Consider the following 53674-nt stretch of genomic DNA (forward strand, 5'->3'; position numbering starts at 1 on the left):
CTCGTCGTCGGGCACGCGGTGCTGCACCACATCCCGGACGTCCAGGCGGCGTTCCGCGAGGTGCTGCGCGTGCTCAAGCCGGGCGGCCGGTTCGTCTTCGCCGGCGAGCCGACGAAGATCGGCGACTTCTACGCCCGCAAGCTCGGCCAGTTCACGTGGTTCCTGACGACCCGCGTGACGAAGCTGCCCGCGCTGAGCGGCTGGCGTCGTCCGCAGGAGGAGCTCGACGAGTCCTCGCGGGCCGCCGCGCTGGAAGCCGTGGTCGACATCCACACGTTCGACCCGTCGGAGCTGGAGTCGTGGGCGCGCGGCGCCGGCGCCCAGGACGTCCACGCGGTCACCGAGGAGTTCGCCGCGGCCCTGGCCGGCTGGCCGATCCGGACGTTCGAGGCCGCCGTGCCGCAGGAGAAGCTGACCGTGCGCTGGCGCCTGTTCGCCTACCGCCTGTGGCTGCGGCTGTCCGCTGTGGACAAGAAGGTCCTCGCGAAGGTCCTGCCGCGCGAGCTGTTCTACAACGTGATGATCACCGGGACCAAGCGGCCGTCCTGAGTGGGCTATTCGTTCAGCCTCGGCGACGTCGCCCACCTGCGTTCGGACGCGGGTGCCGCGGCGCTCGCCGAGGTCTCGGCCCTGCCGCTGACCGACCACATCGCCTCCGTGGCCGCCGTCCGGCGCTTGGCCGGCGAGGAGCACGCGGCCGCGGTGCTGGAAACCGTGCTGCTGCGGCGCAAGGCCGTCGGCAAGCTGTCCGGTGTGGACTGGCTGTTCACGTCCGACGCGCTCCAGCAGGCGAGCGCGTCGATCGTGGCGCGGCACCGGGCCGCGCGCCTGGCGGGGCTCGACGTCCACGACGTCACGTGCTCGGTCGGCGCCGACCTCGTCGAAATCGCCCGGGTGGCGCGCCGCGCGCTCGGGTCCGACCTGGACCCGGTGCGGCTGGAGATGGCGCGCCACAACGGAACCGCGGCCGGGGTCGCGTTCGGACTCGCCCGCGCCGACGCCCTGCGCCCGGTGAGCCGCTCGGGTGTCGTCGTCGCGGATCCCGCTCGGCGTGACTCCGCCGGGCGGCGGGCGTGGAAGCCCGCGGACTTCGCCCCGCCGCTGGACGGCCTGGTCGACGCCTACCCGGGACGCGCGCTGTCCGTGAAGTGCGCGCCGGGGCTGGACTTCGCGCTCACGCCGTGGGCCGACGAGGTCGAGCTGGTGTCCCTCGACGGCCAGGTCCGGGAATCCTGCCTCTGGCGTGGCCTGGGCACCGGCGTCACGCGGCGGGCGACCGTGCTGCGTTCGGACGGAACACAGTGGACGGTCACCGACGCCGAGCCGGACGACCTGCCCACGCGCGAGCCGGGGGAGTGGATCGTCGACCCCGACGGCGCCGTCGTCCGGGCCGGTTTGGTCCGCCACTACGCGGCGCGGCACGGGTTGTGGCAGCTGGACGAACGCATCGCGTACCTGACCGGTGACACCCCGCCGCCGGGCGTTCGGGCCTTCCGCGTCCTGGAACACGGGCCGTACACCGAGAAGGCGCTGAAGGCCGTCCTCAAGCGACACGACGTCGGCCGGCTGGAAATCCTGGTGCGCGGCCTGGACGTCGATCCGGACGCGCTGCGGCGGCGGCTGAAACCCCGCGGTGGCGCGGAAGCTTCGGTGGTGCTGACGCGGATCGGGCGGTCGCCCGTGGCGTTCGTCTGCCGCGCCGAAAGGTGAACGGAAACTTTCGAGGGGTGGAACTCCGGGTGAACGTCACGTAGGTTCCCCCGGGTCGTCAAGTTCCACTGGAGGGTTCGCCGTGTCCGGAAAATGGTCAAGTCTCGTCAAGCTCGCCGCCGCCGCGGCCATCGGCGCCACCGTCGCCTCGGGGGCGACCGCGCTCGCCGGGTCGGACGACGCGACCGCCGCCCGCTCGAAGGAGCCGGCCAACATCGGCCAGGTCAAGAACGACGTCAAGGCCTACTACGGCGACTACCTCGACGCCGCCGGCAAGCACCACTACTCGGAGACCAGCCAGTTCGCGAAGGACAGCAACCGCGTCGTCTCCGACGCGAAGCGCTACCTGCAGCAGCAGCTGGGCAAGGTCGAGAACCCGGCGATCGTGCTGGACGTCGACGACACCTCCGAGATCACCTACGGCTGGGAGGCCGACAACGACTTCGGCTTCGACCCGGTCAAGCAGCAGCAGGCGATCGACAACGGCACGTTCGTCGCCAACAAGCCGGTGCTGGAGCTGGCCAACTGGGCCTCGCAGCGCGGCGTCAAGGTCTACTTCCTGACCGGCCGCAACGAGTTCCAGGGCCCGCAGTCGCTCAAGAACCTGGCCAACGAGGGCTACCCGGCCCCGGCGGGCGCGTTCTTCAAGCCGAAGACGACCGCGCCCGGCTACCTGCCGTGCGGGCTGACCTGCAACACCGTCCAGTACAAGTCGGGCACGCGGGCGCACATCGAGGCGACCGGCGCGAAGATCGTGCTCAACGTCGGTGACCAGTTCAGCGACCTCGAGGGCGGCTACGCGCTGCGTCCGATCAAACTGCCGAACCCGATGTACTACCTGCCCTGAGCCGGAATAACGGCCGGGCCCGGGGTGCTGCTCCTGGTACACGATTCTCTCGAGGAGCTGACATGCCGGAGAAGAAGGTGCTGGTCCCGGGCCCGGACCACCCGATCACCGTCGAGCCGACCAAGGCCCGCGTGGTGGTCAAGGCGGGCGGGCGCGTCATCGCGGACAGCCGCAACGCGTTCACCCTGCAGGAGTCCACGTACCCGGCGGTCCAGTACATCCCGCTGGCCGACGTCGACGCGAGCGTGCTGGAGCGCACCGACCACGAGACGTACTGCCCGTACAAGGGCGAGGCCGGCTACTACTCGCTCAACGCGGGCGAGGTGAAGGGCGAGAACGCGGTCTGGACGTACGAGAAGCCGTACGACGCGGTCGCGCCGATCAAGGACCACGTCGCGTTCTACCCGAACGTCGTGGATTCGATCGAGCTGATCGAGGACTGAGCTGGACCTCGATCTGCTGCGGACGTTCCTGGCCGTTCACCGGGCAGGTTCGCTGACTGGCGCGGCGCCGTCGCTGGGGCTTTCCCAGCCGACGGTGACCGCGCAGGTCAGAGCCTTGGAAGACGAGCTCGGCCAGCAACTGTTCGTCCGGCGGGCCCGGGGTGTGACGCCGACGTCGGCGGCCGACGAGCTGGCGGCCCGGATCGCCCCGCACGTCGACGCGCTGACGTCGTTGACCGTCGGCGAGGTGGACCCGTTCGCCGCACCCGTGCACCTGGCGGGGCCGGCCGAGCTGACGACGTTGCGAGTGCTGCCGGCGCTGTCGGACCTGGTTTCGGCGGGCCTGCGGTTGCGGGTGACGTTCGGTCTGGCCGACGACTTGCTGGCGGGCCTCGCGCAGCGCCGGTTCGACTTGGTCGTGTCGACGGTCCGCCCCCGCGGCCGGGCGTTGTCGGCGACCCCGCTGACGGATGAGGAGTTCGTCCTGGTGGGTCCCCGCGGCTTCACCGGCGACCCCCGGACGGCGCCACTGGTGGCGTACGCGGAGGACATGCCGATCATCCGCCGCTACTGGCGGTCGGTGCTGGGCGTCCGGCCCCCGTCCGGGCCGGCGGTCGTCGTCCCGGACCTGCGGGGTGTCTTGGCGAGCGTGCTGGCCGGGTTCGGGGTGAGCGTGCTGCCGAGGTACCTGTGCGCGGCCGAGCTGGCTTCGGGTTCGCTGGTCGCGTTGCTCGAACCGGAGGAGCCGCCGATCAACACGCTGTTCGTGGTCACTCGTGCGGAACCCTGCCGGGCGGGGCCCGCGGCAGTGCGGGACGCACTGCTCGCGGACGCCGCCCGCTGGTGACTCAGCCGGTGTAGCCCGCGAAGATCTTCGCGAACTCGTACTTCGACTGCGGCACGTTGGTGCACTTGTAGAGCGCGCCGGTGCACGCGTTCGCGTCGCGGCCGGCCTCCCAGAACGACAGCATGCCCAGGTGGACCGTCTTCGCGAACGCCACCAGCGCCTTCGCGTCCTTCTGGTAGAAGATCTCGTTCTGCGAGTCGTTGACGCCGATCATCGGGGTCACGCCGACCTTCTTCCACGCCGCCGCGTCGCTCAGCCCGTACAGCGACTTCAGCTGCGCCTGCGTCGCCTTGGCCGCGGAAATCGCTTTCGCGCCCTGGTCGCCCGCGCCCTGGTAGTAGTCCATCGCCATGATGTTGACGAGGTCGAGGTTCACCCCGGCGTCCTTGGCCGACTTGACGACGTTGAGCCCGTCGGCGGTCAGGCCGTTCGGCAGCACCGGCAGCGTCAGCGAGATCTTCAGGCCCGGGTTGTTGTTCTGCAGCGTCTTCAGGGCCTGCGACCGGCGGGCGATCGTCGTCGGGTCGGCGATGGCCGCGCCCTCGATGTCGAAGTCGGCGTACTTCAGGCCGTACGCCTTGACGACGGCGTCGTACTCGGCCGCGACCTGCGCGGACGTGCTGCACGCCTGCGCCAGCTCGATGCCGGACGCGCCGCCGAAGGAGATCTTGACGTCGCCACCGCCGCCCCGGATCTTGGTGATCTCGTCCTTCTGCCAGGCCGTGCGCGGGTCGTAGGCGCCGAACCAGCTGGCCTTGCAGCCGTAGGAGTTGACGAAGGCGAGCGTGAAGCCCTTGACGCCGCTCGCGGCGGACATCCCGGACAGGCTGGGCGTGGGCCACGCGCCCATGTCGACGTAGGGCCCGACGGGGATCGGCGACCCGGCGGCGGCCTCGGCGGGCGCGCCGAGCCCGGTGCTCACGAGCGCGAGGCCGGCCAGCCCGGCCAGCAGGGAACGGAGACGCATGGTGGAACCTCCACGACGACGAGCGCGGCGGCGGGATTTCCGGACATGATTGGTATAGACCATTAACTGTGGTGTGGACCATCGGCCGAACGGGCTACCCCGGTGACCGGCGGTGAACACCAGTCGGTTCGACAGATGGCCGCGCGGCCGGACCCCGCCACGCTGGGGGCATGAGCGAGAACGACGAAGAACCCCGCCGCTACAGCCGGCGCCGGCTCCTGGCCACCGGCGGGATCGCCGCCGGGGTGGGCGCGGTCGCCGGTGTCGCGGGCGGGGTCGCACTGGTGCAAGGTGGGGCGCCGAAGCCGCGGATCGAGCCGTCGGCGGCGCGGCGGTTCGCCGGGAAGGTCGTGCTGGTCACCGGCGCGACGTCGGGGATCGGCCGCGCGGCCGCGGTCCGGTTCGCGGCCGAAGGCGGAAAAGTCGGCTTCTGCGGCCGCCGCGAGCAGCTCGGCGCCGAGGTCGAGCGCCAGATCCGCGACGCGGGCGGCGAGGCGACGTACGTGCGCGCCGACGTCCGGTCGGAAGACGACGTGAAGCGCTTTGTCGACACGGTCGCGGCGAAGTACGGCGGGCTCCACGTGTGCTTCAACAACGCGGGCGTCACGGTCCAGAAGCCGTTGCACGAGTACCCCGCGGCCGAGTGGGACGACGTCGTCGGCACGAACCTGCGCGGCACCTTCCTGGCGCTGAAGTACGAGGTCCCGCACCTGCTGGCGGCGGGCGGCGGCACGGTGGTGGTGACGGCGTCGTCCAACGCGCTGGCGACCGACGCGGGCCGCGGCGCGTACACGGCGTCCAAGCGCGGCCTGGTCGGACTGGTCCAGGCCGCGGCGCTGGACTACGCGGAGCGGGGAATCCGCGTCAACGCGCTGGTTCCCGGCACGACGAACACGGAGCTGGTGCGCCGCGCAGCCGGCGCGCTGAACCTGCCGGACGCGGTGTGGGACGCGATGGCGGCGAACTGGGCGAAGACGAACGTGCCGGGGCTGAAGCGCATGGCGACGGCGGACGAGATCGCGGTCTTCGCCCTGGCGCTGGCCTCGGGTGACTTCCCTTACCTGACGGGGGCGCAGCTGGTAATCGACGGCGGGAAGACCGCGCATGCCTAGACTGTCGCCGGTGCTGATCACCACGAAACGGCTCACGCTGCACGAGTGGGCCGAGGAGTACTTCGACGACTTGTTCGCGCTGGCCCAGCTCCCGGAGACGGTCCGGTACGTGGGCACGGGCGAGCCGTGGACCCGCGAGTACGCACTCGCCAGGCACCGGGCAACGCTGGCCCACTGGGCGACGCACGGGTTCGGCTGGTTCGCGGTATCGGCATCACCGGGCTCGTTCGACGGCGTGGTATCGCTGGTGAGCCGCAGCGCCACGGAGTCCGGCTTGGCGGCACCGGCGGTGGAGATGGGCTGGTGGATCGCCCCCTCGGGCTGGGGCCGGGGCTACGCAACGGAAGCGACGGCAGCGGTGCGCGACCACGTGTTTTCGTCCGGTTTCACGGACCGGTTGCTGGCGGTGTACGAACCGGTGAACAAGGCATCGGCGCGGGTGGTGGAGAAGCTCGGGTTCAAGCCCCACAGCCGGTTCACCCTGGACGGCCGAGTCGAGCAGCGCGCGGTCTTGACCCGAGCTGTCCACAGCCAGGGCTGATTGTGGACAGCTCGGGCGTTCGCCGCCCGAGGACGCAGTTTTGTCAGAGCGCGCCGGTAAACTGGACCAGAGGACGCCCCTTAGGGAATCCGTTGGTGTTTTCGTTCGAGCCGCGTTGCCAGGGGGCGTGCGGGTCGCAGAAAGTTATCGCTTTCCGCTGGCCTGGTCCCAGGTTGACGACCGCCGCAGCTGTGCCGGCGACGTCGCGTTCTTCGCGGCCAGGGCATCGCGCGCGGCGGTCGGTGTAATCGTCGGGCAGGTGCACCGACATGAGCCAGGAAACCGCCGAAGTGCAGGGGCCGCCGCCGAGATCAGGCCGTCGCCGGGATCGGGACGTCGCCGATCCAGCGGTGCACCGCCTCCGCCAGCCCCTCCTGGTCCGCGCCGGAGGTCACCCAAGCCACATGCCCGTCCGGCCGCAGCAGCACCGCCCCGACGTCCGAAGTGGACGGTGACTCGGCCACCACGACATCGATCCCCGACCACGCACCGAAAGAACCCCTCAGATCCAGCAACACCGGACGCCCCGAATGCAGCAACGCGGCCAAGTGCGTCTCGCGGCCATCCACCACCAGCGGCACATCCGGCGCCAACCGCCCCAGCCAAGGATGCTCCCCGGGCTCGTAACAAGCGTCCAGCCCCGTGATGATCTCCGCCAACGCCCGGTTCCCCGCCGGGTGCTCGGCGACCCGCCGCAGCAGATCCGCCCACGGCTCGGCACCCGCCTCCGCCACCGCCACCTGCGCCCGCGTGTTCGCCAGGATCCGCTCGCCCGCTGCGTGCCGCTCGGCGTGGTAGGTGTCCAGCAGTCCGGGCGGGGCCGTCCCCAGCACCGTCGCCGCCAGCTTCCAGCCCAGGTTGAACGCGTCGTCGAGGGCCACGTTGACCCCGATCGCCCCGGCCGGCGGGTGGATGTGCGCCGCGTCGCCGGCCAGCAGCACCCGGCCTTCGCGGTACCTCGACGCCAAGCGCGCCGCGTCGCCGAAGCGGGTCAGCCAGCGCGGTGACCGCAGCTCGACGTGCCGTCCCAGCACCGCGTCCACCTGCGCCTGGAGCTGTTCGAGCGTAACGGGGGCGTATTTGTCAGTCGGCGGGTCGTCCTCGCGGACCACGATCCGCACGTACCCCGGCCGCGGGATGACGAACAGCGTCCGGCCGTCCGGTCCGGCCGAAACCCCGTACGGCAGCTCGCATTCGACGTCGCCGAGCAGCGCGTACCAGCGCGCGTCCACGCCCGGGAAGTCGATGCCGGCCTGCTTGCGCACCGTGCTGCGCCCGCCGTCGCACCCCACCAGGAAACGCGCCGTGATCGTGCGGCCGAATCGTCCATTGTGGACGACGCTGGAAACGCTTTCCGGCGACTGCGTGAACGACCGCAGCTCGTGCCCCCGCAGGATTTCGACGCCGAGGTCGGCGGCCCACCCCTCCAGGACCTCCTCGACGCGGGTCTGCGGAATCCCCAGCGAGAACGGGTGGTCGGTGGCCGCGCCGGCGAGCAGCAACGGCCCGGGCAGGCCGGTGACCGGCGCGTGCGGCACCTGGTGTCCCTCGGCGACCAGGCCCTCGGCCAGCCCGCGGCGGGCCAGCAGGTCCAGCGACCGCGCGTTGAGGTTGAAGCCGCGGCAGTACGGCGGCCGCTCGGGATGGCGTTCGACGATCGTGGCGCGCACGCCCGCCAGCGCGAGCTCCGCGGCGAGCAGCAGGCCCGCGGGCCCGGCTCCGGCGACGAGGACGTCGGTTTCCAGCATCGTGTTCCCCTCAGAAGTGGTCGGGCCACGGCAGCGAGCCGGAGCGGATTTCCGCGGCGGTGGCGCGGGCCCAGTCGAGCTCCGCCTGCCACGCGTGCCGGACGAACTCGACCTCGATCATGAACAGCCGCGGCGCGCCCTTCCCGACGGTCTCGTCGAGGGCGGTGTTCGCGCCGTCGATGCGGGCGGCGAGGTGGCGGGCGCGTTCCTCCAGCGCGTCGGCCGCGCGTTCCGGGCCGAGCGCGCCGAGGTAGCTGACCGCCGCGACGAACTTCGGGTACTCCGTGACGGGCTCGCGGACCAGTTCATCCAGCCAGGCGACGAACTCCTGGCGGCCGAGCTCGGTGTGCGCGTAGACGGTCCGCTCGGGCCGGTTGCCCTCCCGCACCGTCTCGACGGGTTCGATCCAGCGGTGCTTCGCCAGCGACTCCACGGTGTCGTAGAGCGAACCCGGGTTGATCTTGAAGCTGCTGTCCTTGTAGCGCTCGCGCAGCGTGGACGCCATTTCGTACGGGTGCATCGGGCGTTCCAGCAGCAGGCCCAGCAGGGCCAGCGCGAGCGTGTTGCGGATCTTGCGTGGCGGCACTAGTCGCTCCCTATTACTCGGATCCGACTATACGGCGCCCGTCAAGCCGGTCGCGATCAGGACCGGGAGGTCTCCCGCAACCGCGCGGCCCGCGTCAGCAGGTACCGCTGCTCGGGGGTGTTCGTCGTCCGCGCGGCCGCGGCGTCGTAGTGCCGGACGGCGGCGTCGACGTCCCCGGCCAGCTCGTGCAGGTGCGCGCGGACGGCGTCGAGCCGGTGCCCGGTCAGCTCCAGCGTCTCCAGCAGCGCGAGCCCGGCGGCCGGCCCGTGCACCATCGCCGTCGCGATCGCGCGGTTGAGCGTCACCACCGGGTTGTCCGTCAGGCGCTCCAGCAGCCGGTAGGTGCCCAGGATGCGGCCCCAGTCGGTGTCCTCGACGCGCGGCGCGATGTCGTGCGCGGCGGCGATCGCGGCCTGCAGCCGGTACTCGCCCGCGTCGCCGAGCGCGAGCGCCTCGGTGACCAGCGCGACGCCCTCCCGGATCTGCGCGCGGTCCCACTTCGCGCGGTCCTGCTCGGCCAGCGGCACCAGCTCGCCGGACGGCCCGGTCCGCGCCGGGCGCCGCGCGTCCGTGAGCAGCATCAGCGCCAGTAGCCCGGTGACCTCGCCGTCGTCCGGCAGCATCGCGTGCAGCAGCCGCGTCAGCCGAATCGCCTCGCCGGACAGCTCGGTCCGGTGCAGCCGCCCGCCCGCGCTGCTCGTGTAGCCCTCGTTGAACACCAGGTAGAGCACGTGCAGCACGGACCGGAGCCGGGCGTCGCGCTCGTCTGCGGCGGGCAGCCGGAACGGGACGTCCGACGCCTTGATCCGCGCCTTCGCCCGGGTGATCCGCTGGGCCATCGTCGCTTCCGGGACCAGGAACGCCCCCGCGATCTCGGCCGTGGTCAGGCCGCCGACCGCGCGCAGCGTCAGCGCGATCGCCGACGCCGGCGTCAGCGCCGGGTGGCAGCACAGGAACAGCAGGACGAGGGTGTCGTCGCGATCCGGGACATCGGCCGGCGGTGGTTCCAGCGCCGCCGCGTCCTCCCGGCGGCGACGGGCCTGGTCGCTGCGGAGCTGGTCGGTCAGCCGGTTCACGGCGGCCTGGATCAGCCACCCGCGCGGGTTGTCCGGCAGGCCGTCGGACGGCCAGTGCCGCGCGGCCGCGAGCAGCGCCTCCTGCACGGCGTCCTCCGCGGCGTCGAAGTCGCGAAAGCGCCGCGCGACGACGCCGAGGACCTGCGGCGCGAGCGTCCGCAGCAGGTCCTCGACCACGTCGGCGGCCATCAGGCGGGCGCGCTCATCACCTGGCGGACCTCGATCGGCTGCTGGATCGGCACGCCACCCGGCCCGGGCGCGGCCGACGCCTTCGCGGCGATCTCCAGCGCGCGCTCCTCGCTCTCGACGTCGACGACCCAGTAGCCGGCCAGCAGCTCCTTGCCCTCCGGGTACGGCCCGTCGGTGACCACGGGGCTGGTCCGGCCGTCGGACACGACCGTCTTCGCCAGGTCGGGCCCGGCCAGGCCCTGTGCGTCGACGAGCTCGCCCTTGTCGCGCAGTTCGGCGTCGAGCGCGTGCTGGAAGTCGATGTGCGCCCGGATGTCCTCCGGCGGCCATTCGCCCATCGGCAGGTCGCACCCGGCACCGGCGGTGTAGCTCATCAGCAGCATGTACTTCGCCATGATCGGCTCCTTCCCGCGCCCCGGTGGCGCGTTCACGGGAAAGGACGGAGTCCGGCCCGCGGTCTCTACACACTTAGCCGATTTTTCCCAAGATCAGGATAATCGCGGAACGTGACGGGGGATCTGAAACGCGCGCGCCTGGGAGTCTCGGTCGTCTTCGCCGTCTGCGGGGCGGCGTTCGCGACCTGGCTGGCGAGGGTGCCGGCGGTCCAGGAACAGCTGGGCCTGACCACGGGCCAGCTTGCCACGGGCCTGTTCGGCCTCGCCTTCGGATCGGTGATCGCGCTGCTGGGCGCGGGGGCGCTGCTCACCCGGATCGGCAGCCGCGCGGCGGTCGTGCTCGGCGCGGTCGTGCTGTGCGGCGGGCTGCCGCTGGTGGCGTTCGCGTGGTCGGCACCGGTGTTCGTGGCCGCGCTGGTCGTGCTCGGCGTGGGCAACAGCCTGCTCGACGTCGCGATGAACGCCCACGCGGCCCGCGTCGAGGACGGTTACGGCCGGCCGATCTTCGCCGGCTTCCACGCGTTCTGGAACATCGGCGGCCTCGCGGGCTCCGGCGTCGACGCGCTGATGGAAGCCCTGCACGTCCCGGTCTCGGCGCACTTCCCGGTGGCCGGCGCGGTGCTGCTGGCCTTCGCGCTGTGGGGTCGGGCACTGTTCCTGACCGGGGCCGACCGCGGGCAGGGCGAGACGGCGTTCGCGTGGCCGAGCCGGGCGCTGGTGCCGCTGGGGGTGATCGCGTTCTGCGGGTTCGTCGCCGAGGGCGCGGTCAACAGCTGGAGCGCGGTCTACCTGGCGGACGTCACCGGCGCGACGCCCGCGCTCGCCTCCCTGGGCTACTTCGCCTTCTCCGGGACGATGATCGCGGTGCGCCTGGTCGCCGACCGGATCGTGGCGCGCGCGGGTGCGGTGCGGTTCGTCCGCGTGGCGACCACGGTCGCGGTGCTGGGGTTCGCCGTGGTCCTCGCGGCGCCGTGGCCGGTCGCCGGGATCGCCGGCTTCGCGATCGTCGGGCTGGGCGTGGCCGGGATCGTGCCGATCGCGTGGAGCGTGGCGAGCCACAAGCAGGCGGACGCGCCGGGCCGGGCGGTGGCGGCGGTCGCCGCGTGCGGCTACCTGGGGTTCCTGGTCGAACCGGTGCTGGTGGGCGCGCTGGCGACGCGGATCGGGCTGCACTGGGCGTTGTCGTCGGCGGTCGTGGTGACGTTCGCGATCCTGTTCCTGGCGCCGTCGCTGCGGGTCCGGGAAGGCGTGCTCACGCGCTGAGCGTTTCGCTCAGCAGGCGCCGGACGGCCTTGCGGTCGCCGTCGACCGTCACCCGGCCGTCGGCGATCGCCGCGTCCAGGTCGGACGGGAATTCGAGCAGCGCGTTCAACGTCGGCGGGTCGGTCCGGATCGTCGCGTCCGGAGCGCCGGGCTCGCCCGGCTCGACCGTCAGCCGGCCCGGCTCGGTGCGGACCGTCCACACGCGACTGTCCAGTTCGACGCGGTGGCACGCGGTCGAGCGCGGACGGGCGAAGCCGCGGAGGAACAGCAGCACGGACGTCGTGCCCAGGTGCGCTGCCGGGGACAAGGAGAGCCGGGAGCCCCACGTGCCCAGCGCCAGCACGACCGGCTCCAGCTCACGGCCCCACTCGGTCAGCTCGTAGACCGTCGAGGCCGCCGGGGGAGGCAGCTTCCGGCGTGCGACGACGCCGTGGCCCTCCAGCTCGCGGAGCCGGTCGGTGACCAGGTTCGCGCTGGCGCCCGGCAGCGCGCGGCGGACGTCGGAGAACCGCTGCGGCCCCAGCAGCAGCTCGCGCACGACGAGCAGCGCCCAGCGTTCCCCGACGACGTCCAGCGCGCGGGCGATCGTGCAGGCGTCTCCGTAGCTCCGGCTCGTCGGCATGGTCCTAATCTACAACTTGGTGGTTGTTTTTAACAACTATGACGGCGTACGGTGGCCGCCATGGGAAATCCGGTCGTGCACTTCGAGATCATCGGAACCGACCCGGCGCGGCTGCGCGAGTACTACGGCGAGCTGTTCGGCTGGGAGTACGACACGTCGGGGCCGGTGTCGGCCCAGGTGTCGGAGGCGGGCAACTACGGCTTCGTCGAAACGGACAGCATCCCGGGCGGCGTCGGCGGCGGCGCGGGGTACGAGAGCCACGTCGTGTTCTACGTGGGCGTCCCGGACGTCGCGGCCGCGCTGGCCGAAGCCGAACGCCTCGGCGGTACCCGCCGGATGGGGCCGGACCGCGCGCCCGGGCGCGACCTGGTGGTCGCCCACTTCACCGACCCGGAGGGCAACGTGATCGGCCTCGCCGGCCCGGCCTGACGGTCAGTCCGCCGCGTTGGCCCGGTCGATCGCCGCCATGTTCTCCTCGGCCCAGTTCCGCAGCGCCGCCAGGGGAATCTCCAGCGAGCGGCCCAGGTCCGTGAGCCGGTAGTGGACCTTCGGCGGCACGGTCGGCTCGACGCGGCGGGCGACCAGGCCGTCGCTCGTCAGCGAGCGCAACGTCACCGACAGCATCTTCTGCGAAACCCCCGGCATCCGCCGTTGCAGCTCGGCGAACCGCACCTCGCGCGGGTCCGCCTCGGCCAGCACCTTGACCACCATCGACGTCCACTTCGTGCCGATCCGGTCGAGCAGCCGGCGCGTCGGGCAGGCCGGGTCGAACAGGTCGCCGCGCGGGGAGGGGGTCACCTGGAGCTCACCACCTGTCGGGGAAGTGCCGTCTTGGCCGACGACGTCAAGTTACCTACGGTTTTCTGGTAACCAATGGTAACTGCCCTGGGAGAGACATGCTGCGGGTCAACGGCATCGAAGTCGGCGTCGCGGTCACGGGGGAGGGGCCGGCCGTCCTGCTGCTGCACGGCTTCCCGCACACCCGGCGGCTCTGGACCGAGGTCGTCCCGCGGCTGGCGCGGCGCCACCGCGTCATCGCGCCCGACCTGCGCGGGCTCGGCGAGTCGGAACGCCCGCCGGGCGGCTACGACGCGAGCACCCTCGCCGCCGACGCCGAAGCGCTCCTCGACGCGCTGGGCGAGCCGGCGGCGACCGTCGTCGGCATCGACGCCGGCGCGCCGCCCGCGTTCCTCCTGGCCATGCGACGTCCCGGGCGCGTCCGCCGGCTCGTCCTGATGGAGTCGCTGCTGGGCCGCCTCCCGGGCGCCGAGGACTTCCTCGCGGGCGGGCCGCCGTGGTGGTTCGGGTTCCACGCCGTCCCGGAACTCGCCGAGACCGTCCTGATCGGACACGAAGCCGAGTACGTCGACTGGTTCCTCGACGCGGGCACACGGGCCCGCGGGGTGCCGCGCGAGATCCGCGACCACTTCGTCGCCGCGTACACCGGGCGCGACGCCTTGCGTGCCGCGTTCGCCCACTACCGCGCGATGCCGGTCAGCGCCGGGCAGATCGCGGACGCTGTCGCGGCAGGAAGGCTGACCGTGCCCACGATGGCGGTCGGCGCCCACCCGGTCGGCGACGCGCTCGCCCGCCAGCTGCGGCCCGTCGCCGACGACCTCGTGACCCACCTCGTCGAGGAGTGCGGCCACATCATCCCGCTCGACCGGCCGGACGCCCTGCTCGAGCTGCTGGAGCCGTTCCTTGACCTCGACCCTGCTGGAGATTCGACACTGGCGCCGTGACGATCTGGATCTGCGGAACCTGCGGGGTCGAGCACCCCGACACCGAACGGCCCCCGGCCGGCGACTGCGTCATCTGCGCCGACGACCGCCAGTGGGTGCCCCCTTCGGGCCAAGTGTGGACGACTCTCGAGGACATCTCGGCCGGCACCCGCGAAATGGTGCACGAAGAGCTGGAACCGGGGCTGCACCGGTTCAACCGGGAACCACCCTCCGGCATCGGCCAGTGGACGCACTTGGTGCGGACGCCCGGGGGCAACCTGCTCTGGGACCCGCCGAACCACCTCGACGCGGCGCTCGCCACCAAGCTCGAGGAGCTGTGCGGGGCCGCGGTGATCGTGGCCAGCCACCCGCACATGTACGGCTCCCAGGTCAGCTGGAGCCACCGGCTCGGCGGCGTCCCGGTGCTGGTGCACGCGGCGGACCGGCGGTGGGTGCGGCGCGAGGACCCGGTGCTGCGCGAGTGGTCCGGCACCGAGCGGGTCCTGCCCGGCGTGACGCTGATCGAGGCGGGCGGGCACTTCCCCGGCGCCGCGGTGGCCCACGTCGCCAACGAAACCGGCGGCGTCCTGCTGGCCGGCGACACGATGGTCCCGGTGGCGGCGGCCGGCTGGGTGACGTTCATGCGCAGCTACCCCAACAAGATCCCGCTGTCGGCGGGCCTGGTGCGCCGGATCGTGGACCGGCTGGAGCCGTACGAGTTCGACCGCCTCTACGGCCTGCTGGGCGGAACGATCCGGGGCGACGCGAAGGGCGCGGTCCGCCGCTCGGCCGAGCGGTACATCGCCTGGGTGAGCGGGGAAAACGACCACCTCGGCTGAGCCGCCCAGGCGGTGTCGCGGGTGCGGCTCGCGGATCCGAGGCGCGTCAGCCGCGCAGGTGGGTGTTGAGCCGCGCGGCCTGCCGGGTCAGGTGGTCGCGCTCGGCCAGGTTCGGCGCCTTCGCGGCCGCCTCCGAGTACAGCCGCGCCGCGGTCACCAGGTCGCCGTCGCGCTCGTGGAGGTAGGCCGCCACCGCCGCGTGCCGGGGCAGCGTGTCGTCCACTTCCGCGAGGGCGGCGAGCCCCGCGCGGGCGCCGTCGGCCTCACCGACCGCCACCGCACGGTTCAGCCGGACGACCGGGCTGCCGGTCAGCTTCGCGAGCTCGTCGTACCACTCGACGATCTGTACCCAGTCGGTCTCGCCGGCCGTGGGCGCGTCGGCGTGCAGGGCCGCGATGGCCGCCTGGGCCTGGAACTCGCCCAGCCGGTCGCGCGCGAGCGCCGCCTGCAGGATCGCGACGCCCTCCGCGATCGCCGCGGTGTCCCAGCGGCCGCGGTCCTGCTCGGCGAGCGGCACCAGGCTGCCGTCCGCCGCGGTCCGGCCCGCGCGCCGCGCGTGGTGCAGCAGCATGAGCGCGAGCAGGCCCGCGACCTCGGGGTGGTCGATCGCGGCCGCGAGCTGCCGGGTCAGCCGGATGGCCTCGGCGGCCAAGTCGACGTCGCCGGAGTAGCCCTCGTTGAAGACGAGGTAGAGCACCCGCAGCACGGTCGCGACGTCGCCGGGCTGGTCGAACCGCACGGTCCCGACCGTGCGCTTCGCCCGGCTGATCCGCTGGGCCATGGTCGCTTCGGGGACCAAATACGCCTGCGCGATCTGGCGGGTGGTCAGCCCGCCGACCGCGCGCAGCGTCAACGCGACCGCCGAAGACGGCGTCAACGATGGGTGCGCGCACAGGAAGTACAGCTGGAGCGTGTCGTCCACTGTGGACGCGGGGCCGGGCGCCGGCTCGACGTCGACGACGTCTTCGCGCCGTCGCCGCGCGCTGTCCGACCGGGCCGCGTCGAGGAACTTGCGCCACGCCGCGGTGACCAGCCAGCCCTTCGGGTCGCGCGGCGGGTCGTCCGGCCAGACGCGCAACGCTTCGATCAGCGCCTCCTGCACGGCGTCCTCGGCCGAGGCGAAGTCAGCCCCGCGCCGGACGACGATCCCGAGCACGTGCGGCGTCAGGCTGCGGAGCAGGACCTCGTCCACGCTCACCCCACCTTTTCGGCCAGCTCGACGATGATCCCCGCCGGCCCGCGCAAGTTGCAGAACCGGAAGCTGTCCGAGCGGACCCCGTCGAGCCCGTTGATGAGGTCGACCACGGGGCCTTCGACCGTCATGTCGCCTTCCGGCCGGAGCCGTGGAAAGTTCCCCATCGTTCCCCCTCTCAGACGGTCTGACGCTCGTCGCGCCGCCGGATGAGCTCTTCGACGGCCGAGGGCAGCGTCGTCTCGAAGTCGATCAGCTTCGCCCAGGTGGGTGTGACCACGATCCGGACCATGCCGTCGTAGAGCGACCGCACGCCCGCCTCCCACTCCACCCGCTGCTCGGGCGTCATCTCGTAGGTGCCGTTGAACTGCAGGTATTCGTCCGGGATGCCGTCGACGACGTCCAGCTCGACCGTGCCGCGGATCAGCAGGATCTTCGGCGGGTGCACCTCGGTGTCGATCGTCAGGGCGACCGCCGGGTTGCGGCGTAGCGCCGGCAGCTTCGGCGCGTTCTTCGACGTGCACAGCACGAGCCGCGAGCCGTTCCAGGTGAACGCGATCGGGATCGACCGCGGGGTGCCGTCGAGGGCGGTGTAGGCGAGCCGGGTCAGGTCGCGGGCCAGCAGCTCCCGGCTGAGCGGGCGGTTCAGGACCTCGTCGATGGCGCTCTGGTGCATGACGTCACTCCGTGATGGTGGTCGCCGGGCCCCAGAACGGCCGCAGTTCGAGCCATTCGCCGACTGGCTCGCCGCCCTTGCCTGGGGCGGCCGACAGCTCCGCGGCCAGCTCGAGGGCGCGCTCGTAGCTGTCGACGTCGATGATCGTCCAGCCCGCGATGAGGTCCTTCGTCTCGGCGAACGGGCCGTCGGTGACCGGCGGGCGCCCCTCGCCGTCGAACCGGACGAACGTCCCCTCGGGGGCCAACGCGCGGTGCTCGACGAACTCGCCGGTCTCCTCGAGCCGCTTCCCGAAGTCCTCCATGTACTTCACGTGCGCCGAGATCTCCTCCGGCGTCCACTGGTCCATGGGTGCGTCGTTGACCGAAGCCGGGGCGCCTCGGTAGTGCTTCAGCAGCAGGTACTTGGCCATCGTCGTTCTCCTCGGTGCGCGTGCGGCCCATCTTGGCCGCGTTCGCACCGGGGACGCAGCCGATCGCGCGTTCTCGACATCGCCGCCGGAGAAACTTTTCAGGCGGTCGGGCGGCCCGCTCCGGCGTAGTCGTCGCCGTCCCGGCGGTAGGAGTGGACCTGCACCGCTTGGCCGGTCTGCGGCGCGTCGATCATCTGCTGGTTGCCGATGTAGAGCCCGACGTGGTGGATCTTCGTCGCCGGCTCGCCGTAGAAGATCAGGTCGCCGAGCTGCGGATCGGTCACGTGCGGGACGCTCCGGAACTGCGTGTCGGCCGTGCGCATCAGCTTGACGCCGGCGCTGCCGTACGCCGCCGTCGTCAGGCCGGAGCAGTCGAAGCCCGGGTCGTTGCCGCCGGTGCCGTTGCCGCCCCAGATGTAGGGGAGGCCGATCTTGTCGATGGCGAAGTTGACCGCGCTCAGCACCGCCGGGTTCGGCGCCGCCGAGCCCTGGCCGACCGTGCCGTAGACGTTGACCGTCGCCAGCGTCCGGTGCAGGAACAGCGGGGCCGACTGCAGCTTCGCGACCGCGTCCCACCACGGCTGGCCCTGCGACAGGTCGGTCCCGCCGTCGCACAGCGCGCGGCCGGTGGTCAGCGCGGCGTCGTCGATGTTCTGGACATCGGGCTTCCCGCCCGCGTAGCTCGCCTGGTACTTCCCCCAGAGCGCGGGGGAGAGCTGCATCGGGCCGGCGGCGTTCGCCGTCGAGACGACCTTGTTGTAGAAGTCGCGCACCTCGATCGTGCCGAGGGGCTTGTCGAGCACGCCGGTGGTGCCGATCTGCCCGCCGCGGGCCCGGCCGTGGTCCGTGGTCACTTTTCCGACCGCGGCGAGCGTCACCCACGAGAGGTGGCAGCCGGGGATGTCCTTGCCGATTTTCGTCGTCGCCTTCGCGTAGCCGACCATCGCGCGCAGCGGGACGTCGAGCCACTGGCTGGTCTTGGACGCCCAGGCGTCGAACTCGCTCGCTTCGGGCACCTTCGGCGGCGTCGACGGCTGCGGGGGCGTGGTCGTTTTCGGGACAGACGACGTCGGCGCCGACGTCACCGTCGCGGCGGCGTTCGTCGTCTCCTGCTGCTTCGGCGCGAACTGGACGCCGACCACGAGCGCGGCGGCGACCACGACCACCGCGGCCACCACGACGGCGGCTCTCCGGCGGCGCGGCTCTTTCGCCGGCGCGTCTTCCGGCACGATCTCGGGCTCTTCGCTCACCTCGCGGCCCCGGTCAGCCGGTCGAGGACGAAGGTGCGCAGGCCGTCGAGGTCGGTGTCCATCGCGACCTCGATCGGGCGGCCGGGACTGAACTGCGGATCGTCCTCGCCGAGCTTCCGCCGGTCGACGAGCGTCTGCCCGCGCGCCGGCCCCAGCCCGCAGTCGACGTCGACGCGGTAGGTCTCGGTGTGCAGGATTCCGGGCGAGATGGCCTCGGCGACGGCGACGGCGTCGTGCATGACCATCCGGTCTTCGCCGAACACACGCGTGTAGTGCTGCCGGTAGGTCGAGGTGAGGCCTTCGAGGGTGGCGCCGACCGGCCCCGACGCCGCGAGCTTGGCCAGCCACTCGCCGTCGACGGCGCAGCGGTGCGTGAGGTCGAGCGGCACGAGCACGACCGGGACGTCCTCCTCGACCAGCACCCGGCGGGCCGACTCGGGGTCGCTCCAGATGTTGAACTCGGCGGCGGTGGTGCTGTTGCCGAACGTCACGCCGCCGCCCATGATCACCAGCCGCGCGATCTTCGCCGCCGCGCCCGGGTGGGCCGCGAACAGGGCGGCGATGTTCGTCAGCGGCCCGATCGGGGCGATGGTCACCGGCTCGTCCGACGCTTCCAGGAGGTCCACCATCAGGCGGACGGCGTCGCGTTCTTCGACGGGCCGGGTCGCCTCGGGCAGCGTGTAGGAGTGGCCCGAGAGGCCGTCGCCGCCGTGGACCTCCTTGGCGTCACGTGGCTTCGAATAGACCAGCGGCCGGCTCGCTCCGGCGGCGACCGGCACGTCGGTGCGGCCGAACAGCTCCAGCAAACGGCGGGCGTTCGACGTCGTGCGGTCGAGGGGGACGTTGCCGAAAACCGACGTCACGCCGAGCAGGTCGACGTCCGGGGACAGCGCCGCCAGCGCGATCGCCAGCGCGTCGTCGACGCCCGGGTCGGTGTCGATGATCAGCTTCGTGCCCATCCAGCTCCCCTTGCCCGTGAACCCGTCCCGTACACAGGTTACGGTCACGGGCATGACGTCGATGTGGGGTGCGCCGGCACTGTCGCGGGTGCGGGCCTGGCGCCGCGCGCGGCAGGACCCGCGGCAGGCGAAGTTCCTGACCGCCGACTCGCTGCGCTGGGTGCTGCGCAACCGCGCGTACACGCCCTGGTACCTGGTCCGGTACTACCGGCTGCTCAAGTTCCGGCTCGCCAACCCGCACATCATCCTGCGCGGGATGCTGTTCCTCGGGAAGGACGTCGAGATCCACTGCCGCCCGGGCTACGGGCGGCTGGAGATCGGCCGCTGGGTCCACATCGGCGACGGCAACGCGATCCGCTGCCACGAGGGTTCGCTGCGGATCGGCGACAAGTCGGTGTTCGGCCGCCAGAACGTCATCAACTGCTACCTCGACATCGAGCTCGGCGCGGCCACCCTGGTCGCCGACTGGGTGTACATCTGTGACTTCGACCACGTCATTTCGGACATCCACGTCCCGATCAAGGACCAGGGCATCGTGAAGTCGCCGGTCCGCATCGGGCCGGACACGTGGCTGGGCACGAAGGTCAGCGTCCTGAAGGGCACGCGCATCGGCCGCGGCTCGGTGCTGGGCGCGCACGCGGTCGTCCGCGGTGACATCCCGGACTACTCGATCGCGGTCGGCGCGCCGGCGCGAGTCGTGCGTAACCGCGAAGAGGACTACGCGGCCGACGCGGCCCGTCGCGAAGCCGTCGCCGACATGGCCCGGAAGGCGAACAAGGCGCTGCAGAAGACGCTCGAGCAGTAGATCTACTCAGGTCTTCCGGGCGTTTTCCGGGCACACTCGGCCCGGTGGGGGATCTTCGGACCGTGTGGTCTTCGCTCGTCGTGGCGGTGTGCGCCGTGGGCCTGCTGGTCGTCGTCCCGTTCCTGGTGCTGCTCGGGTTCCTGGCGAGCATCCCGGTGTTCGGCGAGGTCGGCGACGGCGCCCGCGGCTACCTGACCTGGGCGTCCTGGCTCGGCGCGGGGCTGCCGCTCGTGGGCGTGGTCGTTTCGGCGACAACGCGCCGGCGCGGCTGGACGTGGTTCTTCGGCATCTGCCTCACCGTGGCGGCGGTGGTCGCCGCGTCGAGCTGGGTCGCCCACGTCAGGCACGCGCCGCCACCACCGCCGGGACCGAGCCACTGCGTCGAGCGCAGCGGCGGCGGCAACGACTGCCCGGGCGGCTGACGGTGTGGCGCGATTTCGGCGACGTCGTCGCCGGCGCCCTGCTCGCGGTGGGCGCGGTGGTGTGGCTGCTCTTCGTCCCGTTGATGTTCTTCCAGGGCGCGTTGACGGCGTCCGGATTGTGGGCGGGGACCGGCGACCCCGTCGCGGCGAGCGCCTTCTTCGCCTGGGCGTCCTGGTGCGGCGTGGGCATCCCCATCCTGGGCGTGGTCATTTCTGCGACCACTCGGCGGCGGGGCTGGACCTGGTTCTACGGTGTCTGCCTCGCGGTGGTCGCCGTGGTGGTGGCAGTGCGGTGGGCGCAAACCCACCACGCCCCGCCCCCGCCGCCGGAGCCCACCCATTGCGTCGAGCGCAGCGGCGGCGAGAGCGACTGTCCCTGAGTCACTCCTCGAACGTCATCTCCGGCGGCGGCCGCCGGAAGCCGCGGGTGATCGCCGCCAGGACGACGACGCCGATCGCCAGCCAGACCAGGCCGAAGACCAGCGCGATGCCGTCGAGGTTGACCAGTAGCCACAAATCGACCACGGCGCCGATCATCGGGAAGACCACCCAGGTCAGCGCGCGTTTCCCGGTCCGGTCGCGCAGCCACGTCGCCAGCACGCTGACGTTGACGAACGTGAACGCGGTGAACGCGCCGAAGTTGATGAACGACGTCGACGTGCTGACGTCCAGCGCCAGCGCGACCAGCCCGACGAGCCCGGTCAGGACGATGCCGAACACCGGCGTCGCGAACCGCGGCTGCAGTTTGCCGAAAACGCGCGGAAGCACGCCGTCGCGGCCCATCGCGAACATCAGCCGCGACGCGCTCGCCTGCGCGGCGATCCCCGACGCGAACTGCGCGACCACCAAGCCGGCGAGGAAGAACGACGCGAAGAGGTTGCCGCCGATCGTCGTCGCGATTTCGAACGCGGCGGACGACTCGTCGGTGAACGCGCTGCCAGGGTGGGCGAGCTGGGTGAAGTAGGCCAGCACGATGAAGATGCCGCCGCCGATGAGCGCGGTCAGCAGGATGGCGCGGGGGATCGTCCGGCGCGGCTCGGTCGTCTCCTCGGTCAACGTCGTGACGGCGTCGAAGCCGAGGAAGGAGTACGTCGCGAGCGCGGCGCCGCCGGAGATCGTGCCCAGCGTGCTGCCCGCGTGGAAGAACGGCTGCGTGCTGGTCAGCGAACCGCCGACGTGCAGCACCTGCTTGACCGAAAGAACGACGAAGAACCCGATGACCAGGATCTGGAACGCCATCAGGATGAAGTTGGCCTTTTCGGCGATCTTGATGCCGAGGACGTTGAGGATCGTCGTCACCGCGATGAAAGTGATCAACCAGATCCAATTGGGCACGGACGGGAACTCGGCCGACAGGTAGGCGCCCCCGATCAGCCAGATCACCATCGGCAGGAAGAAGTAGTCGAGCAGCACGGCCCACCCGACGAGGAACCCGGCGCGCGCGTCGACCGCTTTCCGGACATAGGTGTAGGCCGAGCCGGCGACGGGGTGGGTGGCGGCCATCTTCCCGTAGCTCGCGGCCGTGAACAGCATCGCGACCAGGGCGAGCAGGTACGCCGACGGAACGGTGCCCTCGGTCGTCGTCGCGACGATGCCGAAGGTGCCGAGCACGATCAGCGGAGCCATGTAGGCGAGCCCGAACAGGACGACGCCCGGCAGGCCGAGGCGGCGCTGCAGGGTGGCCGGGGCCGCGCCCGTGGTGGTCATCGGTCGTCTCCTTCTCGTGGACTCCAGCGGTCCGGGTCGATCCGGCCCTGGTAGAGCGGCAGCTGCAGGGGAGCGTCGGCGGGGGTGAACTGCGCCCAGACGCGGTTGGTGCCCGCGGTCCCGTCGCGGCGGATGCGGGCGACCTCGTCGAGGTCGACGGTGTGGGCGAGGACGCCGTGGTCGTTTCCCGGCAACGCGCCGAGGACGTCGCCCTCGGGCCCGACGAGCAGGCTGTCGCCCATGCCGAACGGTCCGGCCGTGTTCACGCTGGCGACGAACACCTGGTTGACGATGGCGTTCGCCCGGGCCAGGACGAGCTCCTGCGCGCGGTCGGGCGTCGTGGTCTGGACGGGGTTGAGCACGAGCTCGGCCCCCATCCAGGCGAGGTGGCGGGTCACCTCGGGGAACCAGGCGTCGTAGCAGATCGAGAACCCGACGCGGCCGGCGTCGGCCAGGTCGGCGACGACGAAGCGGTCGCCGGGGTCGTACGGCTCGTGCGGCCGCCAGGGGAAGACCTTCCGGTACCAGCCGGCCAGCTCGCCTCGCGGGGAAAAGACCAGGGCGGTGTTGAACAGCTCGCCGTGGTCGCCTTCTTCGCAAACGGTGCCGGGCGCGAGCCAGATCCCGAGGTCGCCGGCCAGTTCGGCGAGTTCCGTGGTCCGTTTTCCGCGCAACGGCTGGGCGGCTTCGCGCAGTTGACGGGTGCGCTCGTCGCCTTCGCCGTCGACGCCGCAGAGGTGCAGCTCGGGGAAGGCGGCCAGCCGCGTGTCCGGAAATCGGCGAAGGACCGCCTCGACCTCGCCCGCGAACCCGCCGTCCCCGACGGGCCGGGGCGGCGCTTGCACCAGGGCGATCGGCAGTGGTCGCGGCATGGACGAAAAATAGTCCATCTTGAACACTTAAACAAGAGTGCTCAAGATGAGCAGTTTGTGCGGTACGGTCGTTTCATGGCGACGGCAGACCTGAGCGCCCCGGCCCTGACCGGCATCCGGCGGCTGTCCGCGCTGGACACCGTCCGCGCGCGCATCGCGCTCGCGGTGGAGCTCGGCCTGCTGAAGCCGGGCGAGCGCCTGCCGGCGAACGCCGAAATCGCGCGAGCCCTCGGCGTCGCGGAGATCACGGTGCGCAGGGCCCTGGAGTCATTGGTCGGCGACGGCCTGATCGAACGCCGCCGCGGCCGGGGCGGCGGGACGTCGGTGGCCGCGGACCCACCGGCGGAGCGAGTCCGCGAGGTCGGCGCCTACCGCGAGTCGGCGGCCGAGGTCCGCGACCTGATCGACCACCGCCTGGTCTTGGAGTCGGGCTTGGTCCAATTGGTGGCGAAACGGTCCCCGGACCTACCCCACCTGCGGACTTTGGTCGCGCGCATGGACACGGCGAAGGGCTGGGCGGAGTTCCACGAGCTGGACGCGGAGTTCCACCGGACGGTGGCGGCCCCCGGCCCGGCGGCGGCGGTCGCGCAGTACGAGGCGGTGCTGGCGGAGCTGTACCGGTTCTACCTGCCGTACCCGATGGAGAAGCTGCGCGAGTCGAACCGCGACCACGCGAAGCTGGTGAAGGCGCTGTCGGCGGGCGACCCGGACGCGGCGGCCCGCGTGACGAGGAAGCACGTCCGCGGCCTGCACCAGACGATGTTCGTCGGCCTCGGCTGAGCAGTAGCCGAAAATCGACCACGCCCTGGTCGGAAGTCGACCACAGCTCGATTCACGTGGGCGAGGTGCCAGCTAAGTCCCGTCGGCGCCCAGACCTGACTCAGCGAGCCCGCAGCTGGTCGCGGACCTCCATCAGCGCGAAGCCGAGCAGGTTCAGCCCCCGCCAGTAGTCGGGCTTCGTCGCGTTCTTCTCCTCGCGCGCGAGGCCGGTGCCCCAGACGAGGTCCTTCTTGGACGCCTCGACGAGCACCGCGTCGCCGGTCCCGAGCAGGAACCGGCGCAGGTCGCGGTGGGCCTTGAACTTGGCCAGGTTGCCGTCGACGACGATGTCGAACCGGTGCCGCTCCCAGGTCGCCGCGTCGAACCCGGCGACCTCGCGGCCGAGCACCTTCGCCGCCTTCGGGTCCGGCGTGGTCCGGATCAGCTCGGCCTTCTCGTGGTCGCCGAACAGCTCGGCCTTGCCCGCCATCATGTAGTGCTCGGCGGTCGGGTACTCGACGCCGTCGGCCTCGAACGGGTCGACCCACCACTGGCTCAGGCAGCTCGCCGTCACCCGGCCGGACTTCGAGGGCGTGTGCCCGTAGAACAGCAGGTACTCGGGCTCCGCACCCTCGTGGACCTTTTCGCGCAACGCCTCGACACTGCGGACCCCGTCGACCTTCACCATCCGCCTAGTGGACCACGCGCTCACAGCAGGAAGTGGAACAGGGGGCTGCCCGGCTCGATCCGCTCCACCTGCAGCGGGCTCGCGTCCATCCGCGCCAGCAGGCCCGGCAGGTCGGCCGACCGGGCGATTTCGATGCCGACCAGCGCCGGGCCCATCTCGCGGTTGGTGCGCTTGACGTACTCGAAGCGCGTGATGTCGTCCTCCGGCCCGAGCACCTGCTCGAGGAACCGCCGCAGCGCGCCCGGCTCCTGCGGGAACCCGACGAGGAAGTAGTGCTTCAGCCCTTCGTGCATCAGCGAGCGTTCGAGGATCTCGCTGTAGCGGCTGACGTCGTTGTTGCCGCCGGAGACGACCACGACGACGGTCTGCCGCGGCTCCACCCGGACCACCGAGCCGAGCGCCGCCGCGGCGAGCGCACCCGCGGGTTCGGCGATGATCCCGTCGGACTGGTACATCGCGAGCATCTCGGTGCAGATCGCGCCCTCGGCGACCGCCGTCAGCTCGGCGCCGCTCTCGCGGACCAGCGGGTAGGTGACCGCGCCGGCCTGGCGCACCGCGGCGCCGTCGACGAACGAGTCGAGCTCGGGCAGCCGCACCGGCCGTCCCGCCTCCAACGCGGCCGCCATGCACGCCGCGCCGGCGGGCTCGACGCCGACGACCCGGACGTCCGGGTGCCGTTCGCGCAGCCAGCTGCCGACCCCGGCGAGCAGCCCGCCGCCGCCGACCGGGACGACCACGACGTCCGGCACGAACCCGAGCTGGTCGATCACCTCGAGGGCGACCGTGCCCTGGCCGGCGACCGTCCGGACGTCGTCGAACGCCGGCACGAGCGTCGCGCCGGTGCGCTGGGCGTCCTCGTTGGCCGCGGCGAAGGCGTCTTCGTACGTCTCGCCGACGACGATGACCTCGATGTGCGCGCCGCCGAGCGTCGCGATGCGCTCGCGCTTCTGCCGCGGCGTGGTGCCCGGGACGTACACGCGGCCGTCGGCGCCCAGCCGACGACACGCGTACGCGACGCCCTGGGCGTGGTTCCCGGCACTCGCGCAGACGACGCCGAGCGCGCGGGTCGCCTCGTCGAGCTGGACGATGAAGTTGTACGCGCCGCGGATCTTGTACGACCGGACGGTCTGCAGGTCCTCGCGCTTCACCCAGACCTGGGCGTCCACCCGGGACGACAGCCGCGCGCTCGGCTCCAGCGGCGTGCGGGTCACCACCCCGGCCAGCCGCTCGGCGGCCTTTTCGATGGTCGCCGCGGTCACCGTGTCGATGTCGTGCACCCCGATGAATCTACGACTCGCGCGCACCGGGCAACCGCGCGGGCCTCCGGGGGCATCAAAGGGGTGACGAACAGGACAAGGGGGTGCCGGTGAACGACTTCACCGAGTACGTGACCGCACGGTCGGGCTGGTTCCGCAAGGTCGCGTACCTGCTCTGCGGCGACTGGCACCGGGCCGACGACCTGGTCCAGACGGCGATCACCCGGCTCTACGCGAACTGGTCGCGAGCCGCGCGAGCGGACAACCTCGACGGCTACGCGCGCCGGACGCTGGTCAACGCCTACCTCGCCGAGCAGCGGACGTCGTGGTGGAAGCGGGTGGACCTGCGCGGCGCCGACCACGACCCACCACCGGCGCCGGGCCCGGACCTCGACTCGGCGCTGGACCTGCGGGCCGCGCTGGACCGGCTGCCCGCGCGCCAGCGGGCGACCGTCGTCCTGCGTTACTTCGGCGACCTGCCGGTTGCCGAGACCGCGCGCGCCCTCGGGTGCTCCGAAGGGACCGTCAAGAGCCAGACCGCGAAGGCCGTGGACACGCTCCGCGAGCTGCTGCGCGAGCCGATCCGGGAGGGACGAGCATGACCGACTCCGAGCTGGCCACGATGCTGAAGGACCTGGCCGACACGCCCGCGCCACCGCTCCGGATCGACGTCGACCGGGCGCGCCGCGCCGGCGGACGTCGTCGTCGCGCGCGGACCACCGCCCTCGCCCTGGGGTGTGCTGCCGTCGTGGCGGCCGGCGGTGCCACGGCGGTTGCCGTGTCCAGGCACGATGCCCCGCCCGCGCCGCCGGCCGTGCTGCCCGAGCCCGCGCCGCCCGCACCCGCGCTCGCGCCGGCACCGACCGACAACCCGATGGTGGCGAGGGCGAAGTTCGGCTGGCTGCCGGAGCAGATCAAGGGCGTCGAGTACGCCGTCGGCGCACACGGTGATACCGCCTTGGCCATCGGAAGCGGCGACCTGCCCCCGATGATCTGGGTGTCGGTCTCCGACCAGGAGCCGACCGTCCCACAGGACGTGGCCGGCAGGCAGACGCGGATCCCGGTCCGGGTCGGCGACCGGGACGGCTACTGGATCACCGACGACGCGAACGACCCGCTGAACCACGGCCAGACCTACCTGCGCTGGCGGACCTCCGACGGCCGGTGGGCCCAGCTGCTCGCGTACTACCTAGCCGTCCCGGACCTCCCGCGGGTCCTGACGCGGGTGGCGGCCGGTGTCACGTTCGCGAACCGGCCGGTGCCGCTTCCGCTGCGCATCACGAGCCTGCCGGACACGTTCCGCCTCGGCGACGGCTACCTGTCGCGCCGGCCGGGCCAGGACGGAGTCCCGTGGCGGCTGGTGCTGCAGTACTCGGCGAACGGCGCGCTGGCGACGATCACGGTCTCGCTCCCCGGCGGCCGGGCGGACGGTCCCGGCGTACCGGCCTGCGTGACGAAGAACGGCCTGCGGGCGTGCGTCAAGGTCGACAAGGCCGAGGCCGCGGGCATCACGTCGCAGGAGCTGCTGAGCCGGATCACGCTGATCGGCCCGGACGAAGCGAAGTGGACAACGCACGTGCTCAGCCCTTAGGCACCGCCGGGTAGGGGACGAAGGTGCTGGTGTTCTCGTCGACGGTGAGCTGCTTGCCGATCGTCGGGAACGCGCGCTGGGAGCAAGCCGGCCGTTCGCAGACTTTGCAGCCCATCCCGATGGGCGTCGCGGCGGCCGGCTCGTCCAGGTCGAGCCCGGTCGAGTAGACGAGCCGCCCGGCGTGGCGGAGTTCGCAGCCGAGGCCGACGGTGAACGTCTTGCCCGGGCTGCCGTACCCGCCGATGTTGCGCGACACCGTGCGCGCGATCCAGAAGTAGCTCTTGCCGTCGGGCAGCGTCGCGATCTGCGTCAGGATCTTCCCCGGCTGGGTGAACGCCTCGTAGATGTTCCACAGGGGACAGGCGCCGCCGACCCGGGAGAAGTGGAAGCCGGCCGCGGACTGCCGCTTCGACATGTTCCCGGCCCGGTCCACCCGCACGAACGAGAACGGCACCCCGCGCTGCTTCGGACGTTGCAAAGTGGACAGCCGGTGGCACGCGGTCTCGAAGCCGACGCCGTAGTGGTCGCACAGCCGCTCGATGTCGTAGCGGAACCGCTCGGCCGTGGCCAGGAACGGTCCGTAGGGGAGGATCAGCGCGCCCGCGAAGTAGTTGGCCAGGCCGACGCGGGCCAGCGAGCGCGCGGCCGGGCCCGAGAACGCCCACGAGTCGGCCAGCTCGGTGATCAGGTCGTCGTACTCGAGCAGCGCGATCTGCGAAGCCATGCGAAACGCCTGCTGTCCGACGCGCAGGCTGGGCGCCAGCCGCAGCACCCGCGTCACCGGCTCGTAGCGGTGCTGCTGACCGGCGGATTCGTCGATCCCGTCGTTGGTCACTTCGACGCCGTAGCGCTGCCAAAGCCGTTCTTTCAGCGCGCCGAGCACCTGACCGCGCTGCAGCGGGATGTCGGCGGCCATCTTCTCGGCGCGTTCGTCCAGCTCGGCGACGTAGTTCTCGCGCTCGTAGAAGAAGTCCCGGACCTCCTCGTGCGGCAGCGGCGCCGCCGCGCTGCCGTGCATGCCCAGGCCGTTTTCCGTGGTCAGCGCGGCCGTGCTCTCGACGGCGTTGCGGTAGCTGCGGTGCAGCTTGACCAGCGCCTGCGCGATCGCCGGCAGGTTCGTCGCCAGCTCGTTCAGCTCGCTGGTCGTGACGTCGATGCCGAGGACCTCGTCGAGCAGGGCTTCCTTGACGTCGGCGACCAGCCGGGACGTGTCGTTGTTCGCGAAGAACTCGGTGTCGACGCCGAACGCCTGCGTGATCCGCAGCAGCACCGGCACGGTCAGCGGGCGCGAGTTGTGCTCGATCTGGTTGAGGTAGCTGGGTGAGATCTCCAGCACACGAGCGAGGTCGGCCTGGCTCATCGCCCGGCTTTCGCGCAGATGCAGCAACCGCGCTCCGGCGAAAGTCTTCTCCATTCGTGCCCTCTTCTCCGGAAGGTTTCCGGTCCTGAACGGTTACGTGAACGGTCAAGAACGCGAATTTTCGATCAGTTGCGAATCGGCTGATTCGCAACCTTTGCAAAGAGCCTACGGACCCTTCGCACAAATTGGCAACTTGGACAGCTGGACCGGATTTTCCCTGCCATGCGAGGGTCGGATCAGGCAAGGCGAGCAATCGCAAACTTCGCAACACCGGGAGAACCGATGACGGAACAGGCCAAGCAGGCGGCCGCGGAGCTGGCGGCGCAGTGGGCGAACGACCCCCGCTGGGCGGGCGTGCAGCGCTCCTACTCGGCCGAAGACGTGATCAAGCTGCGCGGCAGCGTCGTCGAGGAGCACACCCTGGCCCGCCGCGGCGCGGAGAAGCTGTGGAACCTCCTGCACACCGAGGACTACATCCACGCGCTGGGTGCGCTGACCGGTAATCAGGCCGTCCAGCAGGTGCGCGCCGGCCTGCAGGCGATCTACCTGTCCGGCTGGCAGGTCGCGGCCGACGCCAACCTGTCCGGCCAGACCTACCCGGACCAGAGCCTCTACCCGGCCAACTCGGTGCCGGCCGTGGTCCGCCGCATCAACAACGCGCTGGGCCGCGCCGACCAGATCAACTGGGCCGAGGGCAACACCGACATCGACTGGTTCGCCCCGATCGTCGCCGACGCCGAGGCCGGCTTCGGTGGCCCGCTCAACGCGTTCGAGCTGATGAAGGGCATGATCGCCGCCGGCGCCGCGGGCGTGCACTGGGAAGACCAGCTCGCGTCCGAGAAGAAGTGCGGCCACCTCGGCGGCAAGGTGCTGATCCCGACCAAGCAGCACGAGCGCACGCTGAACGCCGCGCGTCTGGCGTCCGACGTGCTGAACGTGCCGACGCTGGTCGTCGCCCGCACCGACGCGCAGGCCGCGACGCTGCTGACCAGCGACGTCGACGAGCGCGACCAGCAGTTCCTCACCGGCGGCCGCACCGCCGAGGGCTTCTACGAGGTCCGCAACGGCATCGAGCCCTGCATCGAGCGCGGCCTGGCCTACGCCCAGTACGCCGACCTGCTCTGGATGGAGACCTCGGAGCCCGACCTCGAGGTGGCGCGCAAGTACGCCGAGGCGATCAAGGCGAAGTTCCCGGACCAGATGCTGGCCTACAACTGCTCGCCGTCGTTCAACTGGAAGAAGCACCTGGACGACGCGACGATCGCGAAGTTCCAGCGCGAGCTCGGCCACATGGGCTACAAGTTCCAGTTCATCACGCTGGCCGGCTTCCACGCGCTGAACTACTCGATGTTCGACCTGGCGCACGGCTACGCCCGCGAGGGCATGACCGCCTACGTCGACCTGCAGGAGCGCGAGTTCGCTTCGGAGAGCCGTGGCTACACCGCCACCAAGCACCAGCGCGAGGTCGGCACCGGCTACTTCGACAACGTCGCGACGGCGCTGAACCCGGAGAGCTCGACCACCGCGCTCAAGGGCTCCACCGAAGAGGCGCAGTTCCACTGATCCCGGCCGCGGCCTGACGGCGGCACCCCCCTCCCGTCGTCAGGCCGCGTCCCTCCCTTCTTCTCCTTCCCTGCACAGCTCGTGGAGGCACCCCATGGTTGATCGGCTGAACTACCGCATCGAGGTCACCGGGCCGGTCGAGGGCCGGTTCGCGGAGATCCTCACCCCGGCGGCACTCGACTTCCTGGCCAAGCTGGACAACACGTTCGCCGGCCGCCGGCGCGAGCTGCTCGACGCCCGCCGCACGCGGCGCGAGGAACTGCAGTCCGGGGAGAAGCCGCTCGGCTTCCTGCCCGAGACCCGCCGGATCCGCGACGACGAGTCTTGGCACGTCGCCCCGACCGCGCCGGGCCTCGAGGACCGCCGCGTCGAGATCACCGGCCCGACCGACCGCAAGATGACGGTCAACGCGCTGAACTCCGGCGCGAAGGTCTGGCTGGCGGACTTCGAGGACGCGACGTCGCCGACGTGGCACAACGTCATCGACGGTCAGATCAACCTCTACGACGCCATCCGCCGCAACATCGACTTCACCACCGAGGCCGGCAAGCGCTACACGATCGGCGACGACCCGGCGACGATCGTCGCGCGCCCGCGCGGCTGGCACCTGGTGGAGAAGCACATCCGCATCGACGGCCGCCCGGTGTCGGCGAGCCTGGTCGACTTCGGCCTGTACTTCTTCCACAACGCGCGCCAGCTGCTCGCCCGCGGCGTCGGCCCGTACTTCTACCTGCCGAAGCTGGAGAACCACCTCGAAGCGCGGCTGTGGAACGACGTCTTCCTGATGGCGCAGCGCGAGCTGGGCATCCCGCGCGGCACGATCCGCGCGACCGTGCTGATCGAGACGATCACGGCCGCGTTCGAGATGGACGAGATCCTCTACGAGCTGCGCGAGCACGCGGCGGGCCTGAACGCCGGCCGCTGGGACTACATCTTCAGCCTCATCAAGAACTTCGCCGCGCACGGCGCCGACTTCGTGCTGCCGGACCGCGCGCAGGTCACGATGACCGTGCCGTTCATGCGGGCCTACACCGAACTGCTGGTGAGCACCTGCCACCAGCGCGGCGCGCACGCCATCGGCGGCATGGCCGCGTTCATCCCGAGCAAGGACCCCGAGATCAACGCGACGGCGATCGAGAAGGTCCGCGCCGACAAGGAACGCGAGGCCGACGACGGTTTCGACGGCTCCTGGGTCGCGCACCCCGGCCTGGTCCCGATCTGCCGCGAGGTCTTCGACGGCGTGCTCGGCGGCTGGCCCAACCAGCTCGGCAAGCTGCGTGAAGACGTCCACGTCACCGCCGAGGACCTCCTGGACGTGGCGAGCGCCGGCGGCGAAGTCACCGAAGCGGGCGTGCGCGCGAACATCAACGTCGCGCTGCGCTACGTCGACGCGTGGCTGCGCGGCACCGGCGCCGCGGCGATCCACAACCTGATGGAGGACGCGGCCACCGCGGAGATCGCGCGGTGCCAGGTCTGGCAGTGGATCCGCAACGGCACGAAGCTCGAGGACGGCACGGCGCTGACCCGCGAGCTGGCGGTCGAGTTCCTGGACGACGAGCTGGCCTCGGTGCGCGCCGACCTCGGCGAGGGCAACCGCCTCGACGACGCCTACGAGATCTTCACCGAAACCGCGCTGGGTGAGAAGCTGCCGAGCTTCCTCACCACGGGTGCCTACGCGCGGTACCTCACAGACGCCCGGTAGCAGGGGCTCCGAGGACCTCTACCTGACGAGGGGTCCTCGGACACCACACTGGTTGGGATGGTGTGGTCCGGAACTGGTCCGGTGACGGTGGCTCCCCGTCGCCGGGCCAGTTTCGTTGTACTTTTCGAGGATGAGCCTGAGCTTCCCGGGCGAGACGCCCGAGTACCGCGCCGCGCGCGACCGTCTGCTGGACCGGGAAGCCGCGCTGCGCCACGAGATGGAGGCGGTGGCCGAACAGCGCCGCGCCCTCCCTCCCGGCGGCCTCGTGCCGGAGGACTACGTCTTCCAAGGCGGCGACGGCGCCGTTCGGCTGTCGGAGCTGTTCTCCCCGGGCAACGACACGGTGATCGTCTACCACTTCATGTTCCCCCGGGACCCGATCGACGACCGGCCTGGTCCGTCATCGGGCGACAGTGCCCAGCTACCCCTCGACCAGGGTCCGTGCCCGTCCTGCACGGCGTTGCTCGATCAGCTCGACGGCGCGGTGGAGCACGTCTCGCCGCACGCGGACTTCGTTGTCGTCGCCCGGGCGCCGGTCGAGCACCTGACGACCTTCGCCGCGGAACGCGGGTGGCGTCGGCTCCGGCTGTTCTCCTGCGCAGGCACGACGTTCAGCCGCGATTACCACGCCGAGACCGAAGACGGCAGCGCGCGCCCGATGGTGAACGTCTTCCGGCGCGAGGACGGCGGCATCCGGCACTTCTGGGGTTCGGAGCTGCTGTACGCGCCGGCCGAACCCGGCCAGGATCCACGCCACCTCGGCACGCTCGAGCCGGTCTGGAACCTGTTCGACCTCACCCCGGCCGGCCGCGGCGTCGACTGGGACGAGCAGCTCGACTACTGCTGTGAGTGAGCCAGGAGCACCTTCGCTGCTTCGCAGGCCTTCGTCGCTTCAGCCGGATCACCGGTGATCGCGGCGAGCACGGTCGCGCCTTCGACGAGTGAGAACAGCTGGTCGGCGACGGTTTCGTCGGAAACGAGACCACGCAGGTAGGCCCGGACCTGCTCCTTGTGCTCGCGGATCGCGGCCGCGACGCCGGGCGCCGGCTCGCCGAACTCGCCGAAGGAGTTGACGAACGCGCAGCCGCGGAAGCCGGGCTCGGAAAACCAGTCGCGCAGCCAGTCGAACACGGCGAGCGCGTCGTCGCCGCGGGCGTGGACGAATTCGCGCAACGACGCCCGCCAGCGCTCGTCGCGGCGCCGGAGGTAGGCCTCGACCAGGTCGGTCTTCGCCGGGTAGGTCTGGTAGAGCCGTTTGAGCGAGACACCCGAGCGCGCGCGGACGGCGTCCATTCCGACCGCTTGGACGCCGTGGGCGTAGAAGAGCTCCTCGGCGGCCTCCAGCAACCGGTCGGTCGCCTCCGTGGGGGTCATGTCACCTGCCTCTGGTGCGGAGAATGTGCGTTCTCTAGACTACCGGAGAACGTACGTTCTCCACGTCTCGAAGGAGTGCTCATGAGCCCGCGTCCGCCTTTCCCGCCGTTCGACGAGGACACCGCCCGCCAGAAGGTCCAGGCCGCCGAGGACGCGTGGAACACCCGCGACCCGGAGCGCGTCTCGCTGGCGTACACCGAGGATTCGGTGTGGCGCAATCGCGACCAGCACGTCGTCGGGCGCGCGGAGATCGTCAGGTTCCTGACGGCGAAGTGGGAGCGCGAGCTCGACTACGCGTTGCGCAAGGAGCTGTGGGGCTTCCGCGGCAACCGCATCGGCGTCCGGTTCCAGTACGAGTCCCGCACCGCCGACGGCCAGTGGTTCCGCAGCTACGGCAACGAGCTGTGGGAGTTCAGCGACGAAGGCCTGATGCGGCGGCGCGAGGCGAGCATCAACGACGTGCCGATCGCGTCTTCGGACCGCCGGATCTTCGGCCCGCGCCCGGAGTCCGAGCACGGCGTCCTGCTGCCGGTCTTCTAGGCGGCCGAGCCGTCCCCGGTCCGGGGTGCGCCGTGCGGGACGACCTTCACCTGGCCGGACTTCGCCGCCAGGACCGTGAAGCGCACGCTGACGGGCTTTCCCGCGCAGCGGAAGGAAACCGGATAGGTGCCGGGCGCGACAGCGGCGACGACGCTTTCGCCGAACAACGCCCACGGCTGGTGCCCTTCGGCGTTGCGGGCCGGGGGTGTCGTGATGCGCAACGCTGTGGTCGTGACCGGGCCCGCCTCACCATCGCAGGCGACGGTGAGGGAGACCTTTTCACCGGGATGTCCGCTGTAGACGGACAACTTCAGCCAGGTGGGCAACGGTGGTGGTGACGTGGTCTGCGCGGCGGCCGCCGGCGTGAGCGCGAGCAGGCACGCGGCGGTGAGGGAGAGGATCTTCATGGTGACCTCACGGAGTTCGGTTCGTGTAGACAAGGCGTTTGCGCAGGCCAGGGGGTTGCCGGTCGAGATCCGACTGTGACGCTCGAGTCCGCCTTGAGCAGAAACGCGGGCCGGGAGGTGGCCACCTTGGGCAGGCTCGGGGCCATGACGGAATCGGCGTTCGGCGGCGAAGTGAGCGAGTACTACCAGCGGTTCCGCCGCGGCTACCCGCCGGCGGTGGCGGACGCGCTGACGACGTCGTTCGCGTTGACGCGCGAGGACGTCGTGCTCGACCTCGGCTGCGGCACCGGCCAGCTCACCCGGGTTCTGGCGCCGCGGGTGGGCGCGGTGCTCGGCATGGACCCGGAACCGGACATGCTCGCCCAGGCCCGCCAGGCGACGACGGCGTCGAACGTGAGCTGGCTCCTGGGCGCGGCCGCCGACATCGAGGCGTTGACGCCGGTCGTCGGCCCGGGCCGGCTGGCCGCGGTGACGGTGGCGCAGGCGTTGCACTGGATGGACCACGACCGGCTGTTCACGACGGCGCGCCCGCTCCTGCGCCCGGGCGGCGGCGTCGCGGTGGTGACGAACGGCGAGCCGCTGTGGCTCCAGGACTCGGCGTGGTCGTCGGCGCTGCGGGAGGTGCTGTCGTCGTTTTTGGGGACACCGCTGCACCGCACGTGCGGCACGGACTCGGCGAGCCAAACGCGCTACGCGGCCGCTCTCTCGGCCGCGGGGTACATGGTCGATTCTCAGGTCATTTCGTACGACGCGGAGCTGACCATCGAGGAGATCGTCGGTGGCGTCTTTTCGGCCATGAGCCCGGCGCAGCTGCCGGCGGCCGAGGAGCGGCCGGCGTTCACCGAGCGCGTCCGAGAGGCGTTGTCGCCGTTCGGACCACTGCGCGAGCAGGTCCGGGTCCGCGTCTTGACGGGCACCCGCTGACCGATCACGCAAGGCGAATGGGTACCGGCCCGTAGAGTTCCGCTTATTGTTTCCCCGGGAACCGGCGCGGATGCTCGCTGCCAGGCGCGTCCTTGCGCCGCGTTCCCGAGGAGTCCCCATGACCAGCAGGTTGAGAGCCGTCGTCGCAGTCGTTTTCGTCGCGTTGTCGTTTTCGTTCGGCGCGGTGGTGACGGTATCCGCGTCCACCGAGGCCCGTCCCGACTGCGTCCGGCCCTGCCACTTCTGAGCGGGCCGCTACCTACAGTTCGGGCTTTCGTCCGCCGATCGACCACGGCGAATCCCGGCTGCTCGCGGCCGGCGCCGTCGTGGTCGCGATGGCGACCACCACCTACAGCTCGGGCACCCCGGCCGCGACCGGCTCGAAGGCGTTCCCGGTCGCGATCTTCGGCCGCGGCAGCTCCACCGGCTCGCCCGGCTTCGCCCGCCGGTAGACCGCGGCGGTCGCCTCGGCGATCCGGCCCCAGTCGAAGTCGGCGGCCAACCGGGACTGCGCCGCCCGCGCCCGCTCGGCCGCCGCGTCGGCGTCGTCCAGCACGGCCGTCACCGCGTTGGCCAATTCCGCGACATCGCCGGGGCTGAACGCGAGCCCGGTCTCGCCGTGCACGACGACCTCGCCGAGCCCGCCCGCCGTCGACGCCACCAGCGGCGCCTTCGCGGCCGCGGCCTCCAGCGCGACGATCCCGAACGGCTCGTACCGGCTGGGCAGCACGACCGCGTCCGCCGCCGCCAGCGCCGCGCGCAGGTCGCGGTCGGAGAGGTGCCCGACGAAGTCGACCGCCCGCCGCACCCGCAGCTTCCGCGACTGCTCGACCAGCTCGTCGAAGTGTCGTCCTTTTCCGGCGACGACCACGCGGGTCCCCGGATGACGGCGCCGGATGCGGGGGAGGGCGGCGAGCAGGTCCTGCACGCCCTTCTCCCATTCGAGTCGTCCGAAATAGAGCAACAGCGGCGCCCCGGCCGGGCTGTAGACCTCACGGGCGTGCGCGATCTCGTCCGCCGGCACCTGCCAGCCGCGTTCCTCAATGCCGTTGTGGATCACCGTGACGTCCTCGGCCTCGACCTCGAAGAGGTGCGCGACCTCGCGGCGCATGGCCTGCGAGCAGGTGATCAGCGCGTCGGCCCGGTTGGCCAGCCACCACTCGACCGAGTGAACTTGCTGGTTCAGCGGGTGCGACAGCCAGCCGGAGTGCCGCCCGGCCTCGGTCGCGTGGATGGTGCCGACCAGCGGCACCCGCGCGGCCTCGGCGATCGCGATGGCGGGGTGCGCGACCAGCCAGTCGTGCGCGTGGACGACATCGGGCTGCCAGTTGCGCAGCAGGTCGTGCGCGGCGCGGATCATGGCGTGCCCCATGGCCAGCGTCCAGGCGACGAGGTCGCGTTCGAAGGTCACGTGCATCGGGTCCTCGGCGACCCGGATGATCCGCACGCCCTCGACGACGCGGTCGGTGCGCGGGTGCGTCCCGGCGTCGGTGCCCGCGGCGTGCCGGCAGAGGACGACGACCTCGTGACCCTGCCGGGCCAGGTGCGTGGCGAGCGCGTGTACGTGCCGCGCCAGGCCACCGATGGCCACTGGCGGGTACTCCCAGGACAGCATCAGCACACGCATGGGCAGAGGTTACTCGCGAGTCGGGACGGCTCGGCGGCACCCGTGCCAGCCGACCGGCCAGGTCCGTCGATGAATGTGATCCGACTCACTGGCGCCCTCGCGGATCTCTGCCACCATCGGCCGGGATGACTGCACCGGAGGACACCGGCTGGCGCCGGCTCGACCCGCCCTTGACCACCCCGTGGACCGGCGACGTCGGTCCGGACAACGCCCTGCCCGAGTACCCGCGGCCGCAGCTGACCCGGCCGCGGTGGCTGAACCTCAACGGCGTCTGGGAGTACGCGGGCTGGCCGTCGTCGCCGGACGAACCACGACCGTCCGGCTACGGCGAGCGGATCCTGGTCCCGTTCCCGCCGGAGTCGGCGTTGTCCGGAATCAGCCGGCGCGACGAGGTCCTCTGGTACCGGCGCCTGGTCGAAATTCCGCCGGACTGGCGTGACCAGCGGATCCTCCTGCACTTCGGCGCGGTCGACCAGACGGCGAAGGTGTGGGTCAACAACCAGCTCGTCGCGACGCACGAAGGCGGCTACACGGCCTTCGGCGCGGACATCACCGACGTCCTACGGGCGTCCGGGCCCCAGGAGCTGACGGTCCGCGCCGAGGACCGCACCGACATCGAGCCCTTCCCGGTCGGCAAGCAGCGCAACGCGCCCGGCGGGATCTGCTACACGGCGTCGTCCGGAATCTGGCAAACGGTGTGGCTCGAGCCGGTGCCGCGGTCCCGAGTCGAACGGCTCGATCTTACCCCGGACCTCACCGGCGTGACGGTGTTCCCGCAGGTCACCGGCGGCTCGGAGGTCGTTGTCGTCGTTTCGACCACGGACGGCGAAGTCGCTCGCGGCTCGGGCGCGGCGGGGACAGCGGTGCGCGTGGACGTTCCCCGACCACGCCTCTGGACCCCCGACGACCCGCACCTCTACACGCTGCGCGTCCAGCTGCTCGACCGGCATGGCGCGGTTCTGGACGAGGTCGGCAGCTACACCGGCCTCCGGACGATCGGCCTGCGCCCGGACTCCGAAGGCCGCCCACGGATCGCGCTCAACGACCGGCCGACGTTCCTCCACGGCCCGCTCGACCAGGGCTACTGGCCGGACGGCATCTCAACGGCCCCCACCGACGCCGCCCTGCGCTTCGACCTCGAGAAGACGAAGGAGCTGGGCTTCAACTTCGTCCGCAAACACGTCAAGGTCGAGCCGGCGCGCTGGTACTACTGGGCCGACACGCTGGGCTTGGTCGTCTGGCAGGACATGCCCTCGCTGACGGTGTCCTTCGACGGCCCACCAGGCATCGCGCCGGACCCCGTCCCGCGAGCGCGTGAGCTGTTCGAAGCTGAATTGATCAAAATGATCACCCAGCTGAAGGCGGTCCCGTCGATCGTCGGCTGGGTGCCGTTCAACGAGGGCTGGGGCGAGTACGACACGGCCCGTGTCGCGGAACTGGTCAAAAAGCTCGACCCGACCCGCCTGGTGATCGCGAACAGCGGCGTCAACTGCTGCTTCTCCGGCCCGGACACCGGCGCGGGCGATGTCTACGACGACCACACGTACGTAGGCCCGGGCGAGCCGACGGTGACCGACGGCCGAGCGATCGTCGACGGCGAGTACGGCGGCCTCGGTCTCGTTTTGGACGACCACTGCTGGCCCGGCCCGCCGAACGCGTACGAGATGACGCCAACCCGAGAGCGGCTGACCGAGCGCTACGCGGAGGTGAGCGCCGCGCTGGAGCGAGTGGTGGCCGACCGAGGCCTGTCCGGCTCGGTGTACACCCAGACGACCGATGTCGAAAACGAGGTCAACGGCCTGCTGACGTACGACCGCCGGGTGGTCAAGGCCGACCCATCGGTGGTCGCGAAATGCGCCCGATCGGTGATCGACGCCGGCTCGGCCTGAGCCGTCCTGGTCGTTCCCGCGACGGGCAAGCACGGCCCAGGTGGCGGTCTGGTCAGCTTTCGGCAACGGCTCTGACCAGGGCATCTCGTCCGTGGTCGAGTGCCGACAACAGCGCGCCGCGCAGGGCGGCCGAGTCCGTCACCGAGCCCGCCTCCACCCGGACCGGCCCGGGCGTCGCCGCGTGGACCGTTCGCCGGATTTCGGCCACCAGCCCGGGACGGCTCCCCGCCGGGCCGCCCAGCAGCACCAGGTCCGGATCGACGATCGTGCAGATCGCGGCCACGGCCCGTCCGAGCGTCGCACCGAGCAGCCGTAGCCGTTCGGCGGCCACGGCGTCGCCCGCCGCGTGGTCGAGCGTGGTCAAAATTGCGTCGACGTCCAGCGAAGGCGCGCTCGACCTGCCGAAACCTTGGTCGGCGAGCGCTGACGCGAGTGTCGACCCCGAACTGTCCAAGTACCCGATCTCGCCCGCAAGCCCGTGCGTGCCCCGCACGAGCTGGTCGCCGACGTAGAGACTGACGCCGAGCCCGGCGCCGACATAGACGTAAGCGAAGCTCTTCGCCTCGCGCGCGGCGCCCTCACGTCGTTCGGCGAGCGCGGAGAAGTTGACGTCGTTGTCCAACAAAACGTCACGCCCGATTTCCCCAGCTCGCAGCCGGCCCTCGGGAAAAGGCGACCCCGGCAGCTCGACGACCTCGTGGGTGACCGGGTCGACCGGGTTGGCCACCGAGACCGCGGTCGCCCGCACCGGTCCCGACCCCGCTTGACCGGCCGCCGCGACAGTGTCCCGGACCGCGGTCGTCATCGGCCGGTCGTCCGGGGCGTGCTGTCCGGTGGCCAGGATCGTTCCGGTCAGGTCGGTCGTCACCGTGCGGATGCCCTGCTGGTTGACCTCCGCGGCGACGACGCGGCCGGCGTCGGCCGCCAGCTCGTAAAAGGTCGCGATACGACCACGGCGACCCGTCTGGTCGGTGCCGGTGGCCCGCAGCGCGCCCGCCGTCTCCAGCCGTCGGACCGACTCGGAGATCGTCGGCTTCGAGATCCCGGTGGTCGCGGCGAACTCCGCGCGCGTGGTCCGGCCGTGGACGAAAACGTGGTCGAGCACCGCGCGGTCGGTCATGGCCCGCAGCATCGCCAGGCGCGGAAGCGGCCGGTCGGGGTCGGACATCGCACCTCTTGTGGCGGGAGACGGACAGGGGTTACCGTAGCCGGGACATTCTAGTAAGGAGTCCTAACCAAAAGATCGCGAGGGACACCGATGACGACCACAGAGCTGCCCGCGAACATGTCCGAGGCCGTCTCGCGGACCAAACAAGAGCTGCGCGCCCGGATCGGCGACGTCGCCGGCGCGTTCGCCGGAGTCCGCGATCGGATGCGGCGCGAGGTCGACGCCGTCGCCGCTGACCAGGACGCCTTCCCCGTTGTCCGTTATCGGGACATCGCCGACGGGACCGTGCCGCAGCGCACGCTCGACGCCGTCCGGCGCCGCGGCTGCGCCGTCGTCAAAGGCACCTTCGCGCGCGAGACGGCCGAGACCTGGGACGCCGAACTGGCCGCGTACCTCGCTGACAACGACTTCGCCGGGACCTACCAGGGGCCGGCCGACGACGTCTTCGCCGGTCTCGCGTCGAGCCAGCCGCAGATCTACCCGGTCTACTGGTCGAAGCCGCAGATCCAAGCCCGCCAGCACGAGCGCATGGTCGCCGTCCGGCGGTTCCTCAACTCCTTCTGGCGGCACGAGTCCGAGGGCCGCGTCTGGTTCGACCCCGATCGCGACACGGCCTACCCCGACCGCATCCGGCGCCGGCCGCCCGGCTCGGCGTCGCTCGGCCTGTCCGCGCACACCGACTCCGGCTCGGTCGAACGCTGGCTGCTGCCCGCCTACCAGCAGGTCTTCCGCCACGTTTTCGCCGGAAACTGGCAAGAGTACGACCCGTGGGACGGCGCCTACCGCACGGAAGTCGACGAGTACCCGTCGACGGTCATGTGCTCGGCCTTCCGCACTTTCCAGGGTTGGACGGCGTTGTCGGAAATGCACCAGGGCGACGGCGTGCTGCACGTGGTGCCGATCCCGTCGGCGATGGCGTACGTGCTGCTTCGCGCGCTACAGGACGACATCCCCGACGACGACCTCTGCGGCGCGGCCAACGGTCAGGCGTTGCCGGTGAACGACAAATACCACGACGACCTGCTGCCGGCGCTGACCTCGATCCCCGCGATCGAACCGGGCGACACGGTCTGGTGGCACGGCGACGTCATCCACGCGGTCGCCGACGGCACCAACCCGGACCGCTGGGGCAACGTCATGTACATCCCGGCGAGCCCGCATTGCCCGAAGAACGCGGCCTACGCCGAGAAGTGCGGCCGCGCGTTCCTGACAGGCGCGAGCCCGGGCGACTTCGCGCCCGAAGACTACGAAGTGAACTGGACCGGCCGCGCCACGATCGACGACCTCACCGCCGTCGGCCGCGAGCAGCTCGGCCTGTGACGGCGCCGCGCCGGGCGCAGGGCCCGGCGCGACACCCGTCGTCTCACGCGGGCAGAGCGGCCTCGATGGCCTTGACGACCCGCTCGTCCTCGGGCTCGGTCCGCGGCCGGAACCGGGCGAGGACCTCGCCGTCCGCGCCGACCAGGAACTTCTCGAAGTTCCACTGGACGTCGCCGGTCTCGCCCTCGGCGTCGGCCGTCTTGGTCAGTTCCGCGTACAACGGGTGGCGGTCCTCGCCGTTGACGTCGATCTTCTCGAACAGCGGGAAGGTGACGCCGTAGGTCGTCGAGCAGAACGTCTGGATCTCCTCGGCGCTGCCCGGTTCCTGGCCCGCGAACTGGTTGCACGGAAAACCGACCACGGAGAAGCCCTGGCCGCCGAAGCGCTCCTGGAGCCGCTCGAGGCCGGAGTACTGCGGGGTCAGGCCGCACTTCGACGCGACGTTGACCACGAGCAGCGCCTTGCCCGCGAGCGAGCCCAGCGAGCTGTCCTGCCCGTCGAGGGTCTTGACCGGAATTTCGTGGATCCCCATGAAGGTCCCTTCAGTTGTGCTTCAGCGCTCGGGCGTCGAGGTGCCCGAACGGTCCGTCGTCGGCGCGGTAGGTCGCGGCCAGCTGCTCGGCCCGCGCGCGGTCGCCGCGTCGCAGTAAATCGGCCAATGCGTCGAAGCGCTCGGTGTGGACCGCCGCGCGTCGACGCGCGTAGTCCGCGGCCGAGTCCTTCGTGACCATGAACGCCCAGTCGCTCTCCAGCGCCAGCATCGCCTCGGCCACGGCCTGGTCGGCGACGGTATCGCGGGCCGTGGTCGGCAAATTGGCAACGAGGTCGAGCAGCCGCCGCTGCAGCGCCGTATTGGCGTCGACCATGTCTTTGACCTGCTCGCCGTCCCAGACGCGCCAGTCCTTGCCCGACCCCCACGACGACGCCGGCAGCTCGATCGGCTCGCCGACGAGCCCGGCGTCGAGCGCGCCCTTCAACGTCGTCACCCGGACGCCGGCCTCGGGCAGCGCGCGCAGCACGCCCTCAAGCCACGCCGGCCCTTCGTGCCACCAGTGGCCGAACAGCTCCGTGTCGTACGCGGCGACCACGAGCGCCTCACGGCCGTGGTGCTTCTTCAGCGAACGCAGCCGCGTGACCACGGTGTCGACGAAGTCCTTGACGTGCAGCCCCAGCACGTCCGCGGCCAGCGCCGGGTCGTACGGCGCCTTGTCCGCCGGCTCGACCGTCTTGCCGGTGACGCGCGACGCCTTGAGCCCGACCTCGTGCGCCCAGGTGTGGAAGTCGCGGTAGGCCGAGTGGCCGGGGTAGCCGGCCTTCGGCGACCAGACGCGGTAGGTGACCTCGAGGTCTCGTCCGAAAGCGACCACGTCGCTGTCGCCGACCGGGCGCGCCGCCCACGTCTCGCCGCGCAGCGACGGCCCGTCGACCATGAACCGCCGGACGCCCGCGGCCGCGTAGTCGTTTTCCATACCAGGCGCGTAGCCGCACTCGGGCGCCCAAATTCCCGCGGGCCGCGACCCGATCCGCAACGCCGTGTCGTCGAGGCCCGCGTTCAGCGCGAACTCGCGCACCCGCGGGTCCAGCAGCGGCTGGAACGGGTGGGCGAGCGGCCCGCCGAGCAGCTCGATCGTCGAGTTGTCGACCAAAGTACGAAGGATGGGCGAGAAGCCGTGCCGCCAGCGCGTCCCCAGCTCGTCGGCCGCGCGGACCGCGGTCCGGTGCTCGGCCGCGGCCAGCTCGCGCAAGGTCGGGTCGCCGCGCCACAACGTCGACGCGTGCTGCGCGCGCAGCTGCCAGTGGCCGAGCCAGTCGTGGAACGCGCGGATGCTGTACGGGTCGTCGAGCTGCGCGGCGAGCACCGGCGTCACGCCCAGCGTCAGCACGTCTTGGCGGCCTTCGGTGGCGAAGCGCTCGAGCAGGTCGACCATCGGCAGGTACGAATGCGCCCACGCCTGGTAGAGCCATTCCTCGCCGACCGGCCAGCTCCCGTGGTGCGGCAGCCACGGCAGGTGGCTGTGCAAAACCAGGCAAAAAGTGCCTTCGTTCATCGGCGCACCGCCACGGCGACCAGGTCGAGGCTCGCGTCGATGTCGTCGCCGTGGATGGCGAAACCGGTGGCCTCGATCGCGGCGACATCGGCGAGCAGCGCGGGCGGCCACACGGCCTGGCCGGGCAGCGAGCCCATGACGACGTCGAGCTGGGCGTCGATGATCGAGCCGCCGTACCGCTCGTCCAGGGCGCGGACCGCCGAGCCGTGGTGCAGGCCGTGCAGCGATTCGACGTCGAATCCGGCGTCGGTGAGCAGTCCCGCCAGCTCGGCCGGCGCCAGCTCACGCGTGTGGAACGGGTTCAGCGGCGTGTCGCTGTCCGGGGTGAAAGTCAGCCGGTTCGGGGTCGTGACCAAAAGCCGACCACCCGGCTTCAGCACCCGCCGGCACTCGGCGAGGAACCCGGCTTGATCCCACAGGTGCTCGATGACCTGAAAATTGGCCACGACATCGACCGCGCCGTCACGCACCGGCAGGAACGCCAGGTTCGCTCGCGCGACGGAGACCTCGGGGTAGCGGCGGGCGACGTGCTCGGTCGTCGGGACGTCGTAGTCCAGCGCGAGCACCCGGCGGGCCGTCGTCGCGAGGAGGCTCGCGCCGTAGCCCTCGCCGCAGCCGGCTTCGAGCACCGTCGCGTCCGCGCAGTGGGGGAGCAGCGCGAGGTAGGCGGCCTCGTGCCGGCGGAACCAGTAGTTCTCCTCGGCGATGCCGGGGACGGTCCGTTCGCCGGTCAGGTGCAGCGCCTCGGCCCGGGTGGCTGGGGTGGTCACCTCCGCGACCCTAGCGGGTGTCACGTCCGGCCCGGCCGTCTCGTTCCGTGGTCATGCAACGGACAACCACCCGCGTTCTGCTTGTCTTCTTCGGCTTGGTCGAGGCCGTGGTCGGAATTTGGCCACTGGTCACACCGACCGGCTTCTACCAGGACTTTCCCGGATTTCGCACCGGCTGGGTTTCCATGGATGGCGCCTTCAACGAGCACCTCCTCCGCGACTTCGGCGGCCTCAACCTGACGCTCGCCGCGCTGCTGGTCGGAGCCGCCGTGATCGGCACCACAGCCGTGGCGCGGCTCGCCGGCGTGGCGGGGCTGCTGTTCGGCCTGCCGCACTTCGTCTACCACCTCGGCCACGTGTCGCACTTCGAGCGCATCGACCAGGTGCTGATCATCGCGATGACCGGGCTCGGCGTCGTGGTCCCGCTCCTGGTGCTGGCGATCCCGGCGCGGCGGGTCAGAACACCGGCGACACCGTGATGCCGAGCGCGCCGGGGCCGAGGTGCGCGCCGATGACCGTGCTCGCCTCGACGACCATGCTCTCGGCCATCGCCGGCACCCGGCGCTCGATCTGCCGGCCGATCTCGAGCTCGTGGTCGCTGGCGCCGAACCGGGTCACGGCGATGTCGGCGCGGAAACCGCCGGACTTCTTGACCGCGAGGTCGACCATCTTGGCCAGCGCGCGCCGCGTGCCGGCGACGCGGGCCAGCGGCGCGACCTCGCCGTCCTTGACCGTGAGCAGCGGCTTGATCGAAAACGCCGTACCGAGCATCGCTTGCGCGGCGCCGATCCGGCCGCCGCGGCGGAGGTACTCCAGCGTGTCGACGTAGATGAACTCGGTGCTGGTGAAGCACCGGCGTTCGGCGGCTTCGATGACACGGGCGGCGTCCGCGCCCGCCGCGGCCGCCCGGGCCGCGGACACCGCGGCGAAGCCCAGGCTCATCCCGGTGGTGCGGCTGTCCAGGACGTGCACCGGGATGCGGACCTGCTGGGCGGCCTCCCGGGCCGCGCGGACGGTGTCGGACATGCGGCCGGAGATGTGGATGCTGACGATCGCGGTCGCGCCGGAGGCGGCCGCTTCCTGGTACGTCCAGAAGAACGCCCCCGGATCCGGGGGCGAAGTGGTGAGCACCTGCCCCGCTCTCAGCGCGTCGATCACGTCGCCGCGGTCGAAGCGGTTTTCGTCGTCGAAGTGACCACCCAGGTTCAGCTGGATCTGGACGACTCCGATGGCCCAGCGGGACGCGACGAGGTCGGGCAGGCAGGAGCTCGAGTCGGTGATGACGGCGATGCGCGCGGGCATGGTGGGGGAGGTTAATGCCTGACACCCACTGCGAGTAGGCCGTGGTTGGTCCGATCGGACGAACGGCAGTTCAGGTGGGGTAACCGGTCGATTACCGGGACGATGGTCCCATTAAATTGCTCATCCAGGTGAATGGCGTCACCTCAGCGGGTCCTGCGCGCCGATTGGCCCTAATCTACCGGCCAGTAGAGCACTGTCCCGTGGTCTTCCGCGGGCCACGAACCGGGAGGTCGAAGCAGACCCATGACCAACATCGTCGTCCTGGTCAAGCAGGTACCGGACACCTACTCGGAGCGGAAGCTCAACGGGTCCGACCACACCCTTGACCGCGAATCCGCCGACGCCGTGCTCGACGAGATCAACGAGAAGGCCGTCGAAGAGGCGCTGAAGATCAAGGAAGCCGGCGAGGGCGAGGTCACCGTGATCTCGGTGGGCCCGGACCGCGCGACCGACGCCATCCGCAAGGCGCTGTCCATGGGCGCCGACAAGGCCATCCACGTCTCCGACGAGGCCCTGCACGGCTCCGACGCGATCGCCACCGCCAAGGTGCTCGCCGCCGCGATCTCGAAGGTCGAAGGCTTCGACCTGATCATCGCCGGCAACGAGTCCTCCGACGGCCGCGGCGGCGCCGTCCCCGCGATCCTCGCCGAGCTGCTCGGCCTGCCGCAGGTCACCTACGCCCGTGAGGTCACGGTCGAGGGCACGACCATCAAGGCCGTCCGCGAGACCGAAGACGGCCTCACCCGCCTCGAGGCGACCCTGCCCGCGGTGGTGAGCGTCGGCGAGAAGATCAACGAGCCGCGCTACCCGTCCTTCAAGGGCATCATGGCCGCGAAGAAGAAGCCGGTCGAGACGTTCACCATCGCCGACCTGGGCGTCGACGCGGGCGAGGTCGGCCTCGGCAACGCGTGGTCCACCGTGACCGAATCCGCGCCGAAGCCGCCGCGCACCGCCGGCGAGAAGGTCGAAGACGAGGGCGACGGCGGCACGAAGGTCGCCGAGTACCTGGTCGGCCAGAAGCTCATCTGACAACGGCTCTTCGAGGAGGAACAAGAACATGGCTGAAGTACTCGTCCTCGTCGACCACGTCGACGGTGAGGTCAAGAAGGTCACGCTCGAGCTGCTGACCGCCGCCCGCGCGCTCGGTGAGCCGTCGGCCGTCGTCGTCGGCCCGACCGGGACCGCCGCCAAGGCGAAGCAGGCGCTGGCTTCGCACGGCGCCGCCAAGGTTTATGTCGCGGAAGGCGACGACGCCGCGAACTACCTGGTCACGCCCAAGGTGGACGTCCTCGCCGCGCTCGCGCAGCAGGCGTCCCCGGCCGCCGTGCTCGTCACCGCCAGCGGTGAGGGCAAGGAGGTCGCCGCCCGCCTGGCCGTGCGCCTGGGCTCCGGCCTGATCTACGACGCCGTGGGCGTCAACGGCGACGGCGTCATCGATCAGTCCATCTTCGGTGGCGCGTTCTCGGTGAAGTCCAAGTCCGCGAAGGGCGCGCCGGTCGTCTCCATCCGCCCGGGTGCGGTCGAGGCCGAGCCGGCCGAGGGCGCGGCGGCCGAAGAGACCGTCGAGATCCCCGCCGTCGACGCGGCGAAGGCCACCAAGATCACGGGTGTCGAGCCGGTGACCGGCGGTGACCGTCCGGAGCTGACCGAGGCCTCGATCGTGGTCTCCGGTGGCCGCGGTGTCGGCTCGGCGGAGAAGTTCGACGTCGTCGAGAAGCTGGCCGACTCGCTCGGCGCGGCTGTCGGCGCGTCGCGTGCCGCTGTCGACTCCGGCTACTACCCGGCGCAGTTCCAGGTGGGCCAGACCGGCAAGACCGTGTCGCCGCAGCTGTACATCGCGCTCGGCATCTCCGGCGCGATCCAGCACCGCGCCGGCATGCAGACGTCGAAGACGATCATCGCCGTCAACAAGGACCCGGAGGCGCCGATCTTCGAGATCGCCGACTTCGGCATCGTGGGCGACCTGTTCAACGTCGCGCCGCAGCTGACCGAAGCGGTCGAGAAGCGCAAGGGCTGATTGCCTGTTCGAAGGGCCTTCCGGGACTTCCCGGAAGGCCCTTCGTGCGTTTTCGGGACCTGAGAGAAGCCTGAGAACCCGCCATTAACTGAACGTGCACTAATCGGTCATCGGATGGCACTCTCCGCGGCTTCCAACGCGCAGGTACACCTTGACCATGACGACGTCACAGCTCCTCGTCAGCACTGATCAGGCGGGTGCCGACCTCCCCGCGGACGCTCCCCGGTACTCCCTTCTCGTCGCCCACGCGAACGAAGAAGTGGTCGCCGCGCAGAAGTTGCGGCACCGGGTTTTCGCCGAGGAGATGGGTGCGCGCCTGCACTCACCGGTCGCCGGCCTCGACGTCGACGAGTTCGACGAGTTCTGCGACCACCTCGTCGTCCGCGACGACAACACCGGCGAAATCGTCGGCACCTACCGGATGCTGCCGCCGGACCGCGCCGCCAAGGCCGGGAAGCTCTACGCCGACAGCGAGTTCGATCTCACCGCTCTCGACGCCCTGCGCCCGTCCCTGGTCGAAACCGGCCGGTCGTGCGTGCACCCGGACCACCGCAGCGGCGCCGTCGTGAGCCTGGTCTGGGCCGGGATCGCCCGCTACATGCTGCTGTCCGGCCACCGCTACCTCGCCGGCTGCGCGTCGGTCCCGCTGGTGGACGGCGGTTCCTTCGCCGCCGGCGTCTGGGACGTCCTGCGCACCAAGCACTACTCGGACGAGGCCACGCGCGTCTCGCCGCTGATCCCGTGGGACGCGTCGGGAGTCGACCGTCCCGACCGCTCGATCCTGCCGCCGCTGATCAAGGGCTACGTCCGGCTCGGCGCCAAGGCCTACGGACCGCCCGCGCTCGACGCCGACTTCGGCGTCGCGGACTTCTTCGTCGTGCTGGACCTGCACAACGTCGACGAGCGGTACCTGAAGTTCTTCCTCGGGGTCCAGGTATGAGCCACGCGTGGATGCCGACGTCGCCGTGCGGCGACGGTTGCCTGACCGACGGCGACCCGGTGGTCGGTTTCCCGCGACGCGTCCTGCGCGTCACCGCGGCGATTTTCGTCGTGCTCGCGGCGTTGGCGTCGGCGCCGTTGCTGCTGGTGTCGTGGGGTCGCGAGCGTCGCGTCCGGCTGATCTTCCGCGGCATGCTGCGGGCGTTCGGCGTCCGCCTGGACATCCGGGGCGGCGGCGACTTCCTGACCACGCCGGCCGGGCGTGGTGCGCTGGTGGTCAACAACCACATCTCGTGGCTGGACATCGTCGCGATCAACGCGCTGCGGCCGATGCGCGCGCTGGCCAAGAAGGAGATCGCGGGCTGGCCGGTGCTGGGCGGACTGGTCCGCCGCGGCGGCAGCATCTTCCTCGACCGTGAACGGCTGAAGACGCTGCCGGCCACGATGGCGTCGCTGGCCGACGCGCTCAGGACGGGCTCGCTGGTCAGCGTGACCCCGGAGGGCACGACGTGGTGCGGCCTAGCGTCTGGTCGTTTTACGACGGCGACGTTCCAGGCGGCCATCGACGGCGGTGTCCCGGTCCGCCCGATCGCGCTGCGGTACCGCCTGGCCGACGGCCGTGAGACGAGCCGTCCCGCGTTCATCGGTCCGGAGTCGCTGATCGCGTCCCTGCGCCGGGTCGCGGCGTTGCGCGGGCTGGTGCTCGAGGTCCACATCTGCCCGGAGATCGCCCCGGGCCGCGCGGAGGACCGCCGTGAACTGGCGGCGCTCGCCGAGGCGGCCGTGCATTCGGCGCTGGGGACGGTCAAGATCCCGGCCCAGCAGCGGCGCCGGAGCGCCCAGCGGGTCCCACTGGCTTCGCCTCCCGCGAAGTGATCCGGGCCCTGTCGCCGCGATCCGGCGACAGGCCCGGGTTGGGAGGCGTGCGCGGGCCTGTCGTCGTGTTTCGGACAACAGGCCCGTCCGACGGTTTCGGGCTGCTCGTGTTCAGCCGATGGCGAGCGTGAGCTTCCCGCCGGGGTGGCCGTTCTCGCTTTCGACCTGCGCGGCGGCCGCATCTTCGAGCGGGTAGCTCTTGCCCTGGGCGATCCGGACCCCGCGGTCGGTCACCCACTCGGCGATCCCGGTCAGGACCTCACGCGACTGCTTGCCCCCGCTCGAGAACGGGATTCCCAGTTCGAAGGCGGCCCCGTCGGCGATGGTGACGATCCGGTCCTTCGTGCCCCGCAGCTCGACCGACCCGGGCAGGACCCCGTGCCCCGCGGCGTCGAACACGGCGTCCACCGGTCCGGGCGCGGCCTCGCGGACCCGCTCCTGCCAGCCGTCGCCGTACAGCACCGGCACGACGCCGAGTGACTTCAGGTCGTCGAGGTTCCGGCTGCCGGCGGTGCCGATGACGGTGACGCCCTGCGCGATGGCCACCTGCGCGGCGAAGCGCCCGACGGTGCCGCTGGCGCCGTGGATCAGCAGCGTCTCGCCTTCGCGGACCTCGAGCAGCCCGAGAACGCGAAGCGCGGTCTCGCCGGCGACCGGCAGCGCCGCCGCGTCCGCCCACGAAAGTCCGGCGGGCTTGGGCGCGAGCGCCTTCGCCAGCGCGTATTCGGCGTAGGCACCGGTCTCGGACCAGCCGAACACCTCGTCACCGACGGCGAAGTCCGCGCCCTCGCCGACGGCGTCGACGACACCGGCCACTTCGGCACCGGGGATGTGCGGGAAGGAGACCTGGAAGTTCTGCTGCATGAAGCCGTTGCGGATCTTCCAGTCGATCGGGTTGATCCCGGCGGCGCGGACGGCCAGCCGCACCTGTCCCGGGGCGGGCTCCGGCACCGGGACCTCGGACAGCTGCAGGACGTCAGGCCCGCCGTAGGTGGAGAAAGTGATCGCTCGCATGGTTCTCTGCGCTCCTCGAGTCGAGACTTCGAATGTCCATGCCAACGGGTCAACTCGCCGGGTATTCCGGCCGAACCACCCGGACGAGCAGTGTTCACCAGCCGGACGAGCGGGCCGTCGCGCCTACTTCGCACCTGGGGCCGGCGGCGCACCGCATGGCCTGAAATCGGCTTGACCTCCAGCGGGCTCGATGTTGCAAGCTGCTGATCATGGCCTCGACGCTCGACTCCACGCCCCGTCGCCGCAGCGTGCTGTGGACGCCGGAACACCGCCTGACCACGATCGCGCTGCTGCTGGTGGTCACGTTGGTCGCGTTCGAGAACATGGGCGTCGCGACGGCGATGCCGACCCTGGTCGCCGACCTCCACGGGCTGTCGCTGTACTCGTGGCCGTTCACGATCTTCCTGATTTCGAGCGTGGTCGCCACGGTGCTGTCGGGCCGGATCGGCGACCGCCGCGGCCCGGCACCGGCGCTGCTCGCGGGTCCGGTGTTGTTCGCGGCCGGCTTGGTCGTCGCGGGGACGGCGACCGGGATGCCGACGTTCCTCCTCGGCCGCGCGCTGCAGGGCTTCGGCTCGGGGCTGCTGCTGGTGTCGGTGTCGTTGCTGATCGCGTTGACGTTCACCGACGAGGAACGCCCGGTGATCTACGCGGCCAACGCGGCGGCCTGGGTCCTGCCGGCGGTGATCGGGCCGTCCCTGGCCGGCGTGGTGACGGTCAGCATCGGCTGGCGCTGGGTCTTCCTCGGCCTGGTCCCGCTGGTGGTCGTCGGCGTGGCGATGCTGGTGGTGGTCATCCGCCGCCTCCCCACACACTTGCCCTCAGCCGGCGGCCGGCGCGCGGGCGTCGTCCAGGCGATCATCGCGGCCTTGGGCGTCGCGGCGTTGACGTGGGCGGCCCAGCACCAGTCGCTGCTGGCACTCGTCTACGGCACGGCCGGTCTCGTGGCCTTGGGTTACGCCCTCCGGACCTTGCTCCCCACCGGGACGCTGTCGTCCCGGCCCGGCCTTCCGACGGTGGTTGCGTCCCGCGCCCTGATCGCCGGCGCGTACGCCGGGATGGAGGCGTACTTGCCTCTGACGATGACCGCGGTCCACGGCTACAGCCCGGCCCTGGCGGGCCTGCCGCTCACCATCACGGCGCTGGGCTGGTCCGCGGCGTCGGCAGCGCAGGGCCGGTACCTGAACTGGTCCCGGGAGGCATCGCTGCGCACGGGGTTCTGGCTGGTCGCGGCCGGGTTGGTCTGCTTCGGCCTGGTCTCCCAGCCCTGGTTCCCCGCCTGGCCGGCGTTCGTGGCCTGCGCGGTCGGCGGCGCCGGCATGGGGATTGCGATGCCCGCGATCTCCGTCCTGCTGCTCCGCCACTCACCCGAGGGCGAGCGAGGCTTCAACACTTCGGCGATGCAGCTGGCCGACTGGGTGGGGTCGGCGCTGCTCATCGGCCTGGGCGGCGTCCTGCTCAGCGTGGTCGGCTCGGTACTCGACCCCTCGCCGGCGATGGCCCTGCTCACAGTGGCCCTGGTGGCCCTCGCGCTGCTGGGGGTCAAGCTGACCGGACGCTGGCCGTCGAAGGTGTGACAGCCCACTTCGAGGGCCAGGGTGGGCTTCGTCACGCGGTGGAGCGGACTACCCTGAAGGAGCGATGACCTATCTCGACCACGCGGCGACCACTCCGATGTTGCCCGAAGCCATAGCGGCGATGACCGAGGCGCTGTCCAACGTGGGCAACGCCTCCGCGCTGCATTCCTCGGGCCGCCGCGCCCGGCGGATGGTCGAGGAAGCCCGCGAAGCAATCGCCGACGCCCTCGGCGCCCGCCCCTCCGAGGTGATCTTCACCGGCGGCGGCACCGAGAGCGACAATCTCGCGCTCAAGGGCATCTATTGGGCCCGCCACGACGAGCAGGAGCAGCGTCGCCGCATCCTGTGCGGCGCCGCGGAGCACCACGCCGTGCTCGACACGGTCGAATGGCTCGAAGCTCATTGCGGCGCCGAGATCACCTTGCTGGAAGTCGACAGCCAGGGTCGCGTCTCGCCGGACGTCCTCCGTACCGCCATCGCCGCCGATCCCGAGGCCGTGGCGCTGGTGACGGTGATGTGGGCCAACAACGAGGTCGGCACGATCAACCCGATCGCCGACCTGGCAGCCGTCTGCGCGGAGTTCGGCATCCCGCTCCACACCGACGCGGTGCAGGCTGTCGGCGCCGTACCGGTCGACTTCGCCGCCAGCGGCGCTGCGGCACTCACGTTGACCGGCCACAAGCTCGGCGGGCCGTTCGGCGTGGGCGCGCTCCTGCTTGGCCGGGACGTGACCTGCGTGCCGTTGCTGCACGGCGGAGGCCAGGAGCGCAGCGTTCGCTCCGGCACTCTCGATGTCCCGGCGATCGTCGGATTCGCGGCCGCTGTCCGAGCCAGCGTCGCGACCCGAGCCGAGTACGCGAAGCGCGTCGAAGAGCTCCGAGACGGACTCATCGAAGTCGTCCAGCGCGAGGTGCCCGACGCCATTCTCAACGGTGGCGACAGCGAGCGGCTGCCGAGCCACGCTCACTTCACGTTCCCCGGCTGCGCCGGCGACAGTCTCCTGATGTTGCTCGACGCCAAGGGCATCGAATGCTCGACAGGCTCCGCGTGCACGGCCGGAGTCGCCCAGCCGAGCCACGTGCTGCTCGCCATGGGCGCCGATCCAGCGGCGGCCCGGGGCTCGCTCCGATTCTCCCTCGGCCACACATCCACCGCCGCGGACGTCGAGGCCGTCGCCGCCGAGATCGGCGGCGTCGTCACGCGCGCGCGCCAGGCCGGTTTGGCTGGAATGCGCAAGCAGACCCAGAAGCAAGAGGTGTAAGACAATGCGGGTTTTGGCCGCCATGAGCGGAGGAGTGGACTCGGCGGTCGCCGCCGCGCGGGCGGTCGACGCCGGGCACGACGTCGTCGGCGTGCACCTGGCGCTGTCGGCCAAACCGGGCACCTTGCGGACCGGCTCGCGCGGCTGCTGCACGATCGAAGACTCGCATGACGCCCGGCGAGCCGCCGACATCCTCGGAATCCCCTTCTACATCTGGGATTTCGCGGAGCGCTTCACCGAGGAGGTCGTTGAGACCTTCGTCGGCGAGTATGCCGCCGGACGCACGCCGAATCCGTGTGTCACCTGCAACGAGAAGATCAAGTTCGAGGCTCTTCTCGAGAAGGCGATGGCGCTCGGCTTCGACGCGGTTGCGACAGGCCACTACGCGCGCCTTTCCGTGGTGGATGGCGTGCCGGAGTTGCGCCGCAGCGCGGACAGCGGCAAGGACCAGTCCTACGTGCTCGCCTCCCTCACCTCGGAGCAGCTCAGCCACGCCATGTT

60 protein-coding genes (2 of these 60 running past the window's edge) are annotated in these 53674 nt (G+C 71.1%); 33 read left to right on the forward strand and 27 right to left on the reverse strand.

Annotated features, from left to right (window positions below; genetic code table 11):
• The 5 genes from ACIRSS_RS35780 to ACIRSS_RS35800 form a co-directional block, all read left to right on the forward strand.
• Positions 1–549 carry the 3' portion of a class I SAM-dependent methyltransferase gene (locus ACIRSS_RS35780; RefSeq protein ID WP_400903042.1) on the forward strand. 417 nt of this gene lie to the left of the window's left edge, so 549 of the gene's 966 nt are visible here — the last part of the coding sequence; the start codon falls outside the window, past its left edge; the stop codon is at positions 547–549.
• The gene (locus ACIRSS_RS35785; protein ID WP_400903045.1) at positions 550–1710 is read left to right on the forward strand and encodes a class I SAM-dependent methyltransferase; all 1161 of its coding nucleotides are present in this window, start codon (positions 550–552) and stop codon (positions 1708–1710) included.
• A gap of 82 nt (positions 1711–1792) precedes the next feature.
• Positions 1793–2557: an HAD family acid phosphatase gene (locus ACIRSS_RS35790; protein ID WP_400903048.1), complete on the forward strand. Its 765-nt coding sequence runs from the start codon at positions 1793–1795 to the stop codon at positions 2555–2557.
• A 62-nt stretch (positions 2558–2619) separates the two neighbouring features.
• Positions 2620–3000, forward strand: coding sequence for a DUF427 domain-containing protein (locus ACIRSS_RS35795; RefSeq protein WP_400903050.1), 381 nt, complete (start codon positions 2620–2622; stop codon positions 2998–3000).
• Positions 3001–3016: 16 nt separating this feature from the next.
• Positions 3017–3847 (forward strand): LysR family transcriptional regulator, encoded by an 831-nt coding sequence (locus ACIRSS_RS35800; RefSeq protein ID WP_400904015.1) that lies wholly within the window; start codon positions 3017–3019, stop codon positions 3845–3847.
• A gap of 1 nt (position 3848) precedes the next feature.
• Here ACIRSS_RS35800 and ACIRSS_RS35805 read toward each other — a convergent pair whose 3' ends face one another.
• Positions 3849–4814, reverse strand: a complete 966-nt coding sequence (locus ACIRSS_RS35805) for a chitinase (RefSeq protein ID WP_400903053.1) — start codon at positions 4812–4814, stop codon at positions 3849–3851.
• Positions 4815–4984: 170 nt separating this feature from the next.
• Here ACIRSS_RS35805 and ACIRSS_RS35810 point away from each other — a divergent pair, with 170 nt between their 5' ends.
• Positions 4985–5926, forward strand: a complete 942-nt coding sequence (locus tag ACIRSS_RS35810; RefSeq protein ID WP_400903056.1) for an SDR family NAD(P)-dependent oxidoreductase — start codon at positions 4985–4987, stop codon at positions 5924–5926.
• A gap of 10 nt (positions 5927–5936) precedes the next feature.
• The gene (locus tag ACIRSS_RS35815) at positions 5937–6467 is read left to right on the forward strand and encodes a GNAT family N-acetyltransferase (protein WP_400903058.1); all 531 of its coding nucleotides are present in this window, start codon (positions 5937–5939) and stop codon (positions 6465–6467) included.
• Positions 6468–6778: 311 nt separating this feature from the next.
• Here ACIRSS_RS35815 and ACIRSS_RS35820 read toward each other — a convergent pair whose 3' ends face one another.
• The 4 genes from ACIRSS_RS35820 to ACIRSS_RS35835 are packed head-to-tail and all read right to left on the reverse strand — an operon-like array spanning position 6779 to position 10461.
• The gene (locus ACIRSS_RS35820; RefSeq protein ID WP_400903061.1) at positions 6779–8215 is read right to left on the reverse strand and encodes an FAD-dependent monooxygenase; all 1437 of its coding nucleotides are present in this window, start codon (positions 8213–8215) and stop codon (positions 6779–6781) included.
• A 10-nt stretch (positions 8216–8225) separates the two neighbouring features.
• Entirely contained in the window at positions 8226–8801 is a 576-nt protein-coding gene (locus tag ACIRSS_RS35825) for a PadR family transcriptional regulator (protein ID WP_400903063.1), read from the reverse strand.
• Positions 8802–8857: 56 nt separating this feature from the next.
• A complete protein-coding gene (locus ACIRSS_RS35830; protein ID WP_400903066.1) occupies positions 8858–10066 on the reverse strand; it encodes an RNA polymerase sigma factor in 1209 nt (402 codons plus the stop codon).
• A complete protein-coding gene (locus ACIRSS_RS35835; protein WP_400903068.1) occupies positions 10066–10461 on the reverse strand; it encodes a YciI family protein in 396 nt (131 codons plus the stop codon). Before ACIRSS_RS35835 ends, ACIRSS_RS35830 begins: the two co-directional genes overlap by 1 nt.
• A gap of 111 nt (positions 10462–10572) precedes the next feature.
• Here ACIRSS_RS35835 and ACIRSS_RS35840 point away from each other — a divergent pair, with 111 nt between their 5' ends.
• Positions 10573–11724 (forward strand): MFS transporter, encoded by a 1152-nt coding sequence (locus tag ACIRSS_RS35840; RefSeq protein ID WP_400903070.1) that lies wholly within the window; start codon positions 10573–10575, stop codon positions 11722–11724.
• Here ACIRSS_RS35840 and ACIRSS_RS35845 read toward each other — a convergent pair.
• A complete protein-coding gene (locus tag ACIRSS_RS35845) occupies positions 11714–12346 on the reverse strand; it encodes a winged helix-turn-helix transcriptional regulator (protein WP_400903073.1) in 633 nt (210 codons plus the stop codon). The genes ACIRSS_RS35840 and ACIRSS_RS35845 overlap by 11 nt on opposite strands.
• A 60-nt stretch (positions 12347–12406) precedes the next feature.
• Between ACIRSS_RS35845 and ACIRSS_RS35850 the strand changes: the two genes are divergently transcribed.
• A complete protein-coding gene (locus ACIRSS_RS35850; protein ID WP_400903076.1) occupies positions 12407–12775 on the forward strand; it encodes a VOC family protein in 369 nt (122 codons plus the stop codon).
• A 3-nt stretch (positions 12776–12778) separates the two neighbouring features.
• Here ACIRSS_RS35850 and ACIRSS_RS35855 read toward each other — a convergent pair whose 3' ends face one another.
• Positions 12779–13144, reverse strand: a complete 366-nt coding sequence (locus tag ACIRSS_RS35855; RefSeq protein WP_400903079.1) for a winged helix-turn-helix transcriptional regulator — start codon at positions 13142–13144, stop codon at positions 12779–12781.
• Positions 13145–13242: 98 nt separating this feature from the next.
• On the opposite strand from ACIRSS_RS35855, the gene ACIRSS_RS35860 reads away from it, so the two are divergent.
• Together ACIRSS_RS35860 and ACIRSS_RS35865 are read left to right on the forward strand one after the other, a co-directional pair.
• Complete coding sequence (locus ACIRSS_RS35860) at positions 13243–14088, forward strand: alpha/beta fold hydrolase (protein WP_400903082.1); 846 nt, start codon at positions 13243–13245, stop codon at positions 14086–14088.
• The gene (locus tag ACIRSS_RS35865; RefSeq protein ID WP_400903085.1) at positions 14085–14906 is read left to right on the forward strand and encodes a hydrolase; all 822 of its coding nucleotides are present in this window, start codon (positions 14085–14087) and stop codon (positions 14904–14906) included. The genes ACIRSS_RS35860 and ACIRSS_RS35865 overlap by 4 nt, the downstream gene beginning before the upstream one ends.
• A 46-nt stretch (positions 14907–14952) precedes the next feature.
• On the opposite strand, the gene ACIRSS_RS35870 is transcribed toward ACIRSS_RS35865, so the two are convergent.
• The 6 genes from ACIRSS_RS35870 to ACIRSS_RS35895 form a co-directional block, all read right to left on the reverse strand.
• Positions 14953–16098 carry an RNA polymerase sigma factor gene (locus ACIRSS_RS35870; protein ID WP_400903087.1) on the reverse strand — a complete coding sequence of 382 codons (1146 nt, stop codon included), beginning with the start codon at positions 16096–16098 and terminating at the stop codon, positions 14953–14955.
• Between the two features lie 2 nt (positions 16099–16100).
• Complete coding sequence (locus tag ACIRSS_RS35875) at positions 16101–16265, reverse strand: hypothetical protein (protein ID WP_400903090.1); 165 nt, start codon at positions 16263–16265, stop codon at positions 16101–16103.
• Positions 16266–16276: 11 nt separating this feature from the next.
• A complete protein-coding gene (locus tag ACIRSS_RS35880; protein WP_400903093.1) occupies positions 16277–16774 on the reverse strand; it encodes a pyridoxamine 5'-phosphate oxidase family protein in 498 nt (165 codons plus the stop codon).
• Between the two features lie 4 nt (positions 16775–16778).
• Complete coding sequence (locus tag ACIRSS_RS35885) at positions 16779–17186, reverse strand: YciI family protein (protein WP_400903096.1); 408 nt, start codon at positions 17184–17186, stop codon at positions 16779–16781.
• Between the two features lie 98 nt (positions 17187–17284).
• On the reverse strand, positions 17285–18415 hold the full coding sequence (locus ACIRSS_RS35890) for an NlpC/P60 family protein (RefSeq protein WP_400904017.1): 1131 nt from the start codon (positions 18413–18415) through the stop codon (positions 17285–17287).
• A gap of 17 nt (positions 18416–18432) precedes the next feature.
• On the reverse strand, positions 18433–19395 hold the full coding sequence (locus ACIRSS_RS35895; protein ID WP_400903099.1) for a nucleoside hydrolase: 963 nt from the start codon (positions 19393–19395) through the stop codon (positions 18433–18435).
• Positions 19396–19447: 52 nt separating this feature from the next.
• Here ACIRSS_RS35895 and ACIRSS_RS35900 point away from each other — a divergent pair, with 52 nt between their 5' ends.
• Genes ACIRSS_RS35900 through ACIRSS_RS35910 form a run of 3 tightly spaced genes read left to right on the forward strand, consistent with a single transcriptional unit; the run spans position 19448 to position 21002 of the window.
• Positions 19448–20200, forward strand: coding sequence for an acyltransferase (locus ACIRSS_RS35900; protein ID WP_364457597.1), 753 nt, complete (start codon positions 19448–19450; stop codon positions 20198–20200).
• A gap of 44 nt (positions 20201–20244) precedes the next feature.
• Entirely contained in the window at positions 20245–20622 is a 378-nt protein-coding gene (locus ACIRSS_RS35905) for a hypothetical protein (RefSeq protein ID WP_400903103.1), read from the forward strand.
• A 2-nt stretch (positions 20623–20624) separates the two neighbouring features.
• Positions 20625–21002 carry a hypothetical protein gene (locus tag ACIRSS_RS35910; RefSeq protein WP_400903106.1) on the forward strand — a complete coding sequence of 126 codons (378 nt, stop codon included), beginning with the start codon at positions 20625–20627 and terminating at the stop codon, positions 21000–21002.
• A 1-nt stretch (position 21003) separates the two neighbouring features.
• Here ACIRSS_RS35910 and ACIRSS_RS35915 read toward each other — a convergent pair whose 3' ends face one another.
• Both ACIRSS_RS35915 and ACIRSS_RS35920 read right to left on the reverse strand, forming a co-directional pair.
• A complete protein-coding gene (locus ACIRSS_RS35915; protein ID WP_400903109.1) occupies positions 21004–22329 on the reverse strand; it encodes an APC family permease in 1326 nt (441 codons plus the stop codon).
• Positions 22326–23201, reverse strand: a complete 876-nt coding sequence (locus tag ACIRSS_RS35920; protein ID WP_400903112.1) for a carbon-nitrogen hydrolase family protein — start codon at positions 23199–23201, stop codon at positions 22326–22328. Before ACIRSS_RS35920 ends, ACIRSS_RS35915 begins: the two co-directional genes overlap by 4 nt.
• A gap of 75 nt (positions 23202–23276) precedes the next feature.
• Here ACIRSS_RS35920 and ACIRSS_RS35925 point away from each other — a divergent pair, with 75 nt between their 5' ends.
• On the forward strand, positions 23277–23981 hold the full coding sequence (locus ACIRSS_RS35925; RefSeq protein WP_400903114.1) for a FadR/GntR family transcriptional regulator: 705 nt from the start codon (positions 23277–23279) through the stop codon (positions 23979–23981).
• A gap of 100 nt (positions 23982–24081) precedes the next feature.
• On the opposite strand, the gene ACIRSS_RS35930 is transcribed toward ACIRSS_RS35925, so the two are convergent.
• Together ACIRSS_RS35930 and ilvA are read right to left on the reverse strand one after the other, a co-directional pair.
• The gene (locus tag ACIRSS_RS35930; protein WP_400903117.1) at positions 24082–24648 is read right to left on the reverse strand and encodes an NADAR family protein; all 567 of its coding nucleotides are present in this window, start codon (positions 24646–24648) and stop codon (positions 24082–24084) included.
• 20 nt (positions 24649–24668) lie between these two features.
• Positions 24669–25925, reverse strand: coding sequence for a threonine ammonia-lyase IlvA (gene ilvA, locus ACIRSS_RS35935; protein WP_400903119.1), 1257 nt, complete (start codon positions 25923–25925; stop codon positions 24669–24671).
• A gap of 89 nt (positions 25926–26014) precedes the next feature.
• Here ilvA and ACIRSS_RS35940 point away from each other — a divergent pair, with 89 nt between their 5' ends.
• A complete protein-coding gene (locus ACIRSS_RS35940) occupies positions 26015–26506 on the forward strand; it encodes a SigE family RNA polymerase sigma factor (protein WP_400903123.1) in 492 nt (163 codons plus the stop codon).
• A complete protein-coding gene (locus ACIRSS_RS35945) occupies positions 26503–27495 on the forward strand; it encodes a hypothetical protein (RefSeq protein WP_400903127.1) in 993 nt (330 codons plus the stop codon). The genes ACIRSS_RS35940 and ACIRSS_RS35945 overlap by 4 nt, the downstream gene beginning before the upstream one ends.
• Here ACIRSS_RS35945 and ACIRSS_RS35950 read toward each other — a convergent pair.
• Positions 27485–28909, reverse strand: a complete 1425-nt coding sequence (locus ACIRSS_RS35950) for a short-chain fatty acyl-CoA regulator family protein (protein WP_400903130.1) — start codon at positions 28907–28909, stop codon at positions 27485–27487. The two genes, ACIRSS_RS35945 and ACIRSS_RS35950, sit on opposite strands and share 11 nt — an antisense overlap.
• A 228-nt stretch (positions 28910–29137) precedes the next feature.
• Here ACIRSS_RS35950 and aceA point away from each other — a divergent pair, with 228 nt between their 5' ends.
• From aceA to ACIRSS_RS35965, 3 genes are all read left to right on the forward strand, one after another.
• Positions 29138–30418, forward strand: a complete 1281-nt coding sequence (aceA, locus tag ACIRSS_RS35955) for an isocitrate lyase (protein ID WP_400903133.1) — start codon at positions 29138–29140, stop codon at positions 30416–30418.
• 94 nt (positions 30419–30512) lie between these two features.
• On the forward strand, positions 30513–32120 hold the full coding sequence (gene aceB, locus ACIRSS_RS35960) for a malate synthase A (RefSeq protein WP_400903137.1): 1608 nt from the start codon (positions 30513–30515) through the stop codon (positions 32118–32120).
• 130 nt (positions 32121–32250) lie between these two features.
• The gene (locus ACIRSS_RS35965; RefSeq protein ID WP_400903139.1) at positions 32251–32973 is read left to right on the forward strand and encodes a DUF899 family protein; all 723 of its coding nucleotides are present in this window, start codon (positions 32251–32253) and stop codon (positions 32971–32973) included.
• Here the strand turns inward: ACIRSS_RS35965 and ACIRSS_RS35970 are convergent.
• Positions 32958–33494 carry a TetR/AcrR family transcriptional regulator gene (locus ACIRSS_RS35970; RefSeq protein ID WP_400903142.1) on the reverse strand — a complete coding sequence of 179 codons (537 nt, stop codon included), beginning with the start codon at positions 33492–33494 and terminating at the stop codon, positions 32958–32960. The genes ACIRSS_RS35965 and ACIRSS_RS35970 overlap by 16 nt on opposite strands.
• Positions 33495–33575: 81 nt before the next feature.
• On the opposite strand from ACIRSS_RS35970, the gene ACIRSS_RS35975 reads away from it, so the two are divergent.
• Positions 33576–34034 carry a nuclear transport factor 2 family protein gene (locus ACIRSS_RS35975; protein ID WP_400903144.1) on the forward strand — a complete coding sequence of 153 codons (459 nt, stop codon included), beginning with the start codon at positions 33576–33578 and terminating at the stop codon, positions 34032–34034.
• Here ACIRSS_RS35975 and ACIRSS_RS35980 read toward each other — a convergent pair.
• Entirely contained in the window at positions 34031–34441 is a 411-nt protein-coding gene (locus ACIRSS_RS35980) for a hypothetical protein (RefSeq protein ID WP_400903147.1), read from the reverse strand. The two genes, ACIRSS_RS35975 and ACIRSS_RS35980, sit on opposite strands and share 4 nt — an antisense overlap.
• Positions 34442–34585: 144 nt before the next feature.
• Here ACIRSS_RS35980 and ACIRSS_RS35985 point away from each other — a divergent pair, with 144 nt between their 5' ends.
• Together ACIRSS_RS35985 and ACIRSS_RS35990 are read left to right on the forward strand one after the other, a co-directional pair.
• Positions 34586–35365 (forward strand): class I SAM-dependent methyltransferase, encoded by a 780-nt coding sequence (locus ACIRSS_RS35985; RefSeq protein WP_400903149.1) that lies wholly within the window; start codon positions 34586–34588, stop codon positions 35363–35365.
• Positions 35366–35483: 118 nt separating this feature from the next.
• Complete coding sequence (locus ACIRSS_RS35990; protein ID WP_400903152.1) at positions 35484–35612, forward strand: hypothetical protein; 129 nt, start codon at positions 35484–35486, stop codon at positions 35610–35612.
• A 102-nt stretch (positions 35613–35714) separates the two neighbouring features.
• Here the strand turns inward: ACIRSS_RS35990 and ACIRSS_RS35995 are convergent, their stop codons facing one another.
• Positions 35715–36992, reverse strand: a complete 1278-nt coding sequence (locus ACIRSS_RS35995) for a glycosyltransferase family 4 protein (protein WP_400903154.1) — start codon at positions 36990–36992, stop codon at positions 35715–35717.
• Positions 36993–37117: 125 nt separating this feature from the next.
• On the opposite strand from ACIRSS_RS35995, the gene ACIRSS_RS36000 reads away from it, so the two are divergent.
• Positions 37118–38881, forward strand: coding sequence for a glycoside hydrolase family 2 protein (locus ACIRSS_RS36000; RefSeq protein WP_400903157.1), 1764 nt, complete (start codon positions 37118–37120; stop codon positions 38879–38881).
• A gap of 52 nt (positions 38882–38933) precedes the next feature.
• Here ACIRSS_RS36000 and ACIRSS_RS36005 read toward each other — a convergent pair whose 3' ends face one another.
• A complete protein-coding gene (locus tag ACIRSS_RS36005; RefSeq protein WP_400903160.1) occupies positions 38934–40049 on the reverse strand; it encodes an ROK family transcriptional regulator in 1116 nt (371 codons plus the stop codon).
• A gap of 90 nt (positions 40050–40139) precedes the next feature.
• On the opposite strand from ACIRSS_RS36005, the gene ACIRSS_RS36010 reads away from it, so the two are divergent.
• The gene (locus tag ACIRSS_RS36010) at positions 40140–41369 is read left to right on the forward strand and encodes a YbiU family protein (RefSeq protein WP_400903163.1); all 1230 of its coding nucleotides are present in this window, start codon (positions 40140–40142) and stop codon (positions 41367–41369) included.
• 43 nt (positions 41370–41412) lie between these two features.
• On the opposite strand, the gene ACIRSS_RS36015 is transcribed toward ACIRSS_RS36010, so the two are convergent.
• The 3 genes from ACIRSS_RS36015 to ACIRSS_RS36025 are packed head-to-tail and all read right to left on the reverse strand — an operon-like array spanning position 41413 to position 44187.
• Positions 41413–41901, reverse strand: coding sequence for a glutathione peroxidase (locus ACIRSS_RS36015; protein WP_400903166.1), 489 nt, complete (start codon positions 41899–41901; stop codon positions 41413–41415).
• A gap of 10 nt (positions 41902–41911) precedes the next feature.
• Positions 41912–43417 (reverse strand): 1,4-alpha-glucan branching protein domain-containing protein, encoded by a 1506-nt coding sequence (locus ACIRSS_RS36020; RefSeq protein ID WP_400903169.1) that lies wholly within the window; start codon positions 43415–43417, stop codon positions 41912–41914.
• A complete protein-coding gene (locus ACIRSS_RS36025) occupies positions 43414–44187 on the reverse strand; it encodes a class I SAM-dependent methyltransferase (RefSeq protein WP_400903172.1) in 774 nt (257 codons plus the stop codon). Before ACIRSS_RS36025 ends, ACIRSS_RS36020 begins: the two co-directional genes overlap by 4 nt.
• Before the next feature lie 53 nt (positions 44188–44240).
• Here ACIRSS_RS36025 and ACIRSS_RS36030 point away from each other — a divergent pair, with 53 nt between their 5' ends.
• Complete coding sequence (locus tag ACIRSS_RS36030) at positions 44241–44666, forward strand: hypothetical protein (RefSeq protein ID WP_400904019.1); 426 nt, start codon at positions 44241–44243, stop codon at positions 44664–44666.
• On the opposite strand, the gene ACIRSS_RS36035 is transcribed toward ACIRSS_RS36030, so the two are convergent.
• Positions 44644–45489 (reverse strand): DegV family protein, encoded by an 846-nt coding sequence (locus tag ACIRSS_RS36035; protein WP_400903174.1) that lies wholly within the window; start codon positions 45487–45489, stop codon positions 44644–44646. The two genes, ACIRSS_RS36030 and ACIRSS_RS36035, sit on opposite strands and share 23 nt — an antisense overlap.
• A 243-nt stretch (positions 45490–45732) precedes the next feature.
• On the opposite strand from ACIRSS_RS36035, the gene ACIRSS_RS36040 reads away from it, so the two are divergent.
• The 4 genes from ACIRSS_RS36040 to ACIRSS_RS36055 all read left to right on the forward strand — a co-directional run bounded on the left by ACIRSS_RS36040 (position 45733) and on the right by ACIRSS_RS36055 (position 49321).
• A complete protein-coding gene (locus tag ACIRSS_RS36040; RefSeq protein ID WP_400903177.1) occupies positions 45733–46518 on the forward strand; it encodes an electron transfer flavoprotein subunit beta/FixA family protein in 786 nt (261 codons plus the stop codon).
• Positions 46519–46546: 28 nt separating this feature from the next.
• A complete protein-coding gene (locus ACIRSS_RS36045) occupies positions 46547–47506 on the forward strand; it encodes an electron transfer flavoprotein subunit alpha/FixB family protein (protein ID WP_086861595.1) in 960 nt (319 codons plus the stop codon).
• Positions 47507–47663: 157 nt separating this feature from the next.
• Positions 47664–48446: a GNAT family N-acetyltransferase gene (locus tag ACIRSS_RS36050; protein ID WP_400903181.1), complete on the forward strand. Its 783-nt coding sequence runs from the start codon at positions 47664–47666 to the stop codon at positions 48444–48446.
• Positions 48443–49321 (forward strand): lysophospholipid acyltransferase family protein, encoded by an 879-nt coding sequence (locus tag ACIRSS_RS36055; RefSeq protein WP_400903183.1) that lies wholly within the window; start codon positions 48443–48445, stop codon positions 49319–49321. Before ACIRSS_RS36050 ends, ACIRSS_RS36055 begins: the two co-directional genes overlap by 4 nt.
• A 111-nt stretch (positions 49322–49432) precedes the next feature.
• Here the strand turns inward: ACIRSS_RS36055 and ACIRSS_RS36060 are convergent, their stop codons facing one another.
• Complete coding sequence (locus ACIRSS_RS36060) at positions 49433–50335, reverse strand: NADP-dependent oxidoreductase (RefSeq protein WP_400903186.1); 903 nt, start codon at positions 50333–50335, stop codon at positions 49433–49435.
• 209 nt (positions 50336–50544) lie between these two features.
• Here ACIRSS_RS36060 and ACIRSS_RS36065 point away from each other — a divergent pair, with 209 nt between their 5' ends.
• The 3 genes from ACIRSS_RS36065 to mnmA all read left to right on the forward strand — a co-directional run.
• Positions 50545–51912: an MFS transporter gene (locus tag ACIRSS_RS36065; protein WP_400903189.1), complete on the forward strand. Its 1368-nt coding sequence runs from the start codon at positions 50545–50547 to the stop codon at positions 51910–51912.
• Between the two features lie 64 nt (positions 51913–51976).
• A complete protein-coding gene (locus ACIRSS_RS36070; protein WP_400903192.1) occupies positions 51977–53173 on the forward strand; it encodes a cysteine desulfurase family protein in 1197 nt (398 codons plus the stop codon).
• Positions 53174–53177: 4 nt separating this feature from the next.
• On the forward strand, positions 53178–53674 hold the beginning of the coding sequence (gene mnmA, locus ACIRSS_RS36075; protein ID WP_400903195.1) for a tRNA 2-thiouridine(34) synthase MnmA. 595 nt of this gene lie beyond the right edge of the window; the window shows 497 of its 1092 coding nt (coding positions 1–497); the start codon lies at positions 53178–53180; its stop codon lies off the right edge, out of view.

It is taken from the genome of Amycolatopsis sp. NPDC101161 (assembly GCF_044768185.1).
Classification (GTDB): Bacteria; Actinomycetota; Actinomycetes; order Mycobacteriales; family Pseudonocardiaceae; genus Amycolatopsis.

Bases quoted from the DNA above. Each gene is read 5' to 3' on its own strand.
- ACIRSS_RS36000 (WP_400903157.1), top strand. From the start codon at position 37,118: ATGACTGCACCGGAGGACACCGGCTGGCGCCGGCTCGACCCGCCCTTG.
- aceB (WP_400903137.1), top strand. From the start codon at position 30,513: ATGGTTGATCGGCTGAACTACCGCATCGAGGTCACCGGGCCGGTCGAG.
- ACIRSS_RS36070 (WP_400903192.1), top strand. From the start codon at position 51,977: ATGACCTATCTCGACCACGCGGCGACCACTCCGATGTTGCCCGAAGCC.
- ACIRSS_RS36045 (WP_086861595.1), top strand. From the start codon at position 46,547: ATGGCTGAAGTACTCGTCCTCGTCGACCACGTCGACGGTGAGGTCAAG.
- ACIRSS_RS36030 (WP_400904019.1), top strand. From the start codon at position 44,241: ATGCAACGGACAACCACCCGCGTTCTGCTTGTCTTCTTCGGCTTGGTC.
- ACIRSS_RS35995 (WP_400903154.1), bottom strand. From the start codon at position 36,992: ATGCGTGTGCTGATGCTGTCCTGGGAGTACCCGCCAGTGGCCATCGGT.
- ACIRSS_RS35925 (WP_400903114.1), top strand. From the start codon at position 23,277: ATGGCGACGGCAGACCTGAGCGCCCCGGCCCTGACCGGCATCCGGCGG.
- ACIRSS_RS36020 (WP_400903169.1), bottom strand. From the start codon at position 43,417: ATGAACGAAGGCACTTTTTGCCTGGTTTTGCACAGCCACCTGCCGTGG.
- ACIRSS_RS35900 (WP_364457597.1), top strand. From the start codon at position 19,448: ATGACGTCGATGTGGGGTGCGCCGGCACTGTCGCGGGTGCGGGCCTGG.
- ACIRSS_RS35915 (WP_400903109.1), bottom strand. From the start codon at position 22,329: ATGACCACCACGGGCGCGGCCCCGGCCACCCTGCAGCGCCGCCTCGGC.
- ACIRSS_RS35985 (WP_400903149.1), top strand. From the start codon at position 34,586: ATGACGGAATCGGCGTTCGGCGGCGAAGTGAGCGAGTACTACCAGCGG.
- ACIRSS_RS35860 (WP_400903082.1), top strand. From the start codon at position 13,243: ATGCTGCGGGTCAACGGCATCGAAGTCGGCGTCGCGGTCACGGGGGAG.
- ACIRSS_RS36010 (WP_400903163.1), top strand. From the start codon at position 40,140: ATGACGACCACAGAGCTGCCCGCGAACATGTCCGAGGCCGTCTCGCGG.
- ACIRSS_RS35980 (WP_400903147.1), bottom strand. From the start codon at position 34,441: ATGAAGATCCTCTCCCTCACCGCCGCGTGCCTGCTCGCGCTCACGCCG.
- ACIRSS_RS36040 (WP_400903177.1), top strand. From the start codon at position 45,733: ATGACCAACATCGTCGTCCTGGTCAAGCAGGTACCGGACACCTACTCG.
- ACIRSS_RS36065 (WP_400903189.1), top strand. From the start codon at position 50,545: ATGGCCTCGACGCTCGACTCCACGCCCCGTCGCCGCAGCGTGCTGTGG.
- ACIRSS_RS36035 (WP_400903174.1), bottom strand. From the start codon at position 45,489: ATGCCCGCGCGCATCGCCGTCATCACCGACTCGAGCTCCTGCCTGCCC.
- ACIRSS_RS35970 (WP_400903142.1), bottom strand. From the start codon at position 33,494: ATGACCCCCACGGAGGCGACCGACCGGTTGCTGGAGGCCGCCGAGGAG.
- ACIRSS_RS35930 (WP_400903117.1), bottom strand. From the start codon at position 24,648: ATGGTGAAGGTCGACGGGGTCCGCAGTGTCGAGGCGTTGCGCGAAAAG.
- ACIRSS_RS35965 (WP_400903139.1), top strand. From the start codon at position 32,251: ATGAGCCTGAGCTTCCCGGGCGAGACGCCCGAGTACCGCGCCGCGCGC.
- aceA (WP_400903133.1), top strand. From the start codon at position 29,138: ATGACGGAACAGGCCAAGCAGGCGGCCGCGGAGCTGGCGGCGCAGTGG.
- ACIRSS_RS35885 (WP_400903096.1), bottom strand. From the start codon at position 17,186: ATGGCCAAGTACCTGCTGCTGAAGCACTACCGAGGCGCCCCGGCTTCG.
- ACIRSS_RS35875 (WP_400903090.1), bottom strand. From the start codon at position 16,265: ATGGGGAACTTTCCACGGCTCCGGCCGGAAGGCGACATGACGGTCGAA.
- ACIRSS_RS35805 (WP_400903053.1), bottom strand. From the start codon at position 4,814: ATGCGTCTCCGTTCCCTGCTGGCCGGGCTGGCCGGCCTCGCGCTCGTG.
- ACIRSS_RS35850 (WP_400903076.1), top strand. From the start codon at position 12,407: ATGGGAAATCCGGTCGTGCACTTCGAGATCATCGGAACCGACCCGGCG.
- ACIRSS_RS35895 (WP_400903099.1), bottom strand. From the start codon at position 19,395: ATGGGCACGAAGCTGATCATCGACACCGACCCGGGCGTCGACGACGCG.
- ACIRSS_RS35920 (WP_400903112.1), bottom strand. From the start codon at position 23,201: ATGCCGCGACCACTGCCGATCGCCCTGGTGCAAGCGCCGCCCCGGCCC.
- ACIRSS_RS36060 (WP_400903186.1), bottom strand. From the start codon at position 50,335: ATGCGAGCGATCACTTTCTCCACCTACGGCGGGCCTGACGTCCTGCAG.
- ACIRSS_RS35820 (WP_400903061.1), bottom strand. From the start codon at position 8,215: ATGCTGGAAACCGACGTCCTCGTCGCCGGAGCCGGGCCCGCGGGCCTG.
- ACIRSS_RS35795 (WP_400903050.1), top strand. From the start codon at position 2,620: ATGCCGGAGAAGAAGGTGCTGGTCCCGGGCCCGGACCACCCGATCACC.
- ACIRSS_RS35975 (WP_400903144.1), top strand. From the start codon at position 33,576: ATGAGCCCGCGTCCGCCTTTCCCGCCGTTCGACGAGGACACCGCCCGC.
- ACIRSS_RS36050 (WP_400903181.1), top strand. From the start codon at position 47,664: ATGACGACGTCACAGCTCCTCGTCAGCACTGATCAGGCGGGTGCCGAC.
- ACIRSS_RS35810 (WP_400903056.1), top strand. From the start codon at position 4,985: ATGAGCGAGAACGACGAAGAACCCCGCCGCTACAGCCGGCGCCGGCTC.
- ACIRSS_RS36055 (WP_400903183.1), top strand. From the start codon at position 48,443: ATGAGCCACGCGTGGATGCCGACGTCGCCGTGCGGCGACGGTTGCCTG.
- ACIRSS_RS35880 (WP_400903093.1), bottom strand. From the start codon at position 16,774: ATGCACCAGAGCGCCATCGACGAGGTCCTGAACCGCCCGCTCAGCCGG.
- ACIRSS_RS36015 (WP_400903166.1), bottom strand. From the start codon at position 41,901: ATGGGGATCCACGAAATTCCGGTCAAGACCCTCGACGGGCAGGACAGC.
- ACIRSS_RS35830 (WP_400903066.1), bottom strand. From the start codon at position 10,066: ATGGCCGCCGACGTGGTCGAGGACCTGCTGCGGACGCTCGCGCCGCAG.
- ACIRSS_RS35835 (WP_400903068.1), bottom strand. From the start codon at position 10,461: ATGGCGAAGTACATGCTGCTGATGAGCTACACCGCCGGTGCCGGGTGC.
- ACIRSS_RS35845 (WP_400903073.1), bottom strand. From the start codon at position 12,346: ATGCCGACGAGCCGGAGCTACGGAGACGCCTGCACGATCGCCCGCGCG.
- ACIRSS_RS35990 (WP_400903152.1), top strand. From the start codon at position 35,484: ATGACCAGCAGGTTGAGAGCCGTCGTCGCAGTCGTTTTCGTCGCGTTG.
- ACIRSS_RS35945 (WP_400903127.1), top strand. From the start codon at position 26,503: ATGACCGACTCCGAGCTGGCCACGATGCTGAAGGACCTGGCCGACACG.
- ACIRSS_RS36005 (WP_400903160.1), bottom strand. From the start codon at position 40,049: ATGTCCGACCCCGACCGGCCGCTTCCGCGCCTGGCGATGCTGCGGGCC.
- ACIRSS_RS35950 (WP_400903130.1), bottom strand. From the start codon at position 28,909: ATGGAGAAGACTTTCGCCGGAGCGCGGTTGCTGCATCTGCGCGAAAGC.